General features: G+C 41.6%; 38 protein-coding genes and 1 pseudogene (1 of these 39 only partly in view). 30 read left to right on the forward strand and 9 right to left on the reverse strand.

Features of this window, described 5'->3' with window-relative positions:
- From AC1XUO_RS27130 to AC1XUO_RS27140, 3 genes are all read left to right on the forward strand, one after another.
- Positions 1-401, forward strand: partial view of an alpha/beta hydrolase-fold protein gene (locus tag AC1XUO_RS27130; RefSeq protein WP_483332976.1) — the end only. 715 nt of this gene lie to the left of the window's left edge; only the last 401 of its 1,116 coding nucleotides appear in the window; the start codon falls outside the window, past its left edge; its stop codon occupies positions 399-401.
- A gap of 522 nt (positions 402-923) precedes the next feature.
- Complete coding sequence (locus AC1XUO_RS27135; protein WP_483332977.1) at positions 924-2,174, forward strand: sensor histidine kinase; 1,251 nt, start codon at positions 924-926, stop codon at positions 2,172-2,174.
- A gap of 849 nt (positions 2,175-3,023) precedes the next feature.
- Positions 3,024-5,783, forward strand: coding sequence for a DUF4347 domain-containing protein (locus AC1XUO_RS27140; protein ID WP_483332978.1), 2,760 nt, complete (start codon positions 3,024-3,026; stop codon positions 5,781-5,783).
- A 99-nt stretch (positions 5,784-5,882) separates the two neighbouring features.
- Here the strand turns inward: AC1XUO_RS27140 and AC1XUO_RS27145 are convergent, their stop codons facing one another.
- The 4 genes from AC1XUO_RS27145 to AC1XUO_RS27160 all read right to left on the reverse strand — a co-directional run bounded on the left by AC1XUO_RS27145 (position 5,883) and on the right by AC1XUO_RS27160 (position 9,025).
- Positions 5,883-6,512, reverse strand: a complete 630-nt coding sequence (locus AC1XUO_RS27145) for a response regulator (RefSeq protein WP_483332979.1) — start codon at positions 6,510-6,512, stop codon at positions 5,883-5,885.
- A gap of 311 nt (positions 6,513-6,823) precedes the next feature.
- On the reverse strand, positions 6,824-8,023 hold the full coding sequence (locus AC1XUO_RS27150; RefSeq protein WP_483332980.1) for a sensor histidine kinase: 1,200 nt from the start codon (positions 8,021-8,023) through the stop codon (positions 6,824-6,826).
- Positions 8,024-8,147: 124 nt separating this feature from the next.
- Complete coding sequence (locus AC1XUO_RS27155; protein WP_483332981.1) at positions 8,148-8,762, reverse strand: response regulator; 615 nt, start codon at positions 8,760-8,762, stop codon at positions 8,148-8,150.
- A gap of 17 nt (positions 8,763-8,779) precedes the next feature.
- Positions 8,780-9,025, reverse strand: a complete 246-nt coding sequence (locus tag AC1XUO_RS27160; RefSeq protein WP_483332982.1) for a hypothetical protein — start codon at positions 9,023-9,025, stop codon at positions 8,780-8,782.
- Positions 9,026-9,861: 836 nt separating this feature from the next.
- Between AC1XUO_RS27160 and AC1XUO_RS27165 the strand changes: the two genes are divergently transcribed.
- The 4 genes from AC1XUO_RS27165 to AC1XUO_RS27180 are packed head-to-tail and all read left to right on the forward strand — an operon-like array spanning position 9,862 to position 15,858.
- Positions 9,862-11,301 carry an ABC transporter permease gene (locus tag AC1XUO_RS27165; RefSeq protein ID WP_483332983.1) on the forward strand — a complete coding sequence of 480 codons (1,440 nt, stop codon included), beginning with the start codon at positions 9,862-9,864 and terminating at the stop codon, positions 11,299-11,301.
- Entirely contained in the window at positions 11,298-12,689 is a 1,392-nt protein-coding gene (locus AC1XUO_RS27170) for an ABC transporter permease (RefSeq protein WP_483332984.1), read from the forward strand. Before AC1XUO_RS27165 ends, AC1XUO_RS27170 begins: the two co-directional genes overlap by 4 nt.
- A complete protein-coding gene (locus AC1XUO_RS27175; protein ID WP_483332985.1) occupies positions 12,682-13,377 on the forward strand; it encodes an ABC transporter ATP-binding protein in 696 nt (231 codons plus the stop codon). Before AC1XUO_RS27170 ends, AC1XUO_RS27175 begins: the two co-directional genes overlap by 8 nt.
- 30 nt (positions 13,378-13,407) lie before the next feature.
- On the forward strand, positions 13,408-15,858 hold the full coding sequence (locus AC1XUO_RS27180; protein ID WP_483332986.1) for a TonB-dependent siderophore receptor: 2,451 nt from the start codon (positions 13,408-13,410) through the stop codon (positions 15,856-15,858).
- A gap of 377 nt (positions 15,859-16,235) precedes the next feature.
- Here AC1XUO_RS27180 and AC1XUO_RS27185 read toward each other — a convergent pair whose 3' ends face one another.
- Together AC1XUO_RS27185 and AC1XUO_RS27190 are read right to left on the reverse strand one after the other, a co-directional pair.
- Positions 16,236-16,889, reverse strand: coding sequence for a hypothetical protein (locus tag AC1XUO_RS27185; RefSeq protein WP_483332987.1), 654 nt, complete (start codon positions 16,887-16,889; stop codon positions 16,236-16,238).
- A gap of 135 nt (positions 16,890-17,024) precedes the next feature.
- A complete protein-coding gene (locus tag AC1XUO_RS27190) occupies positions 17,025-18,494 on the reverse strand; it encodes a S41 family peptidase (protein WP_483332988.1) in 1,470 nt (489 codons plus the stop codon).
- Between the two features lie 663 nt (positions 18,495-19,157).
- Between AC1XUO_RS27190 and AC1XUO_RS27195 the strand changes: the two genes are divergently transcribed.
- The 5 genes from AC1XUO_RS27195 to AC1XUO_RS27215 all read left to right on the forward strand — a co-directional run bounded on the left by AC1XUO_RS27195 (position 19,158) and on the right by AC1XUO_RS27215 (position 25,061).
- Positions 19,158-19,694: a hypothetical protein gene (locus AC1XUO_RS27195; RefSeq protein WP_483332989.1), complete on the forward strand. Its 537-nt coding sequence runs from the start codon at positions 19,158-19,160 to the stop codon at positions 19,692-19,694.
- 172 nt (positions 19,695-19,866) lie between these two features.
- Positions 19,867-20,451 (forward strand): hypothetical protein, encoded by a 585-nt coding sequence (locus AC1XUO_RS27200; RefSeq protein ID WP_483332990.1) that lies wholly within the window; start codon positions 19,867-19,869, stop codon positions 20,449-20,451.
- 191 nt (positions 20,452-20,642) lie between these two features.
- On the forward strand, positions 20,643-23,450 hold the full coding sequence (locus tag AC1XUO_RS27205) for a TrlF family AAA-like ATPase (RefSeq protein WP_483332991.1): 2,808 nt from the start codon (positions 20,643-20,645) through the stop codon (positions 23,448-23,450).
- Positions 23,451-23,694: 244 nt separating this feature from the next.
- Entirely contained in the window at positions 23,695-24,783 is a 1,089-nt protein-coding gene (locus tag AC1XUO_RS27210; RefSeq protein WP_483332992.1) for an SIR2 family protein, read from the forward strand.
- Entirely contained in the window at positions 24,780-25,061 is a 282-nt protein-coding gene (locus tag AC1XUO_RS27215) for a hypothetical protein (protein ID WP_483332993.1), read from the forward strand. Before AC1XUO_RS27210 ends, AC1XUO_RS27215 begins: the two co-directional genes overlap by 4 nt.
- A 145-nt stretch (positions 25,062-25,206) precedes the next feature.
- On the opposite strand, the gene AC1XUO_RS27220 is transcribed toward AC1XUO_RS27215, so the two are convergent.
- The 3 genes and pseudogenes from AC1XUO_RS27220 to AC1XUO_RS27230 form a co-directional block, all read right to left on the reverse strand.
- Positions 25,207-25,545 (reverse strand): PLD nuclease N-terminal domain-containing protein, encoded by a 339-nt coding sequence (locus AC1XUO_RS27220; RefSeq protein WP_483332994.1) that lies wholly within the window; start codon positions 25,543-25,545, stop codon positions 25,207-25,209.
- Positions 25,539-25,658, reverse strand: a pseudogene (locus tag AC1XUO_RS27225) (amidohydrolase family protein); the annotation flags it as partial. The gene AC1XUO_RS27220 and the pseudogene AC1XUO_RS27225, both read right to left, overlap by 7 nt.
- Positions 25,659-25,712: 54 nt before the next feature.
- Entirely contained in the window at positions 25,713-26,828 is a 1,116-nt protein-coding gene (locus AC1XUO_RS27230) for a S41 family peptidase (protein WP_483332995.1), read from the reverse strand.
- A 109-nt stretch (positions 26,829-26,937) separates the two neighbouring features.
- On the opposite strand from AC1XUO_RS27230, the gene AC1XUO_RS27235 reads away from it, so the two are divergent.
- The 18 genes from AC1XUO_RS27235 (at position 26,938) to AC1XUO_RS27320 (ending at position 41,657) form a co-directional block, all read left to right on the forward strand.
- Positions 26,938-27,702: a LytR/AlgR family response regulator transcription factor gene (locus AC1XUO_RS27235; protein ID WP_483332996.1), complete on the forward strand. Its 765-nt coding sequence runs from the start codon at positions 26,938-26,940 to the stop codon at positions 27,700-27,702.
- Between the two features lie 226 nt (positions 27,703-27,928).
- Positions 27,929-29,098, forward strand: coding sequence for a sensor histidine kinase (locus AC1XUO_RS27240; RefSeq protein ID WP_483332997.1), 1,170 nt, complete (start codon positions 27,929-27,931; stop codon positions 29,096-29,098).
- Between the two features lie 171 nt (positions 29,099-29,269).
- Positions 29,270-30,427, forward strand: a complete 1,158-nt coding sequence (locus AC1XUO_RS27245; protein ID WP_483332998.1) for an acyltransferase family protein — start codon at positions 29,270-29,272, stop codon at positions 30,425-30,427.
- A 155-nt stretch (positions 30,428-30,582) separates the two neighbouring features.
- Positions 30,583-31,107 (forward strand): DinB family protein, encoded by a 525-nt coding sequence (locus tag AC1XUO_RS27250; RefSeq protein WP_483332999.1) that lies wholly within the window; start codon positions 30,583-30,585, stop codon positions 31,105-31,107.
- 67 nt (positions 31,108-31,174) lie between these two features.
- Complete coding sequence (locus tag AC1XUO_RS27255) at positions 31,175-32,386, forward strand: MFS transporter (RefSeq protein WP_483333000.1); 1,212 nt, start codon at positions 31,175-31,177, stop codon at positions 32,384-32,386.
- Positions 32,387-33,003: 617 nt separating this feature from the next.
- Positions 33,004-34,398: a serine hydrolase gene (locus AC1XUO_RS27260; protein ID WP_483333001.1), complete on the forward strand. Its 1,395-nt coding sequence runs from the start codon at positions 33,004-33,006 to the stop codon at positions 34,396-34,398.
- A 1-nt stretch (position 34,399) separates the two neighbouring features.
- Positions 34,400-34,879 carry an RNA polymerase sigma factor gene (locus AC1XUO_RS27265; RefSeq protein ID WP_483333002.1) on the forward strand — a complete coding sequence of 160 codons (480 nt, stop codon included), beginning with the start codon at positions 34,400-34,402 and terminating at the stop codon, positions 34,877-34,879.
- Complete coding sequence (locus tag AC1XUO_RS27270) at positions 34,876-35,421, forward strand: hypothetical protein (protein ID WP_483333003.1); 546 nt, start codon at positions 34,876-34,878, stop codon at positions 35,419-35,421. The genes AC1XUO_RS27265 and AC1XUO_RS27270 overlap by 4 nt, the downstream gene beginning before the upstream one ends.
- 219 nt (positions 35,422-35,640) lie before the next feature.
- Positions 35,641-36,447: an SDR family NAD(P)-dependent oxidoreductase gene (locus tag AC1XUO_RS27275; RefSeq protein WP_483333004.1), complete on the forward strand. Its 807-nt coding sequence runs from the start codon at positions 35,641-35,643 to the stop codon at positions 36,445-36,447.
- A 14-nt stretch (positions 36,448-36,461) separates the two neighbouring features.
- Positions 36,462-37,373 (forward strand): helix-turn-helix domain-containing protein, encoded by a 912-nt coding sequence (locus AC1XUO_RS27280; RefSeq protein ID WP_483333005.1) that lies wholly within the window; start codon positions 36,462-36,464, stop codon positions 37,371-37,373.
- 347 nt (positions 37,374-37,720) lie between these two features.
- Entirely contained in the window at positions 37,721-38,017 is a 297-nt protein-coding gene (locus tag AC1XUO_RS27285) for a DNA alkylation repair protein (RefSeq protein ID WP_483333006.1), read from the forward strand.
- Between the two features lie 182 nt (positions 38,018-38,199).
- The gene (locus tag AC1XUO_RS27290; RefSeq protein WP_483333007.1) at positions 38,200-38,568 is read left to right on the forward strand and encodes a VOC family protein; all 369 of its coding nucleotides are present in this window, start codon (positions 38,200-38,202) and stop codon (positions 38,566-38,568) included.
- A gap of 71 nt (positions 38,569-38,639) precedes the next feature.
- On the forward strand, positions 38,640-39,185 hold the full coding sequence (locus AC1XUO_RS27295; protein WP_483333008.1) for a Crp/Fnr family transcriptional regulator: 546 nt from the start codon (positions 38,640-38,642) through the stop codon (positions 39,183-39,185).
- A gap of 81 nt (positions 39,186-39,266) precedes the next feature.
- Complete coding sequence (locus AC1XUO_RS27300) at positions 39,267-39,923, forward strand: hypothetical protein (protein WP_483333009.1); 657 nt, start codon at positions 39,267-39,269, stop codon at positions 39,921-39,923.
- Positions 39,924-40,134: 211 nt separating this feature from the next.
- Positions 40,135-40,293 carry a hypothetical protein gene (locus AC1XUO_RS27305; RefSeq protein WP_483333010.1) on the forward strand — a complete coding sequence of 53 codons (159 nt, stop codon included), beginning with the start codon at positions 40,135-40,137 and terminating at the stop codon, positions 40,291-40,293.
- Positions 40,244-40,768, forward strand: a complete 525-nt coding sequence (locus tag AC1XUO_RS27310; protein WP_483333011.1) for a hypothetical protein — start codon at positions 40,244-40,246, stop codon at positions 40,766-40,768. Before AC1XUO_RS27305 ends, AC1XUO_RS27310 begins: the two co-directional genes overlap by 50 nt.
- 459 nt (positions 40,769-41,227) lie before the next feature.
- A complete protein-coding gene (locus tag AC1XUO_RS27315; RefSeq protein ID WP_483333015.1) occupies positions 41,228-41,527 on the forward strand; it encodes a hypothetical protein in 300 nt (99 codons plus the stop codon).
- Positions 41,490-41,657: a hypothetical protein gene (locus AC1XUO_RS27320; RefSeq protein WP_483333012.1), complete on the forward strand. Its 168-nt coding sequence runs from the start codon at positions 41,490-41,492 to the stop codon at positions 41,655-41,657. The genes AC1XUO_RS27315 and AC1XUO_RS27320 overlap by 38 nt, the downstream gene beginning before the upstream one ends.
- The last annotated feature ends 194 nt before the right edge of the window (positions 41,658-41,851 follow it).

Raw genomic sequence — 41,851 nt, forward strand, 5'->3', positions numbered from 1 at the left:
AGATCGAACCTTTTCAGACCGTATTGGTTGACGAGCTTATCCCGTATGTAGACGCTACTTACAAAACATTAGCCAGCCGTGACAAACGCGCAATGGCAGGCCTTTCAATGGGAGGAATGGAAACTCGGACCATTACGCTAAACAAGCCAGACCTTTTCGGATACTATGCACTACTCAGCGGAGGTGTATATTCACCTGAAGATCTAAAAGACAAAACCAAGCCTAAACTTATTTTTCTCAGTGCAGGTAGTAAAGAGAAACCCGACGCAGTGAGAAATGCGGCTAACGCCCTTAAAACCGCCGGATATAATTCGGTTTCATACGTTTCCGAAGGCACAGCACATGAATTTCTTACCTGGCGCCGCAGCCTGTATCAGATGGCTCCCCTTCTGTTTAAGTAGTAATCCTAACAAATCTGTCAATCTCATGCAACACCCTCCACATTTACAACATAGGGTATTAAGTTTGCAAAGCACGACATTAAGCTTGGCAATGTAATAATTGGAATCATAGGGGCTCTGGTTGGCAGATGGTTAGCACAATTTCCAGGCGTCGGGGGGAGGCAGATTAGCCTGGCATATAATTGTCGCCGATATCGGAGGATGGATCATGCTTCTTAATTACAAGAGTCGGACCAAAATTCGATAACGGCGGGCAGATACAGACAAACGCAATTGTACATTCTATTGAGCAGATGTCTACTGGTGAATGCGCTGATCTAACCAGCAAGATTTGTGACCAATACGAAAAGGTCAAATGTGAATTTGGCTTTTAAATGAAGATTTATGGGGATTAATGTACGTACGATTCGGCCAATGGCCCGTATCAACCATTGTAAAAGCCGATCTGCACCCAAAAAGGTCCGGGTTGCTGCAGTTTTAGTCCGAATGATTACCTTCGTTCAAAACGCGGCTCAACCAGTTATGAAAAAATACAACCCGGCACTTGGCTTACTCATTGCCACTTTTTTAACTATTGCTCTTTTGCCAATCAGGATTTCAGAAGGCCAGGGAAAGGATCTTAATAACTTAATCGGGTCCGAAGTTGTGATCTGGGCCTTGTGCTTTACCTCCTGGTGCGGTACTTACTTTATACAATTGCAACTGAAGCTGCGCAAATGGCAAAAGATCGTTCTTTCTCTCGTGTTATGCGCCGTGCTGTCGAACTTATTTTATCATACATCAAACCCGTTCTTTGAAGATTATCCGCTGACTCCCATGCGGCAGTATCCATTAGCTTTTGCTACGCTGCGTCTTTCGATACGCGGCTTATTAATGGGCCTGATAATCGTCCCAATTGCATTTCTCTTTGAAAATGAGCGCCAGTTACATAAAGCAGAACTTGATGCTGAAAGGCAACGCATAAGAGTATCTGAGGAGCAAAACAGGTTACTTGAATCGGTAGTCAGCGAGCGTACCAGGACCATTGAAAATACACTTTCTGCACTAAAAGAATCGGAAAGTAAACTTGATAATCAAGTCTATATGCTATCCCGTTTGGTAGCTTCGGTGACACATGATGTGAGTTCCCCATTAAATTATGTGATCATAGTTGCAAATAAAATAAATCAGCATTTGGAAACAGGGCGGTTAGAAGAGGCAGGCCAGTACGGCCAAGAGCTTCATAAAACATTGATCAGCATGTCCGTTTTCATGAATAATCTTCTAGAATTCACCAAAACGCAGGTGCGAAACGAATCCATTCTGCTAACACAGGTTGACCTGCCGGCGCTTATCAGCGAAAAAATCAGGCTATTTGAAGGAATAATCAGTCAGAAAAACAACAAACTTTTTGTCGATATGGACAGGAAGTTAGTCATCCACACCAATTATAACCTACTCGGGGTAATCCTTCACAACCTTCTTGATAACGCTACCCGATATACCCAGGATGGAATTATTTCGATAAGAATCGAAATAGAGGACAGCAGCAACAAACTGATCATTAAAAATAGTGTCCAAACAGTTACAGAAACATTATCAAGCTATCCGGAAAATAGTGCCGGATCACAAAATTGGAAACAGAGACCAGAGCCAAACGAAAAGCAGGGTATTGGTCTGATCCTGGTCAAAAATATATGTGCGCTGCTCAGTATCGAGTTTTCAGCCGAGCTCTCAGCCGAAGTTGCAACTGCCGAGTTGACTTTTATTGAAAGAAAGAACCCTGTTTCTTAATCTTAAAAATTAAAGATTGTATTATTCTCCTCAAAATCGGTAACAAGTTGTTCGAAAAAAAAAACTTTCCCTGCCCGATCTGACTGATTGTCCGGTTGTAGTTCGCCCACACCCTTCATTCTTTACCAAAAAAATAGATTATCCAAAGCATTTTTTTGACGTATCCAGGTTACCGTCAGCATCTGAACTGGGCTTAAAGATCAAAATAAACGTACAAATATTAGCGTTTTCTATCTAAAACCAAGCCTAAAACATTTCTATCTCAATTGTAGTTATATGACTACAATCCAAGAGTAAATTATTTGATAAATTTACTCAATAAGATCCCGAATAAATATCGTTTTAAGTGTTTCTGTAAATTGTAAGAAGATAAATATCAGACTTTTAACTCGCATCAAAGTTTTAGTCGCACAGTCATTTATTCTTTCTACCATTACAAGCCGACTGTTTACTAAACGGAGACGATGGAATACTGACCGTAAAATGTGCCCTGTTATATTACACTACTCAACGACACTATGCAACAAGCTCTTCCCAACTGCAAAAAAGCAGAAGAATTAAACCTGGAAAACTCAAATAGATCCATCCCGAATCACGGACTAAACAAAGTAATCCGACGGTATCTCGGTTAAATTTTCTCATTTCACTCCCAAAACATAGTCTGAAATTACGTTTAAGCCAGTGAAGTCTACGATTCAAACTGCTGACACCATTAACCTTTGCCCCTTTAAAGGCTAAGAACCTGTCCGTTATGCGCATGGCAGTATGCATACCACAATTACGGCATCATCCAAAGCAAAACAAATTTGACATTTTTTACATATTTTCTCAATCTTTCAATTTACACTTATGACAAAACATTTCCACCGAAAAAATAGCTTAGCGATCAGGCTTATGTTTCTCTTTGCCCTCCTGTCGAGCCCCTCGTTTGCCTTGCATCACATAGATGATCAGGTTAAGGGCAAAAGTCAAATTTTAGAGGCATTAAAAGGTGCACAAGCTGGGACTCTGCACTTTATTTCACACGGTAGACCAGGTGAATTACTGGTTGGCGGGCAATGGCTGGATGCGCCAAAACTTGCCGCGGTGCTGCGAGAGAAATTAAAAAAAGACCCAAGCATCATGCATATCAACATATATGGATGTGAATACGGGAAAGGGGCCGAAGGGCAAGCAGCAGTTACTTATTTACAAAACACATTGAAGGTCGGAATTGCTGCCTCTAACAATGTTACCGGTCGTGGTGGGGATTGGGAGCTGGAATTAGGCACCCCCGGCCAAAGTATTGTGCCAGTCGGTAATTACCCTTATAATTTACAGTTTACAGACGGAGATGATTTTGATGGCGACGGGGTTATCAATTCGCTGGATCTGGACGATGATAATGACGGGATATTAGATAGCGAAGAATCCACGGTACCTGTTCAATTGTGCACACTTAACTATCCCAACAGTGCCACAGCCAACCTTGCTTCTCCAGCCACAGCATTTCCGGCGGGAAGGGAATTAGCCAATACCTACGACAACCAGCTGACAACATTTGGCGGCGCGGCCGCGAATATCCCCACGCTGATTGGGACTGTAACTTATGTGTACAATACCCCACTAAATCAGGTTACCGAATTTCAGTTCTTTTCAAATGGCGGAAGTGTGTTGAGTGACGGGCAAGTAACGAACATCGCATCTGTCAAATTTTACAACAGCGCAAATCAATTGTTGTATCAGGAAGATAATGTCGTTATCCCACAGGCCAGCAGCGTCACGCCTTTTGTACTTACTTTTCCAACCCCATTGGAGGGTGTCGCCTCATTTACCCTTGAAGATCTATCTGACCAGACACATGGAAACGCTAGCGAAGCTGTCTGGAAAGAGGTAAATGTTAAAACTTGCAGTATGTCGAGTGGAGACCTTGATACCGACAACGATGGAATCGCAAACCGGTTTGACTTGGATAGTGACGGCGATGGATGTCCGGATTCACAGGAAGCCGCAGTAGTATCAAGTTTTCCGCGGATCCCTTTTGCCGGTGTAGTAGTGACCAACACCGGTGGTACCCAACCCGCGGTATTGTCACAAATCAACCTGGGTACTTTCCGGGACAATAACGGTAACGGGTTTGATGACAGACTTGAAACTGCAAACGCCGGCTCTTATTCAGGGACTTATACATACGATAAAGCTACAGATAATTTGGCTGCCGGTTGTATCACAGATCTCGACAGTGATGCTGATGGAGTTGCAGACTCGGTCGATCTGGATGACGACAATGATGGTATATTGGACGTAGCTGAATCCGCGGTGTCTTCGTGCAGCCTTCAATACCCCAACAGTGCTTCGGCCGACATCGCTTCTCCCGCTACCGCTTTTCCAACAGGAAGAAGTCTTGCCAATACTTTTGACAATAACCTTGGAACTTTTGGTGGTGCCTCAGCGAATACTGCCAGCCTGATTGGTACAGTAACGTATTTCTACAATACACCGCTTGACCAGGTAACCGAATTTCAGTTCTTTTCTAATGGCGGAGGCGTTTTGACTGACGGGCAGGTAACCAACATAGCGTCTGTCAAGTTTTATAATAGCACAAATCAGTTGCTCTACCAGCTCGATAATGTGGTTATCCCACAGGCCAGCGTTACTACTCCTTACGTTTTTACATTTCCAACGCCCTTACAAGGTGTGTCCTCTTTTTCCCTAACAGATTTGTCGGATCAGACACACGGAGCCGCCAGTGAAGCCATCTGGAAAGATGTAAACCTTAAGAGCTGCCCTCTCCCAGCCGATCTGGATACAGATCAGGACGGTATTGTCAACCGCCTGGATCTGGACAGTGACGGTGACGGATGCCCTGATTCGCAGGAAGCGGCAGTGGTGAGTAGTTTTACCAGTGTTCAGTTTGCAAATATCAATGTATTTAATGCAAGCGGTGAATCTGCTGCCCTAGCTTCACAGGTTGCCGCAGCTACCTTCAGTGATCAGAACGGCAATGGGTTCGACGACCGCTTAGAAACCGGAACAGCGGGGGTTTATGCAGGCAGTTATACTTATCAAAATGCAGTCAACAGTGCCACTGCTGCCTGCACACCTTTACCGGTAACATTGATTTCTTTTACGGCCAAAACAAGTCCTGAAGGAAACCGGCTGGATTGGGAAACTGCTCAGGAAAAAGACTTTGACCGTTTTGTCATTGAGAAAAGTCCGGATCTGGCAAATGGCTTTACAAATATAGGTAGTGTAAAGGGTGGTTCGGCGAGCTACAACTTTACTGATATAACTAACGGTAAAGGACATAGTTATTACCGCTTAAAGATGATTGACCTCGATGGAAGCTCAGCGTATTCTCGCATTGTACAAGTGTATCAGCCGTATGGTGAGAACGAACATTCTGTCTTTCCTAACCCCGCGATTAAACACACGGTGTTTATTTTCAACTATTTTACAATAAAGACCGTGGCTGTTTACGATATAAATGGCAATGCGGTAAATTTCAAAACCTCGAAGCAAATGGACCGGTACAGGTTTGATATCGACCCCAAAGCATCACCAGGTATTTACATTATCGAATATCGTGTTGGCTCTGATCTGATACGGCGTAAGTTTAGTTTGAACTAGACAAAGGATTTATCACAGGATGCATGAAAACGGAGTGGATGATCGCATCTACTCCGTTTTCTTTAAAAAAATTAACCAGGGATCCGGAAGAATGCCCTGTCAAAGCTGATAACGGTCGACAACTCTTACAAGATCGACAATATTTTCGACAGCGAGCTTTTGAAAAATCCTTGTTTTCTGGGTACTTACAGTCGAGAATTTCAGGTTAAGTTCATCAGCAATTTCCTTGGTCCACTTACCGGCAAGCAGAAGTTCAAGAACCTGCTTTTCGCGGGCAGAAAGAGATTCCACCGGATTTTTATGCTGCTGGCCGCTAAGGATGTCCTGGAATATTTTTTGCTGAACCACACGACTCATATATTGTCTATCCTCCATTACAGTTTGAATAGCCTTCTGTATTTCATCGTCGCTACTGCCTTTATAAAGAAATCCATTGGCTCCGGCACTAATATACGGCGGAGCAAAAAGCAGTTCATCTCTACCTGTGCAGACCAGAATCCTTACTTCTGACTGTTGTTTACGAAGGATTTTTATCATTCCTGTGCCCAGTCCGCCAGGAATTCCAAGATCAAGAATGATAAGATCCATATTGTTGTTTTGAAGCTCCTTCATGGCCTCTACAAAAGAATTTGCAAAATACACTTTGGAAGCTTTAATTACTTTTTCTAACAAAATCTGTAGCCCAAGGCTCGTCATTCGATGGTCATCGACGATCAATATTTTATTCATAACGGCCAATTTCCTTCCCTGATTTATATTTAACTATCAGTACAATTAATTCAAACTGCTTATTGAAATGTGTTAATTCAAGTGTCCTGCTGTAATAAAAGTCTGACATAATCGATATTTTTCAAATAGTTAAGTATCTAAAAAAAACACTTGATGCAAGTTCCATACGTTCCGAATTCTCGATGAAATCTAATTCGGGTTCGGTTCAGCGCTAATTGTTAGCAACTCCTGTTACCTTCGATTTTCCGAAACATTGGTGGCAAACAAGGCGATTTTATAATCACAAAAAATGAAGCTCATGCCAAAGATTGTCAGGACTTTTTAAATGTAAGTGTCACTTTCGTGCCGTGTATATCTGAATCCATCCGTATTTGAATACCAAGCAAAAAAGATATTTCTTTTACCAACAGAAGACCTATTCCGTACATTTCACTTTGATCAATTTCATCATTGAGCGGCTGCACTATGTTGTCCATGTTAAACCAATCAATCATATGTAAAGGTACTGGCTCTCCCTTGTTGGTAACAGACAATTCTATGGCTCGATCTGTGCTGGCAGCTTTGACTTCAATTGTTCCGTTATCAGTGTATCTATTTGCATTATCAATTAGATTATGCAGCACAATGCCAAGCAAATTATAATTACTCTGAACATAAAACTTTTGATCCACATTGATCAAAAGTGAGTTATCCTTCAGCTGAAGCCCCCCTTCAAACAAAAGCACTTTTTCTTGCAGTAGGCTTTGAAGATTAACCTTCTCATTTTCCATTTTTTGCCGGATAGGCAACTTGGTAAACTCCAGAAGATTTTTTACAAAGGTTAGGGTTGTTTTGAGTGACCTGTTTAACTCACTTGAATACCTATGTATTGCAACCTGGTTTCCGTTAACAGCAGCTAGTTTGGCAATTTTATCTGCAACCACCATAGAAAACTTGAATGGTCCCCGGATATCGTGATTAAACGACGCGATAATTCTTGACTGAATATATATCTGATGTTCAAGCTCACGCTGTGTTTTCTGCATTGAACTCAAGGTGTAGTGAAGCGCCTTTGTTCTTTCAAATACTTCTTTTTCTAATAACTTATTCTCTATCTGAAATCTTTGTACTACTAATTTTTGATGTTCACGTTGTGCCTTTCGCACTTCAAGATCTTTGTGGACATAATATGCGCCGGGGATCAGTATCACACTCATCAGAATCCCTCTGCTGGATAACATCAGAATCCGCATATAAAGCGGATTCGTAGCCGTTCGAAAGGGAAAATCCTTGAAGAATGGATTAAAAGTAAAAAAGAATACATTCGATAGCAGACAGCAGCAGAGTAATGATAATACGATTTTATGCCAGCCTTTGAGATCTTTACGGTTCTGTAAGTAGATGATTGCGTGCCAACAGGCAAGACTCATCAAAAAAATAACGACTTCGGAACCAATTAAGTTAACAGGATCCTTCCACTGCCCTTCTGAGATTCTCGCAGGCAATACAAATAAAGGAATGGCTCCGGCCACAATTAAACCGGCCCGATTCTGATATCTCTTCATCAATTTAAATACTCAAAAATTTAATGACTATTTTGAGTAGAAAGCAGGCTTTACACATAAAAAAATCTGTGGACATATTGTCTGATAAAATTTAGAGGAGACCCTTGTAAAGGTCTACTTTGTTGATGAGCTCTATAACATTTTCTACATCAAGTTTTTCAAATATCCTTGATTTATAAGTGCTCACCGTTGAAACTTTTAAGTTAAGCTCCTGAGCGATTTCCTTTGTAAATTTACCCAATATTAGAAGGTGCATAACCTCTTGTTCTCTGCTAGATAGCTCTGCGAGAAAATCTTTTAAGGGTGTACTTTCCACTTTCATTTTCGCAAATTGGGTGGCTTTTGACAATATCGTGCCGATAGCGCGGATAAGCTCCTTCTCATCACCAATTTTCGATACAAAACCGTCCGCACCTGAATTCAAATAATGTTCAGCATAAATTTCTTCCTGCAGCCCGGTAAAGATCAAAACTTTCAGCGCGGGCTGAATCAACCGAAACTTCTCGATCATCTTACTATTCTCGCCTCCCGGGATATTTATATCCAATATAATCAGGCTTACGTTTTCTTTGCCAAGATAATCCAGCGCATCGAAAAAGGTTGATGCGAAATCAATTTGATAGCTCGGGAATGATTCTTCCAGTAGGATTCCCAGGCCCATTTGCACGATCACCTGGTCTTCAACAACTAATATTTTCTCTGCCATAACCACAAATATATAAATCAATGTACATAAATGGTTACAACTGTTAATGAGAAAATCAAAATTTGCACTTCGATACCGTTTAATGATTTGCAAATACGATCACTAGTTCTGGTGAATATTTCCGGCATAAGTGTGACGGTATTACCCACAAGAGGCTGACCTGCATTACCAACCACCCTACCAACCACAGACTGCCCCAATAGTTCCTGATACTGCACTAACAGCAGTGTTAGCAAATTAAATAGTAAAAATGTTTTATACATCCAGTCCGTTTTTCAATCTGCCCTAAGCGCAAGATCTGATTGAGATAACTAGCTGGCCCTAAGTTTAGGCAGTGCCATAATTTGCTCACAGTTTTTTACATTTCAAGTGAGTGCTTAGCGGAAATTCACCTGGCATTTCTCCCATATAATGATCTTGCCCAGCACCACTCGAATCCATCAACCGGCACAGAATCCCGGCATCGACAAGATCCAAAAAAAGTTCTGTAAAGACTTATCCGGTTGATTTTATAAGCAGGAATTGCCGTCAAACGGGCCTTTGGCAGAGACTTGCTTTCACACATAAAATATTCGGTACAGCAATCCTGTTTGGCGTTGGAGCAATCCCTTTATTTATCATAATATTTTTGGCGCTTTTCATGTTCTAAGCCGTCAATGAAGAATATTGCTGTTAATCACGCGGCAAATAAATACCATTGTGCAACAATATTACATAATTGATAATTTTTCAGTGGCATAATAATCCGGGAACAGACTCACTCACTCACTCACTCACTCACTCACTCACTCACTCACTCACTCACTCACTCACTTATTCTCTTGAAAAAAGTTTGGTAAAATCTGATTCGTATCCTTATTGGTCAAATTCAGCTAATCTGAACTTCGTCACAATGGCGACAGGTTAGCATAATAATAGAATATCTTAATGTAATCCAGTTTCAAAAATTATTTATGCAACAGTGATGCAAGTTTAATTTTTTGTTTTATAATTTGCAACCTCGTTGCACTAGACTAACTATTAATGCTCGGCTGGTGCATAGGATTACTTTGTGTCACATATCTCGAATCAGTCCTTGGAATCCAAATACTTTACACCAATGCAGTTAAAATTTATCCGATTCATTGCCCGGCAGGAATGGAATTCCATTTTCCGAAGCAAAATTCCGCTTGCCCTCTATGCCGTATTATTGACGGTCAGTCTGCTGGCTACTTTCACCGGCTGGCAGTACGTCAGCAAGTTCAATACGCAGCAGGCTGCTGCAAAAGAAGAAGTCCATGACCACTGGATGACACAACCCAACCGGCACCCGCACCGTGTGGCTCATTACGGGTATCTGGTTTTCAGGGAAAAATCTCCGCTGAGTTTCTTTGACTTCGGTCTGGACAGTTATGTCGGTAACTCTGTTTTTCTGGAAGCCCACCGTCAGAATACAGTCAACATGAGCGAAGCCGGTTTCTCCAACGGAATGCTTCGTTTCGGAGAGCTGAGTATGGCGCTGGTTCTGCAGGTACTTGTGCCACTCTTTATTATTTTTATCGGCTTTCACTCCGTTGCAGGTCTGAAACAAAATGGTGTTTTAAAAATCCTGCTTTGCCAGAAAGCTTCCTATCTGGACATTCTTCTGGGTAAAACAGCCGGGATCGCAGCCGTTACCTGGGCATTGTTTCTACCGCTGCTGCTGGTCAGTCTGCTTACCGGTGTGGTGTCTCTTTCCCGTGATTTTGGCAGCGAAGGTTTGGTACGTGTGGGACTTATCGTTTTGTTATATGGGCTCTATTTTCTGATTATTACCATGCTGGTGGTAGCCGTTTCGGCCATGAGCTCCAATGCCAGAAATGCACTGATGGTGCTGGTTCTTATTTGGATTCTGTTTTTTGTAGTTGTTCCAAAAAGTGCTCAGACACTTGGAAACGGAATTTACAGTGCACCGGACAAAATTGCTTTTGAACAGGCCATCGAAGTGGATGTGAGCCAGGAAGGTGACAGCCATGATCCCAATGATCCGCATTTTTCGGACTTAAAGGCCGCAACGCTCAAAAAATACGGTGTTGATTCCATATCTGCGCTGCCGGTCAACTACGGCGCACTGGTGATGCAGGAAGGTGAAAACATCAGCTCACGGATTTTTAACAAACATTACGATCAGCTGATCCAGACTTATAAAGCGCAGAATTCGATCTCATCCTTTCTGGGTTTTGCCGATCCGTTCCTGGCTATCCGCAATATCTCCATGAACCTGGCCGGAACCGATTTTGACACCTTTACTGAATTTCAGAAACAAACGGAAAAGTACAGATTTGAAAAGACAAAAAACCTGAACGAAATCCATCTCACCCAGATCAAATACAAAGAGGACAGCAAACAAAAAGTGAGTGCCCGAAACTTTCAACAGCAACCTGAATTCAAATTTCAACCCGTTTCCATTCAGGATAACCTGGTTAATGGTGCATTGAACCTTGCTGCGCTGATATTCTGGATCCTGGCCGGATTCGTAGCCTTAAATTTTATTTCCTCCAAACGTCAATACCAGTTATGAAAATCAGTCAGAAAATATTGTTTCTGGAAACCAAAAATTTCCTTTTGGGCAAGACCGTTCTGATCGGTGCGATCAGCCTTTTGCTTTTCGGAATTTATGGATTTTATCACGGAAGCAAAGTCATCGACCGCCAGCAAAAAACGATTGAATCTGTTGCCCAGGTTCAAAAAAACCATCTTGACCTGATTGTTGCGCACGGAACAGGAAAACCTGCTGGCACGACGGCATATTATCCGTTTTTCTATACCTTCAATCCGGCTTCTCCCTGGGCAAAGTTCTCCATCGGGCAAAGGGACGTCAATCCATTCACGCTCAAAATGAAAATGCTGGCCATTGAAGGTCAGCTTTATGATTCCGAACTGACCAATCCGCTGACGCTGCTGGTTGGAAATCTGGACGCTTCCTTTGTTTTCCTGTTTCTTTTCCCGCTGCTGATCATTGCTTTTTCCTATAACGCCATTTCTGAAGAGCAGGAAAACGGCGTCTGGAAAATTGTTCGTACCACTACTGAAAGTATTACCTCTGCGATTATAAACAAGCTTTTAATCCGCCTGGCAGTGATCCTGATCACGACGGCAGTGATTTTCGTTGCCGGGATTTTGTATCTGAAGCTTCCCTTCTCCTACCCGACTTTTCAATTGGGACTGGTGATTTTGCTGTACGTGCTCTTTTGGTTTACAGTATCCGTCATCGTCATTTCCTTGGGTAAAAGCTCGTCTTTTAATGCGACTACGCTGGTCTCTGTCTGGATTTTCCTTTGTATCCTTTTCCCCGGTATTGCCAATGTGACTGTCAACAACAGCATCCCTGTTCCCGAGGCTTCGGAAACGACCATCAAACAGCGTGAAGGTTATCACCAAAAGTGGGATGAGCCCAAGGGACCTACCATGGAAAAGTTTTATGCCGTCTACCCGCAGTACAGGAAATACCCGGTCGCCGAAGATAAATACTCGCCCGGGTGGTATTACGCCATGCAGTTATCAGGAGATCTGGAATCGGCCAATTCCTCAGGAAAATTGTTTGGTAAATTAGATCAAAGACAGAGGTTATCAGAAAACATAGCCGCCTTTAATCCGGTTGTTGCCGCACAACAGCTGGTAAACAAAATCGCCAATACCGATATGACTAGTCACATTCGGTATTTACAGTCTGTTAAAGCCCATCACCGACAGATCCGGGAATATTTTTATCCATTTATTTTTGAGGAAACCCCGACTGAATCCATCAACTGGGCTGGTTATCCTGCTTACAAACCGGTAGGTTATACAATGGATACTTTAACAGGTGGCCTGCTGGCAATCCTGATCTGGACGGCAGCCGGGCTGGGAATTTCCATCTTCCTTTTCAAAAGAAACTTTATTCACATCAAAGACGTGCAAAATGCTTGAAGCTAAAAATCTAACCAAAAGATACGGCAGCCATACTGCCTTGAATAAGCTGAACCTGACGATCAAACCGGGCGAAATATTTGCGCTGCTTGGGCAAAATGGCGCCGGAAAAACGACCACCATCAATCTTTTTCTGGGCTTTATCCAGCCCAGCGAAGGTTCGGCCAGTATCAATGGTGTTTCCGTGGCTGAACATCCGCAGGAAATAAAACAGCACCTGGCCTATATTCCTGAAACGGTCATGCTGTATCCGAATCTGACAGGCCTTGAAAACCTTGAATACTTTTCTTCCCTGGCAGGATTTGATTATTCCAAAAAAGAGCTCGGTGAACTGCTTGCCACGGCAGGATTACAACCGCAGGCATTTGACCAGAGACTGGGCGGTTACTCCAAAGGCATGCGCCAAAAAGTCGGCATTGCGATTGCAGTCGCCAAAAAAGCGAAGGTGCTGCTGCTGGATGAACCAACAAGCGGACTGGACCCCAAAGCGTCGAATGAATTTTCTGAGATTCTAAAAACACTTGCTGCAAAAGGGACCGCAATCCTGATGGCGACCCATGATATTTTCAGGGCGAAAGAAGTAGCCACACGCATTGGTATTATGAAAGAAGGCGATCTGCAGTCGGTGGTCAATGCCATTGACATTTCTGCCAATGAGCTTGAAGCACTGTATCTTAAAACTGTTTAAATAATCCACTCTCCCATTTAACCCCACTTTATGAGGCCAATTTTAATTATTTTTTTCTGCCTGAGTGCGCTCTTTTCAAATGCGCAAAGCATATCAGGTAACGTTTCGGACGCCCACACCGGAGCAGGAATCCAGGGAGCTTCGGTAAAACTTTTGAATTCCCAAACAGGAACCGTCACTGATTCTACGGGCAATTTCTCCATCGAAGGCAAAGGACCTTTGGAAGTTTCATTTTTAGGCTATAAAAAAACGAGGGTTAACAACACCAATCAGTTTTTGAACATTGCACTGATCTCTGAAACCAATCAATTGCAGACTGTTGAAGTTTTGGGCCGTGTGGCAAAAGATTACAATAGTGACTACTCTTTTTCAGCCACCCGGATTTCTGCGCTTAATAAGGATATTCCGCAGTCGATTTCCACCATCACCAAGGAACTGATGGCCGACAGACAGGCGTTTCATCTGGGCGATGCAGTGAAATTAGCCAGCGGCGTAATACCATCAAGTTATTACAATCAGTATACCATCCGCGGCATCAGCCAGAACGAAGAAGGACAGATCATCAACGGAATGCGTACCAGGCAGTATTATTTTCTTCAACCACTAACCTCAAACATTGAGCGCGTCGAAGTAATCAAAGGACCTGCCAGTGCTACATTCTCATCAGTGGATCCGGGCGGAAGTATTAATCTGGTAACCAAAAAGCCGCTTGCCATCAACCGAAAAGAAGTTACATTAAGCGCAGGCAGTTTCAGTACTTTCCGTGGAACGCTGGATTTTACCGGGCCACTGAACGAATCGAAAACTCTGCTTTACAGGCTCAACGGCGCTTATCAGGAAGGCCGCTCTTTCCGTGACCTGGTGGGAAGCAAATCGCTTCTGATCTCCCCTTCAATCAGCTATCTTCCGACAGATAAAACTGCCATTAGTGCGGAGCTGATTTATAGCAACGACAATGGTAATCTGGACCGCGGGCAACCGATTTTTGGAGCGGTTTCGGGAAAAACCGATCTGAGCAGTACACCGAAGAGCCTGAACCTTGGCGCGCCAAACGATTTTTTCAAATCCAAGCAACTGATCATGATGGGCAGTCTAACGCACAAGTTCACATCACAGATCAGTTTCAATGCTTCGTATATGAAGCAATCGTGGACCGAAGATTTGCAGGAACACCGCACCACCAATGCCTTTGCACCCGATATCACCAATCAGCCTGTGACCAGTCTGGCAGCCATGCAGTTTGTGCAGCGCCAGCAGTATTGGAACATAGATAATGTGAATGCTTACTTCAATTTCAATTTCAATACCGGGCCATTTGCCCATAAGTTATTGGCAGGTTATGATCTGAGCAGCTGGCAGAAAGTGAAAGGTGGCGGGCAAAATGCAGCGCGTGGTTTTCTGTTAAAAGACGGCACGGTTGCTGGCTCCTTTGTAGCCGCTAACGCAGCCAATTACCAAACGATAACGGTTGGCGGAAAAACACTGCCACGTCCTAATGTTAATTATTTTGACCTGCAAAACCCGCAGTACACGATCAGAAATGTGGAAGACTATACCCTGAACGTGCGCTCAGCATTGCCTTCCGCGCTCACAACCACCAATGCCATTTATATTCAGGAGCAGCTGCAATGGAATAAATTCATCCTGTTGCTCAGCCTGAAAAACGAGTGGTTTGAGGACATTACTAATTACCAGGCACCTGGTACGCTGACTGTAAAGAAAACGGCACTTTTACCAAGGATTGGCCTTACCTATGCCATCAATAAAGCCATCAATGTGTATGGAACCTATCTGGAAGGATTTCAGCCGCAGTCTAACACGGTAACGCTGATGCCGCAAACTGGGACATTGCCTGCCGGAAGCCAGTTCGATCCTTTGACGAGTAATCTGAAAGAAGCCGGGATGAAAGCCGATTTATTCCAAAGCCGGATCCGGATGAATGTAGCGGTATATGAGATCAAGCAGAAAAACATTCTGATGAATGCCAACGATCCGCAAAATCCTGACCTGCTCGTAACGCGCGGCGGCGAACGCAGCCGGGGCGTTGAATGGGATATTGCCGGATATATTACGCCTAACTGGCAGATCAATGCATCTTACAGTTATATCAACGCGATCATTACCAACGATGCAAATGAAAGTCTGATCGGTGCCCGAAAACAAAATACGCCTAAACAAAGCGCAAACCTTTGGACCCGCTACAACTTTAGTGCTTCTTCCCCGCTGAAAGACCTGGGCATTGGCTTTGGCGTGCAGCATCAGGGAAACAAGCTACCCTGGTTCGACCGCACGTTCACCATTCCTGCCTTTACCATTTTTGATGCGGCCCTGTATTATAATCCCGGACGCAGTAACATGCAGATTGCTGTGAATGCAGGCAATTTGTTTAACAAAAACTACTGGCTGGGTGCTCAGAATTATCTGCGTTTATTCCCAGGGGCTCCAAGAAATGGTATGGTTACGCTGACGTATAGATTTTAGTCTCAGCAGTATTTTCTGTCAATAAAGAAGAGCCGCGGCGGGAGCCTGTTATCAGGAAACGGTCGGGGCTTTCTTTGTTATACGTTGAGGTAAATTTTATCTTCGGCTTTGATTTTGTTGTGCCCGCTGGAATCTGATTCCTTTTTAGCTTTATGTTTTTCCATCAGTTCGGCGTGCTCTGCATCCATTTGGCGATGTGCTTCTTCAAGATCGCGGTGGTCAGTTTCGAGGTTCTAGTGATCTTCACTTAACTCTTTTTCACGATCGGAATTCTTATTGTTATACGAGCTGAGCAGCATAACCGCACGCATCAGGTCTGCGGCAATTTTATCAAAGCCTATGTGCTCGTGCCATGGTTTCTTATAAATCCTACGAATTTACAGCGGCTGTTGCGTTAATATTGTTTGTGCATTGTCGTAACGCAAAAGGCCTTTCCAGCTACCTGTGATCGGATAACGCTGCCCGGTCATTTTGTTTTGTATAACGGCGCTGAAAGAACAGGTCATATGAAAGGCCTGAATACTGTAATTAACAAGAATTTTGGAGCGTGGGGGAACATTGACCATTACGACTTTGGTACTTTGGGATACTAAATGATAAGGCTTTTGGTTAGCCTGCTGGTTTAAGAGGAATTTTTCGGGAAACAGGTCAAAATAACTATCCGAATTCCAGTTTTGAGGAACACTTACAAACAAGTCATCCAGTTTTACATCTTTGGGTAAGGCATCCAAATTGGTTAAATGAAAACGTGATGTTTTGTTTAATTTATTAAGATCTCCCGTAAACTTCTGGACATTTAAATCATTGCCGGGATTATAAAAAGTGGTGTCGTTTAACACGACTTTTGCTGTGTCGATTTTATCGTTCGTATTCATAAAATAGCGAACATCCTGAATAACATATTCTGCTGAGGACACTTCTTCCGGTTCCACCTTCACAGACTTGGAGCAGGAAGAAAAAAGCATCGATACCAAACCTATCATTAGTATACTGATAAAGAAACTGTTAACGTATTTTTTTACCTTGCTCATGTATATAAAAAGATTAGTAATAATTTGGTTACTTGTAAAAGTAGACAACTTACTTAATATAACTATGCTGTACAGCTTTTTTAGGATTGTACAGGTAATGCAGAAAGCTTTACGAAAAGTCAAACTAATAAGTGATTAGTTATTTTTTACAGTTTGCTGCTTTTTTATTAAATCCAGTGTAAACTTTAAAGCGTCCCGGTATTCTACCTGATGATCGGGAATAACTCCCCTGAAATCAGTCTCTTTGGCGCCCATGTTGTAATATAAATTGTGCGATATGGTCAGTTCCATGTTGGTCACCGGCAGATGCGTGGTAATGATATCTCCAAAGCTTACAATCTGTCCGCCTGTCTCCTGCCCTACTACTGTTCCGAGTTTGTAGTGATGTATCGCCTGGGTAAAATCAACAGCAGACGAAAAAGTGAAAGGGCTTGTCAGTACAAACAGCTGGCCATCAAACCGGTTGGCAAGTTCCTTTCTTTTTATGAGTGCATAGTCCTCCACTTCGATACTGCCATTTTCTTTATTCATCATCACCTCATAAGCACTGCTGTTGCGATCCGTATTTGCATTGTTTTTATACCTTTCTTTTTGCAGACTGCTATACTTTGTAACCACTTTCGCGTATTGATTGAAGTCAGATTGTACAAAATATTGTAAAAATTCATCGCCAACTTCGGAGTCTCCTCCCAGATTGGACCTTAAATCAATGATAAGCTTGTCCACTTTTTGTTCTCTAAGCAACGAAAACGTCGAATCTGCAAAACGCTGAAAAGAGGGTTTGTCTTCAAAACTTCGGAAGTCGATGATGGCCGTATTCAGACTGTCCACCAGTTTTAAACTATAAGGTGCCTGACACGGTGCGGCTTGACTTTCCTTTGGCTTGCGCGCGTTAAACTCTTTGTCACTGATACCCGCAAGTGCAATTTTCTTTACTCCCGGCCCGGATGCATACGTAATAGTGTAGCTACTATCGATGTTATACAATTGTTTTAAATGGAACTGAAGAAATGAGCTCCCAAAGGCAAGGCGAAACTCCTGACTTTCGCCCGAGGTCATCCTGATGATATCATCTGCTATTTTTTTGGATGCGATGTTATTTATTGACAGTATCTCTGCATTTACCGGTATGGGAATATCCAGATCAGGCAGTATAGGCCCCTGATAAGAAATATAAGGCTGTTTTACTGAAAATTTCAGCCTGACCGGTATCCTGAACGGGTTGGGATACAGCGTATAAAATTCGGATAAGGGCATGGCCAGATCCGTATGCCCGTCTTCCAGCCTGACCAGTACAGGTTCAATAAGCTGGTAAAAAGATAAAGTGGATATTGGTTTGGTGATCTGCCGTTTCACATCAGCGATATCGCTGTAAAACGAATCTTTGGGATACCGGTAATAAGGATCGGGATGGGTATCTTCTATAAATTTAACGAGGGAGTCAATATCGCTTTTCAGCTTTTGAGGATCGTATTTTTTTGGTAGATCCTGCGCCTGAACTATACAAAAGGTAGAACCCATGACCAGGAAAAACGTAATCTGTAAAAGCAATCTTAAACTTGTAAACATAACGCTACTCTTCATTCTGCGGTAATTAAATTTCATGGCTAATAGAATAATCCCAATCTGAGCAGTGGGCTTCGATATTAATACGATGTATCTTTTTACAGAAATGTTGCATGAGCAGCGATATTTCCTGATATATTTTCCTGAATGAACCGTCTGAATGTGGTGCCAATTTATTTCTACCCGTTACCGCATTGATACAGCAAATGGATGGTCAGCACCGTACACATGACCTCAAACAGCAATCTCAAAAAACATCTTCCCGCAAAACCGGTTTAGTTTTTTAAACCATCCGCCATCACCTCCAAGGCTCTCATTTACCGTTTAATAAATATTTCCAGGTTTTACATTACTTTTATGCGAACTAATTTGCTACTTAGGGTTACAATCTAACCTTCCCTATATATGACAACGTTATTGAAAACTGCATGTTTGCTTCTTTGTAGAAATTCTTCCTTAAAATTTCTGGGTAGACGTTAGCTTTTTCTTTGGGATTGGCGAGTGGTGGCTTGATGGGGTTTTGACTCTGTTGGGTGGTGGTCAAATACTAATCGCTTTTGCCGGGAATCACCCATCTGTTTATTTACATCTCTCCCTTGAATTGTTCAAATAAATACGATAAGTACGACAGAACTTTCGCATATTAGATAGTTATGCGGCAGCTTAAAAGACGACACAACAGACAACCAACAAGATAAGAAAATGGGATTTGGTTTTATTTTATTTTTCGTTTTTATCCTAGTTCCATTGACAGGAATATTCTTGGTGACTTGGTTGCTGACAAAAAAGAAAATTTTCGGAAAGACACTTGGACTAATTTGGCTTGGAATATTTGGACTTGTTTTGCTCTCAGGAATAACTCAATGGTTGACAGCAAAAACAGAATTAGAAAAGAAAGACTATTATGGAGATTATATTGTTAATCGAGACTATTTCTCTGGTAGACAAGCGGACTGGCAATACGACAATTTTAGATTTGAAATAAAGGAGAATGACTCTATTTTCTTTCACGTAACAGACAAGGAGAAAATATTAAAAACATACCGTGGGACAATTACAACGACAAAACCTTATAGTTCGGAACGACTGATAATAAAAATGGAGCAACCAACTCACCACATTATGACAAGTAACCCGACAACTTATCGAAGTGCTTGGAGCTTTTATTTAGTATTTTATTCACCGAAATTTAACAACGTTTATTTCAAAAAAGGACAATGGAAACCACTCGACAAATAGACGACAGAAAAGAAAGCCGACCGCGTAACAGCGGTTTGGCAAAAGTGGCGGTTCAGTGCTCCGCAGACACATTTGTGGTTAATCAAAGTTTAGTTCTCCGCATCAACTTTTGTGCTGAAAATCGCCACCGCAAGCCGCAAAACGTTATGCCAAATTTCAGAAAGACACGACAATGATAACATTCGGAACACCAAAACACCATTGGAATTACTTCCTTGCGATTGAAAAGGACTTGGAAAACCTTTCACGTTATATAGAGTTTGCAAATGCAAATCTCGGAACATACTCCATTGAGTTAACTCATATTTTACTTTCAGCTTCATCAGAAGTGGACGTAATAATGAAACAACTCTGTTTATTAATTGACCCAACACAGACAACTAATAATATTAATGACTACAAAAATGTTATTAAAGCACAATTAGGAACATTTGTAAATGAAGAAATTTGCATCGCTAGGTTTGGATTATCATATAGACCTTGGGACAATTGGAATGGGACACAAAATCCAGACTGGTGGAGAAGTTATAATAACGTAAAACACCAGAGAAACAATCATTTTAATGAAGCTAACTTACAGAATACGATAAATGCTGTCGGAGCATTACTTTTGACAGTTGTATATTATTATAAATATGCATTTACTGCTGAAGCTGTACACGAAATTGACTTTAGAGAAACGACAAGACAATTACAACCTGAATCATCATTTATGAGAATTAATGCTGCCTATTACTATCACCATTTAATTGTATAATGAAGAGAAAAACTGGCATAACAGGCGTTTGGCAAAAAAGCGGGTTCAGTGCTTGAATGAAGCTTTGTGCTTCGTATCAAGTTCAGTGCTGGCAGACAGTTTAGAGCTTCGAAATCCGCTTCTTCGCCAAGCGCCAAAACGTTAGCACTCACCCTAAAAGACCGACACTACCGAACTATATAAACTGACTGATGAATAAAGAAATAACATATAAAGGGACAAGGTGGTATAAATGTGACTTGCATTTACATACTACGGCAAGTTTATGTTTTCAGGACAGAAACGTAACCGCTGAACAATGGGTAAATAGAGCAATTGAAGAAGGACTAAATTGTGTTGCTGTAACCGACCATAACACCGGAATTTCTGTGGATGAGATAAAGGAAGCAGCGGAAGGAACAGGTCTGACTGTTTTTCCTGGAGTTGAAATTACTTGTGACCCTTCAAAAGTTCATCTATTAATTATATTTAATGTAAATAAAACATCGGCTGACATTCGAGATTTTTTGGTTAGAGCTGACATTCGTGCAGATGATTTCGGAAAACAAGAAGCTGCCACTAGTAAAAGTATTTTTGACATTGCTGAATTAGCCAAAACAGACGGTGCAATTGTAATACCTGCACATATAGACGAATACAATGGACTTGGCTCAATTAGTGTAGGAAACTTAAAAAAATTCTATACAGAATGTGATATAAACGCAGTTCAGGTTGTTCACAAAGAATTCCTTGATAGCACTATTCAAACAGCAGGGAATACAGAACTAAAGGCTACATTGAATGATTATTACAATAATCCCAATCTTGCAATTGATGATGTAACGGTAAAGAACTGGTTTACACCAGTTAAATATGCTTTAGAAAATCATTTAGCCGTTCTGACATTTTCAGACAATCCACACGAACCCAAAAAATCTAAACATGGTCTTTGGGGTATTGGTAGTCACTTCACTTGGATAAAAATGGATGAAACTCCATCTCTAGAAGGATTAAGGCAAGCTTTTCTTTTACCTGAATATCGTATCAGAAATGAATTTGATCGCCCTTCTACCCCATATACAAAACCCGACCTTTGGATAAAATCAATTTCAATATCTAACACGACAATTACAGATGTTGCTTCACAATTAAAGATTGATTTTAGTCCACAATTAAACACTTTAATCGGTGGTAGAGGCAGTGGCAAATCAAGTGTATTAAGATTTATTCGTGGGGTTTTTAATCGCACAGCAGACTTAGGCGATTTAAATGAAATTCTAAATGACCACAATGAATTCTATAAAAGGGAAACAGGAAGACCTAAAAAAGGTGTATTAACAGATGCAACAGTAATAGAAATAGAGTTCATAAGAAATGAAGTTCTGCATAAAATTATTGCTTCTAACATTAATAACTCTAGCTCTCAATCCATTCAAATAGAAAAATTGAATGAAACTGGCAACTGGGAAAATGTATCAGATGAAAGCTACATTGATTTTTTTGAATTTGAACACTACTCCCAAAAACAGATTTATGAAATTGCACAAGAACCAAATGCATTAAGAGAAAGAATTGATAAAGCTATTATTGGACTTGATAGAACTAAGGCGGATAGAGACCATTTAAGAAGTCTGTTTTTAGAAAAATCGGCTGCAATCAGAACCGTAGATGTTTTATTGGCTGGAAAAGGAAAGATTGAAACGAGGATAAAAGACCTTGATTTAAACATTAAGAAATTACAGCAAAGCGGTATTGCGGACTTGCTGACAGCAAAAGAAAAGTTCTCAAACGAGAACAATTTAATAAATGCCTTTCAATCTGAAATTGAAGCTAAAGAAAATCAAATTGATGAATTAGCTCAAAACATTAACATTGTAGACATTGACTTTTCATCTTTCGATCAAACACACAGTGAACTATTACAGCAACACACAAAAAATGTTATTGATGGTTTTGAAAAGATTAAATCTGAATTACTAAAACTTAAAGAGCAATCAAGCGAACTTAAAGCGAATTTTGAAACAGCTTTAAATGGATCTACTTGGAAAGAAGCTTTAAATCAGAATACAATAGATTTCAATCTTAAGAAAGAAGAACTTGAGAAAGAGGGAATTGATGCGATTTCAAGTTATGAGAGATTTACAAAAGAAAAGATTGCCTTCGAAGAAGAGTTGGAAGAAATAAATGCCAAAGCAGTCATAAGGGAAACTGACAAAACTGAACGAGAAAGGCTTCAAAACGAATATTTACGACTGAGTAAAGAAATAACAAATAAAAGGCGAGAATTCGTCCAAAGCATTGTTACAGGAGATAAGGTCAAGGTTAATATTAAGCAATTCAGAAATCAATCAGACTTTGAAACTCGTTTGAGAAAACTAATTCAAAGAGAAAACAGTACTTTTCAAACTGACATAGATGCCTTAATTGAAATTTGTTTTAGTGGCAATGTTGAACAGAAAATCAAAGAAGTTAGAGGAGTATTTACTAAAATTAGGGCAAATGAAGATGTAAGCACAACTGTTTCAGGGCATTTTGTGAACTTAGTTAAATCACTGAATGATGCACAAATAGATGAGATAGAATTAATGCTTCCCGAAGACGAAATAGAAGTTCAATATAAACCAACGCCTACTGGTGCATTTAAGTCACTTTCAACAGCATCAGCTGGGCAAAAAACAACAGCTATTTTAACCTTTATTCTATCGTACGGTAAACTTCCTTTAATTCTTGACCAACCTGAAGATGATTTAGACAATAGGTTGGTTTATGAATTAATTGTTGACAGACTGAAGCAAGCTCAAGAAAAGAGACAATTAATTGTAGTAACTCACAATGCAAATGTTCCTGTTAATGGTGACGCTGAATACATCATTTCAATGGATACAGAAAGCAAAGCGTTAAAAGTTTTGCATACTGGGACAGTAGAGCAAATTTCAATAAAGAAGGAAATATGTGATGTTATGGAGGGGGGAGAAATTGCATTTGAAATGAGGTCTAAACGCTATAAATTAATCAAGTAAGACAACGCCCTAAAGCACCCAGAACGACACGAAATGACAACGAATAAACAAGACAGAAAAGAAGGGCGAAGTGCTAACATAGTTTTGCAAAATGGCGGGTTTCGTACTTCTATGACAGTTTAGTGCAAGGTTCAAGTTCAGTGTTTCAATTGAACATTTGTGCTGAAAATCTGCCACTTCGCAAAGCCGAGAATCGTTAGCGGTAATTTTACAGACACAACCTGACACAATAGTAACAAAAAAAATGGGGAAACCATACTTAGAATTAACGACAAAGGATTGCAATAAACTACTTCAGAAGCATCCACAAGAATGGACTCTTTGTTTAGGAGCAGGTATAAATAACAAGGTTTTACCTGACTGGTCAGAATTAACTTTAAATGTAATAAACAAAGTTTTTAAATTTGGGTGGGACAAAACGACATTTGAGCAAACCAACAAAAGTATTGGTTTTAGCTATGACGGTTGGATACAAGCCTGCCTAAATAGACACGTTGAAGAAGGCAATCAAGTTGATTCTTTCCATAAGATTCTTGAAAATGAAATTTATGGCGATTTAATATTAAAGGCAGAAAGTGAAGGTATTAAAGACCTAATGCTCAAATTCCTTAATAAACCACAAATGCAGAGGAAACCTCAAAAGAAGGTGACGGATTTTTTTGAAAAGCATTATTCAAATACAACTTTAATGCAATTAGTAGACGTGCTAACAAGTGACAATAACACTTTCAGACTGCCCGACAAAATCATAACATTCAACGCGGACACATTGTTGTATTCATTGATAGTCGCATATAGTGAGATAAAGTATTCCACCCTTAAAAACCCAAAGGCAATAGAGCCATACAAACTCATACTTAAATCATATCATTCTTGGGGTAACAAAATTCCAATTTTACATCTTCACGGCAGTATATACCCTGAATTAATTTTACACAAAACTAAAAGACCCAAAAAACAGGACGGTAGAGATAACTTAATTTTCTTAGAAAGTTCCTATACAAAAGTTGCTGGTTCAATGTACACTTGGGCTCAGACAAATTTTCTGTATTGTGCATTAAACACAAAAATTGTTTTTTTAGGTTTGTCAATGAGTGACCCAAATATCCGAAAATGGCTCAATTGGACAAATGAGAACATCAATGCAGACTTGACTTCATTCCAAAAAACAGACATTAATTCAAACAAACATATTTGGTTAAAACCAAAACCATCATCAAAGGAAACGCAAGACTTCTTGCAAAGCTCATTGACACATTTAGGAGTGAAAATGGGTTGGATTGACAATTATGGACAGGTAAAAAATTCACTACTTAACATTATGGAGAGATGAAAATTACCGCTAACAGCAGATTTGCAATAGGCGGGGTTTCGTACTCCGCAGACAGTTTTGTGGTAGCAGAAAATTTTTTGCTCAGCTTAAAGTTTAGTGGTAAAAATCCCGCCCATCGCAAATCTGCCAACCGTTCAAATGACTGCTGCCTTCTTACATCTGAACATGACGCAGTGTACGGCCGCCATTTTCACCGGTATGGAGGATTGCAAATTGATACAGGTTCCACACTTATGATTCGGGTTCGCAACGGATCCGGTACAAAATGGGAAAAGTAAACCTGTGTCTCATTAACGTAGACTAGCTATCAAAATAATATTCTGATTTGTGAGATATCAAATTGATACACTTTTTAAGCCATTTTAGGCGGTTGGGTGTCGGCTGGCGCTGGTCTCAGGAAACGGACTTTTATTGAGACAATTTTCAACTATTTTTAGACAAGTGCATTTCTGATCTTCCGTAATAGAGGTAAAATAGCGTCCCAAATACTGGAAGAAAGAGAATTGCCGCCATCCAAATTAATTTTGCTAAAGCCGAATAGTCACTATTAGACATCAGATCAATAATCGCCCAAATTACAAAAGCAGAAAACAAAATAAAGCAAGATATAAGGAACAACTCCTGATTACCTAGCCCAAAGATCGCAGCGAATGGATTGCTCATATACGTTTCTTTAGTAACTATTTCAAATATATAAAAAATATTCCCATCACGCAATACCTTTATTTGAAGCTTTTTGGAGCAGTTATAAGCAAAATACATGAGTCTTTGCCAAAGAGAATCCTGTCCTGATATTGCTCAAAAAAACTACGGGCCATCGCGGGCTGTCTGCCTATTTCAGCCATGACGGCTCCAAATTCGATGTACATATTTGGAAGCTCGTCTTGGTGCAAATCCGGCAGATGGCCGATTTCGGAAGCTTTTAGTCTTTATTTTTTTACAGTATTTCCTTTTTCGTAATACTTCTGAACAAAGTCAATCCAGTCTTTTTCTCCTTCCGGTATGCTTACATCGGGCTTAAAGCCGATGTTATCGATCCGAAAATCCTTCACCCAACCATTGCGTCCCCATGGTGTAGCTAAGTTGTATATACCGTCACAGATTCTAAAATCCTGATCGCTTCCGTAATCCATGACACCGTAAGAGTTTGTACCAAAAAGCGTTACCTTTTTGCTTTGTTTACCTTCGAATATGTAGAATTCGGTAGCGCTTCCACTTCCCTTATCAATCAGAAAGGCAATTTGCCGGGGATAGCTTTGGGGATGTACGTCCAGGGTGCGAACCAGGTCACCGGAGTCTTTCACCATTTTGCCAGGGTTTGCCTTTGCGGCATGAAGCAAATTCACCACACGTTTGTAGTAGGGGTCGGCTGTATCCTTATAAGCTTTTAACTCCCGTTCTTTGGATTTGATGAATTCTTCGCTGCTGCGATAATCCCATGCCGGATATACGATTGGATTGGTATAAATGAGTCTGGCCATTTCGTCGGAAGTGCTGGTGTTGCCGCCACCGTTTCCTCTTAAATCCATAATCAGATACGGGGTTTTGGTCAGCAGTTCCCGGTTTGCGGCCAACATACTATCCAGTTTCCCCACTTCCCTCTGGTCGAAAACGGCAAGTTTCACATATAGAAAATCATCATTTAGTTTCCTGAAAGTCAGGAGATCTGTCCTGTTTTTATTCGCTTCCATGTTTGTTACCGCCTGTTTTGTGCCTCTCATCCATACCGAGGATACATGGCTGTCCTTAAAAAAGCCGGTATAGGTTTGTAAGACGGTCTGGCATGCCAAAGGACTATTAACGGAGGACGCTTTGCTTCGCAGATTTTTGATTAATTTGTCGTAGGCCGGTCGTGTTTTAGTGGTAACCTTGTCGTCAAATCCGGCATAAATCCGGGTTACTTTGTCAATAACTTCTTCCAAAGCCCGGGAGCAGGAACAGTCATCAGAACTTACAGCTTTCTGTCTGGAACTTTCCTGCGCCTGGACAAATGTATAAGTGAGGGCAAAAATTAGGGTAAGAAATGCTATTATTTTCGTTTTCATGGACTGAGCTTGGTTTAGGTATGGCTTTGATTTAGAGAAAAAGCTTTGTTACTTTCATGATTATGTGTCTTGATATACCGCTGGTCAGCTCCCGGCATTTTTATTTCTGATGATGACAAATACGCTTCGTTGTGCAATTATAGAAGTTGAGCCGCTGGCTCAGGAACTCCTTGAAAAATATGTCCATCGTGTCTCTTCGCTGGAACATGCCGCAACATTCGATGACGCCATTGTAGCTTATGATCAACTGCCTGCTATGCGTCCGGATATAATTTTTCTGGATATTAACATGCCCGAAATGACGGGGATCGAATTCCTTAGGGCTTATCCTACCCCACATCCTGCGGTAATTGTAACAACGGCAAATCCAAATCACGCCCTGGATGGTTTCGATATGGGTGTTACTGATTATCTCCTGAAACCCATTACGTTTGATCGTTTCCTTAAAGCGGTTGGCCGCGCCAGGGAAAAAATGAACGGGACTTCCCAGCCAGTTTCTGCTGCTGTCACTGCTGAGAACTTACCGGTTTTGCCAGAAAAAGGTACACCATCAGATTTTATATTTTTCAAGACCGATAAAAAGCTGGAACAGGTTCATTTCGATGAAATCGTTTTCGTGGAATCCCTTGGCGACTACATTAAAGTTTTTCTTTCAGATCGTTTTCTGGTTACACTTGTCACAATGAAAAAACTCTGCGAAACACTTCCTGCTGATCGTTTCCTTCGCATTCACCGATCCTGTCTGGTGCAACTTCGCTATATCAGAACGCTGGAAGGAAACACGGTGATCACAACTTCCGGTCAGGAACTGATTATAGGCCCTAACTATCGGGAGGAGGTAAAACTTGCTCTGAAAAAATGGCTGATTTCATAGTACCACTGTTTTGATTTAGCCTTCATCGACTATGAAAGCAAAGGTATCGGGTCAATGATGTTCAGCTTAATTAATTCGATGGAGTCCATATTATTCCCGATGAAGATGTAAAATGAGTTTTATCGGATAAAACCCGGTTCTCGTCGAAAAAAGTAACTGAAATACTTCCAGAACAGATTCCTTTGAAGAACTTTTTAAAAGGCTCAGGATTTCCCCCAATACTATAATGATCAGACTGGATATCGTTGCGGACAACACAAAATACCACGGCTGGACACGTGCAGGTTTTCATGCTCTGCTGATATCAGGTATTTTACTGCTGATATTTTCTGCATACGTCCCGTGGTTTTTATATCCATCGGCGCCGCTTGATTATCCATTCAAAACGTATGCAGGCCCCATTATACGTGACGCATTTTGTGTGGTCGTCCAGTATTATTTTCTTGTCTTTCTATTCACTCAATATGCCCGAAAACCCTGGTTTCTGGTGATTGGGATGGCGGTTTACTATTTTATTCTTTTTACATGCTATTACTACACGTCCTATCTCGTTAAGCATTATTGCGGCTTACCGGATGATTACACAGGCTCCATCAGCCATTTCGACAGGACACCCTATTGGAAAGCACTGTTTCATCCGGCAACATTCTATCATTTAATGTTCATTATAGAACGGGCCTTTTATCCGCTGGCGTTGAAGTTGCTGATTGAGATATACAGGCGACAGGTACGGAATGCCAATTTGCAACAGGACTACAACCGTCTGGAACTTGATTTCCTGAAAAGCCAGATCAGTCCGCATTTTTTGTTCAATGTCCTCAACAGCATCTATGCGCTTACGGAGGAAGAAAGCCCTCGTGCGGCAAAAATTGTACAACAGTTATCCGGAATGATGCGCTATTCTCTTTATGAAACCGCCGATGTTACGGTACCTCTGTATAAAGAATTATCGTTTATCAGAAACTATGTGGAGCTGGAACAACTGAGAACTTCAAAAAGACTAACCCTTGAAACCAGTTACCCCAATCCTGTGGACGAGAGGCTGGTCATTGCTCCGTTTGTTCTGATCACATTTATTGAAAATGCTTTTAAGCATGGCGTAGGCAGTACCACCAAAAAGTCCTTTGTGAAAATCGATCTCACATTGCGGGACGAAGTGCTTCATCTTACGATTGTAAATAGTAAACCCGTCAATGGCAAAAAAACGTTTGGCGGGTTGGGGTTGGTCAATGTACGCAAAAGACTGGCGGCGCTTTATCCCGATCACCAGTTACAGGTGCTGGATGATGGGCAGCAATATGCCATGACGTTGACGCTGACTTTGTCCAAAAGCAAAATCCCCGCCCCTACTTTAAAAGCCGGGGTGTTGGAAGGTAGGGCGGACAATATCCGGTAAAATTGAGCGTGCGTCGGGAAATTGAAAATATCGGGGATTGTATCAACTTTGTTCTGACCAAACTTCAAAGAAGTGAACAAATAGTTTTTAGATCATTATGAAAATACACGCGGCATAGCCAAATTGGCTGGCGTTTTGTAATTTGCACTTCTAGCCATAACCATGAAATAAATGCCTCCTTCCTTTACTCAGTCGACTTCAGTCCCGCAGGACCCTAAAAGTAAAATCGTTTTTATTGATTATCTGAAAGTAGTGCTGACTGCTCTTGTAATCATACATCATGCCCTGGTAACTTACGGAGCCCCCGGCGGCTGGTATTATTTTGAGAAAACAGAATTGGTAGGCGCCGTCATTCCGATGACGATGGCCGTTAGTGTTAACCAGTCCTTTTTTATGGGCTTTTTCTTTTTTCTTTCTGCACTCTTTATTCCGGGATCGCTAAAACGTAAAGGAAGTGCGGTTTTCATCAAAGACAGATTTTTCAGACTGGGAATCCCTTTAATTTACTATTCTTTGGTTCAGGCAACGGTCATGAATTTTCTCGTTTACCGCTATGCAGAAAACCATGACATTACCTTTATACAATTTCTCTCAGGTTACGACGGCTGGATCAATGTAGGCGTGCTTTGGTTTGTGCTCGCTCTGCTCCTATTCACGCTGTGTTACATCGTTTGGACCAAAATCGCTAACCCTGATGTTAAAGACTGGCCATTGCCAAACCTCAAACAAATTCTGCTTTTTGCTGCTGTGCTTGGGCTCATTACTTTTTTAACCAGGACTGTTTTTGAGGTAGGTTGGGTTTTAGAACCGCTGGGTTTTCAATTAGGGCATTTTCCGCAATACATCTCCATGTTTATCTTTGGATTAATTGCCGCAGAAAACAAATGGATCCAGCAGATTGATCAGCAACATTATCGTAAGCTAAACATTTTCATTATTTGTATGATTTTCATTGGCTTTCCGGTAATTTTTTCTCTCAAAATGGTATTTGGACAGCCGCTGGAATGGTTTGTCGGGGGATGGCATACAGCCGCACTGCTCTATGCTTTCTGGGAACAAATGATTGGCATTTCTATTATGGCTGCATTGCTCATGCTTGGAAAAAACAAGTTAAATACGCATTCCAATTTCATGAATAAAATGTCACGCTGTGCCTTTGCCGTGTACATTCTGCATCCGTTGGTGCTGGTGATGCTATCGCTTATGCTCAAAGACTGGGCAATAGATCCGGCTGTTAAATTCTTAATCGTGGCACCGCTTGGCGTTATATTCAGCTTCTTACTAGGATTTGTTGTCGTGAAAATCCCGGGCGTTAATCGGGTCGTTTAGGAGGATTTAATGATTTGCAAGGAATTGTGTTACCGCTCACTTAATCGCATAGGGTAACCTGGAGTGAGCTATTTGCCAGATTTTCCACCCAACTTCTTAATTTAGCATCCATAAGTCTAAATCCAGTAAATTCTTATTTGAAATTATCATTACCGATGACAGAAAAAGAAATTTTGATCAGCCAGACTTCAAATGCTTATGATTGGACAAATAAGCTTATCGAAACGATTCCGCTCGAAAAATGGGAAATCATTCCCGGTACCATTGAATCCAGTATCAACTGGCAGGTTGGGCATTTGATCATCAGTCATTACTTTCATTCCATTATGGTAATCAGGGGACATCAGATGGATATTCTGCAAAAACTTACTATCAAGGATTATAGTGACTTATTTACGGTGTCGGCACCGATCCTATCCGTAGGAAAAACAGACGCAATGAAATTATTGCAGGATCTGAAAATTATGCAACAAAAGTCGATGGACATTCTGGCAGCCCTATCCGATTCTGAACTCAACAGTCCACTGGAACCCACGCCAACTCCACATCCCATCGCAGCAACAAAATTTGAAGCAATTGACTGGAATATTAAGCACACCATGTATCACTGCGGACAAATTGGTATGCTTAGACGAATTGTTGACCAGCGTTATGATTTTGGTCTAAGGCTAGCAAAATAAACAAGTGAACATCCAGCTCACCTGATCGTATATACCGGCCGTATTAATTCCCTGCATCAAATAATAAATGAATTCTCATAGACCTTCCAAACAATCGGATACACGTATTTCCACCTGGATCGCATTTGCTCTTCTGCCCCTATCCGGCTTTGCAACAGATATTTATGTCCCATCCATGCCCGGCATGGCAAATCAATTGGGAGTACAAGAGGTTCAGATACAATCTACTTTGACTTTTTTCCTGGTGAGCTATGGATTGTCTCAGCTTTTTATGGGAAGTATACTCGACAGTTTTGGCCGGTATCGAATAGGTCTTTTTTCAATGGTTATCTTTGGCGTCGCCAGTTTCGTCATTGCCCTCAGCGTCAGTATCAACGTCATTTTATTGATGCGTGTTATCCAGGGGATATCCGCTGCGACCATTATTGTAGCAAAACGGGCATATTTTGTAGATGTTTACTCTGGCGATAAGTTAAAGCATCTGATGAGCCTGTTTACCATCATTTGGTCTGTCGGTCCCATTGTTGCTCCTTTCCTGGGGGGATATCTTGATCAGTTTTTTGGATGGCAGTCAAATTTTTTACTCCTGGGCGGACTTGTACTGACCTGTGCATTTCTGGACTGGATTTTTGGATCAGAAACAATTAAAGTACCCGTGCAATTCAATCTTCGGAACCTGGCCGGTATCTATACCTCCATGCTTAAAACGCGCAGTTTCATTTCGGGAATTCTGATATTAAGCTTCACATATAGTATCGTCATGCTTTACAATATGAGCGGCCCCTTTATTATCGAAAATAAATTTCACATGAATTCCGTCGTATCGGGTTACTGCTCACTGGCGCTTGGATTCGCCTGGCTATTTGGTGGGTTGATCAGCAAAAGAACAATCTTACGACCGTTTTACGCGAAAATAAATATTAACATTTCCATTCAGTTACTGCTTGTACTGCTGATGCTGACCTTTGCCAGCTCAGCATCAAGTCTGGCTACAATGGTATTTTTTGCGTTCTTAATACAAATGAATACTGCTTTTACCTACAACAATTATTTCACTTACTGCCTGAGCCGTTTTCCAGACTACGCAGCGATGTCAGGAGGCTTGACTGGTGGGATCGTATACATCATGGTTTCTTTTTTCACTTACTCCATGGTTCATTTTATTCCACCCGTCGACATGACAAATCTCAGTATTAGTTACCTGATACTTACTGTTTTTTCGGCACTCGTAATTTTCTTTGTATACCGTACGCAAGGATCAGAATCTCGTACCGCATAAATTGGGCTTGTATCTGTTATCTCAAAGACAAAAAGCCCGAGATAAAAAGTATATTTCGATATTTTCTTAATAGAAACAAAATACGCTTCGCAATGCTGTTATCTAAGCAGAAGACGCTGTAGCACATAGAAATCCGGATTTGTGATAAGGTCGTTGCTCCTCTCCATATTCGTGGCTGGAAGATGAAGGCCTCAATTGCACTTCTTGCTGGTACTCTTTAAGTTAGGGTGATTTAAGTCAAATTTTAACCTGGGAAGCTGATTCGTGGGCATGATCCGACTCGCCTTGCTCTGGGATACGGCCCCGATTGCAAAACCTGTCGTATTATAGGCTGAAATTCCGCCGGCTGATTCAAGTGTCCAGTTGTCTATGTTTTTCACCGCTGCTTTGAACATCTCCAGCGTAAGTCCAGTCCTGGGGCCCGAATATTTCGAATATGACCTCGGAAACACTCGGCTGGGTCAGAAGCTGTTTTTAATACCCTGAATTTCCTGATTTGCAATGGTAAATGGTTAGCCCAATCCACGAATATTTGGATTCAGTAATTAAATATTTTTTATCACCTGTCATCTTTTTCAACAAATCGCTACTAACGGTTCATACTAATGGTAAAAAAGATGAACAGATTACAAATTTTTATACTTGCTTTTATTTGTGTGTCAGGCTTTCCAATGACATCCAAAGCCCAGATTCAAAAAGAACAAACTGACTTGATTGACCGTTATTTGAGCATACAGCAGCAATTAATTGGCTTCAACGGTACAGTCGTGATTGCCAAAGGTGATAGTATAATCTATCGACGGTCCGTAGGAAAAGCTTCATTTGAGCTCGACGTTCAGTTTTCCTCAGATCCTGTTTTTCGAATAGCGTCAATCACCAAACAGTTTACTGCTATGTTGGTTGTGTTGGCTGCCGGAGAGAACAAGTTAACGCTGGGCGATCCACTCAGGAACTATTACCCTGAACTTGGCCAATCGGATTGGGGTAACATAACGATCAGGCAACTACTTACCCACACATCCGGCCTACCACACAACGAAGGTATAGCAGATTACTGGGAGAAAATTTCGTTCCTTCCACTCTCGGACAGGCAGGCCAGGGAGGAGATATTCAAACTAAAACTATTGTCTGTCCCCGGGACTAAGACGCAATATTCCAGTCCAGGATACTTTATTCTGGCTAGTATTCTGGAATTAGTTTACCATAAAAATTATGAAACCATACTAAGGGAGAAAATTACAGCTCCATTGCGGATGGATCACACAGGAGTAGGCAACGCAAAAGAAATTATCCACGGCATGGTTTCTCCTTATCATCAGTTAGCAGATCGACTGATCGCTGCCCCACATCGGGACTATGCTTTGATGAAGGGGTCGGGCAACGTGTATTCAACAGCGGGCGATCTATCAAAATGGAACAATGCCTTAAATGGAAGCGGTCATTTCAACAAAACGGTCACTGACCAGTTGTTCACCATTCAAAATTCACAACCGGTTAACGGACGTAGCGAATCTTATGGTTATGGCTGGTTTCTTAGGAGATCTTCAAACCCGGAAAAGAATTTTAATTTTACCGGTGGGGGTTCTTTTGGATGTTCCGCTATTTCGGGATACTATCCAAATGCAAAGATTTCTATGGTTATTCTCAGTAATGTTTCGACTTTGCCTGTCGGGGAAATGCAGTCCAATATCGAAAGCATTATTTTCGGGGACAGGTTTGATATGCCGGTGGTTCGTACTCCTATAATAATGGAAGCATCGCAACTTGACAAATTCCAGGGAACATACACTGCGGACAATAGTCACCAACTAGCGATTTTCCTTAAAGGAGAGCAGCTCTACGCGAAAATGGGCCAAAATCCATTCTTTGAGTTGTATCCCTCGGATAGCTCTGTTTTTTTTGGCAAAAAGGTACCAGTGCAGATTGAATTTGAAAAAGATTTAGATGACACCATTAAAGGTCTCAAAGCCAACCTTAAGGGACAATCAATTCATTTTGTCAAAAACAAATAGCATGGAAAAACAGTTTTTGGAGATGATCGCCATGCATAAAGGCACCATTCACAAGGTGTCACGACTTTACCGGGACAGCCCTGAGGACCGGGAAGATCTTTTTCAAGAGATTGTTTTACAGTTGTGGCAGTCTTTCCCAAAATTCAGGGGAATGTCCAAACAAAGTACCTGGATATATAGAATCGCCCTTAACACCGCAATGGCATGCTATCGAAAGAAGCGTATAATTTTATCGTTTACCGAGCGGCTACCAGATAAGGAAGACAGCAGCATTGATTGTGAAAACCGGGAAAGAGAGGAGCAGCTGTTTATGATACTAAAAAAGCTAAATGAAGCAGACAGAGCTTTATTAGCATTGTATTTCGAAGACTTCGACTACCGCGAAATTGCAGAAATTACGGGACTGAGCGAAAACCTCATTGCCGTCAAGATGGGAAGAATCAGATCCAGGTTAAAAAAAATCATAAATCCGGCAAAATGAATATCGATGAACTTAAAAACGATTGGAAAAACCTTCAGCCAGACAATACTGGCAAGAAAGAGCAGTCATTCCAAACAAAAGGAAGAGGCAATAGTCAGTTAAAAGCTATCAGACTGCGGCTTGCGATAGAAATGGTGTCGTATGTCTTATTTCTGGCTGTTTACTATACGATGTTTGATGGAGATAGAAAACCGTTATACGCCAATTTGTTACTTGTCGGATCTTTTCTCCTGGTGATCATCCATAGCTTGACTGGCTACCTGGCGGCAAAAAACATCATATCCGGAGAAAATATTTTGCAGTCGATGACTAAATATCACAAAAAGCTTAAAGGATACGCCGTCGTTTCTTTGCTGACACGGACAGCCTCATTGATTTGCCTTTTAATTTTCTTCGTTTCTTCCATAGAGCTTAATGCTGAGAAAAACCGGATGCTTTTTGGCTTAGTCTTGATCGTCGCCATTCAGGCTTATATAAATTATAAGATATGGTCTGCAAGAATAAAAAAAATAGGTGATTGCATTGAAAATTGGCAATCATAAATGGAGAAGCAGGAAGGCAATACCATCTGAAACATCTGGCGTGGCGGTTTAAAGTCCTTGTCTTGGCAGGTACGGCGCAGTTACCTTCTGAACGGTACTATTGATACGGCGAAATTCCTCTCTCTGCATGGAACATTGAACACAACAAACCGACTTTTGATTACAAGTTATCCAACTGAAGCGAACGTCCTTTGTATAATCATTTAATACAGAGAAAAAATGAACTTTACATTGATAACAGGAGCTTCGGGTGGGATTGGTGAGGCTTTGGCAGTGAAGCTGGCAGCAAAAAAGCATAACTTTATTCTCGTCGCCCGCAACGCAGAGAAACTCGCCAGGCTAAGCACACATTTACAGGAAACCTATGGAGTGCAGGCCAATTATATTGCTGCCGACCTCACTAAACAGGGGACTCCATTTCAAATATTTGATAAGACCCAAAAAGAAAATTGGGAGATACACACGCTGGTCAACAATGCCGGAATCGGCTCAGGTGGTGCGTTTGCAGCATTGAATCTGCAATCCGAATTGGATCTGATGCAGCTTAATAATGCATCCCTGGTCGCGATGACCCATCTTTTCATGCAACCGATGCGTGAGCGAAAAAGCGGTAAAATCATCAATGTAGCCTCAATGGCAGCTTTCATTCCGGTACCCTACATGGCAACTTATGCAGCGAGCAAAGTGTTTGTCCGATCCTTTACCGAGGCGATAACGGAGGAATGTAAACCATACAATATTCAGGTTATGTTGTTTGCGCCGGGACTGACAAAAACCAATTTTAACGAAGCTGCGGGCATCAATAATGAAAAAGGGGTTGGGTTGAGTTCAGACTATCAAACAGCTGCAACCCAAACGCCGGAAGAAGTGGCAGACGAATTATTGAAAGCTTTGGACGCAAAAAAACATTTCCAGATATCCGGAAGCAGGAACCGAATGGGCGCACGTTTGGTATCCTTGTTACCCAATGCAATGATCGCCGGATTCATGGCCAATTCGTATCGTAAAAAATCAGGTTTGATTTAGCTAACTTCGCAGGCATGGAAACAACGACAACGGTTCACATTCAGTCGATCAGCCAGCTGCACCAGCTTTTGCAGCTCCCGAAGCCCAGGCATCCCATGGTGAGCCTGACCCGATTTGAGGATTTCCCCGAAATAAAAATTGAGCAGCGGACAAGGCTCTTAACCGATTTTTATCAGGTGACGCTGAAGACAGAATGCCCGTGCAAAATTCAATATGGCCAAAGCACTTTTGATTTTGACGAGGGCGTAATGTCCTGCTTCGCGCCACGGCAGGTCAGTTTTATCGATAAGGATTTCGTACCTGCCAAAGCCGGCTGGCAGCTGTCCATCCATCCTGATTTCCTGCGCAATTCAACTCTGGGCGGCAAGATGAAAACGTACGGATATTTTGATTACGCTGTCAATGAAGCGCTTATCCTCTCCGATGATGAGCAGCAGGCAATAGAAACGATTTTCATCCAATTGCAGAAAGAGTTATCACTGCCCATTGACAATTTCAGTCAGCAGGTATGGATTGCTAATATTGAGCTGATGCTGACTTACTGCGATCGCTACTACAACAGGCAGTTTATCACGCGTAAAACAGTCAGCAATGAGCTTCTAAGCAGCGTTGAAAAGATTTTGAACAATTACTTTGAGTCCGATCAGGCTGACAATGGTTTACCCTCAGCGCAGTTCCTTGCAGAAGAATTACATTTGTCTTCGAAATATCTGAGCGATTGCCTCAAACAGCTTACAGGCAGCACGACGCAACAACTGATACACGAAAAATTAATTGATCGCGCCAAGGAAAGACTTTCGACGACACAGTTGTCAGTCAGCGAAATTGCCTATCAATTGGGTTTCGATTATCCGCAATCCTTTAGCAAGCTTTTCAAAACGAAGACCCGGCTAACGCCGTTGGAATTCAGGGCAGGCTATAATTGAGTAGTGCGCTTTTACCTCAATTGGCTGTCACCGGAAGCAGCTTCTCATGTACTCCGATACCCTGCCCTGCTACGCGACACCAGTCGCAGGTCGTTTTGGAAGAACCTCTCACCATCAAATTCAGCTCGCGCCCATCTACTCAACTCAGCTTGGGGTTGGAGAATTGATGCGCATTACATTGAACTTTCCTAATTTGGCATCAATAATACTAAATCTGCAATTCTGCGCAAAAAGTCAAACAATCTGCAAATGGAAATACAAGCGCTGCTGGATGAGATCAAGAAAATAGAACACGGCTGGCCAAGGCATTTGATCACTATTGTGAAACGATCGGCTACGAAAAGGCAGTGCCCGTCATTGAAGTATGGCTTGCTGACAATAATCCAAATCTAAAAAGAGCAGTTATAGAAGGGCTCCGTATATGGACAAACAGACCATTTTTCAAAACCAATCCTGCCTTGGCTATCAGACTCATCAGCCAGCACAAAGCAGACCCCAGCGAGTATTTGAGAAGATCCGTAGGCAATGCTTTGCGAGACATAAGTAAAAAGCACTCCGCTTTGATTAGCAGCGAAATTAAAAGCTGGGATCTGACGGATCCCAAAATCAATTTTACATATAAACTTGTGATTAAGGATCGATGATATAGCGATACAAACAAACAGCTGAAAACAGCGCCCGGGCGTACAACGCAAAATTAAAATGGCGCTATCAGAAATTCTTCCCGGATACAGCAACGGTTCAGGAATTATTGATTTCGATCAAGGTAATAAATCAGCGCTATCTTTTACTTTTGGCGACTGATCAAATTTACTAAATAAGAATTATGGAACATACAGCCAAATCAATCCGGCCATTCCTGGGTGCCGAAGATTTTGAATTATCCAGGCGTTTTTATCAGGATTGGGGATTTCAGGAAATTGTGCTATCACCTGAGCTTTCCGTATTCAAGCTTGACCAGTTGGCTTTTTATCTCCAGCGGGCTTATGTAAAAGACTGGATCGACAATACCATGATCTTTTTAGAAGTAGAAAATGTGGACCGTTACCACCTGGAATTATCAGCAAAGGAACTGGTCAAAAGATATGAAGGAGTAAGATTATCTGCGGTCCGGATTGAAGATTGGGGAAAAGAGTGTTTTCTGCATGATCCTTCCGGAATCCTTTGGCACATCGGTGAATTTCAGACAAACTGAGTCTAAACATCTTTCAGGTTTCAGACAAATGGCATATACTTACGAAGATTTTAGTAAGCCAATGAGCCCACATGTTAAAAACTGACCTTGATAAAATCGGCAGGTTTTCACAGTCTGATTTTGAACGACTAACGAAATACCTGGTTCCAAGACAATTAGAAAAAAACGACCTACTGCTCGACCAGGGTCAGATCTGCCGCGCTGTGTATTTTATTTCATCGGGATCTGCATATCAGTTCCGCTATGAAGATATCGATGAAAAAGTAACGGATCTTCATCTTCAAAACGAGTGGTGTCTGAACTATGCGAGTTTTATTTCACAGGCTCCTTCTCAAAATATTATTAAAACAAACTCGGAAACAACTGCGTTCGAGCTCAGTGTGACGGCTATACATGAACTGATTGCTCAATCACCTGTATTTCTCCAGCTGGGAAAGATTCTGGAAGGAGTAACAACCAGAACACAGTATCTGGACAACTCCATGTCGCCCTCAGAAAGATATAACGATCTGATTAAAAACCGCCCGTTGGTTCTGCAGATGTTTCCGTTAAAACTCATTGCATCGTATCTGAATATGACTCCGGAAACACTCAGCAGGGTCAGAAGCTCTTTTTAATAACCGGAATTTCTTGATTTGCATCAAGCTGCAGCGCGCAACAGACCAGCCATATTTGTTTTCAAATTAACTGGTATCAAAATGCATAAGTCATTTACAAAAGTTTCCGGGGTCAGCCTGTGTTTTGGATCGCTTATTTCGGTCGTCACCATGGCGCTTCATCCTGCTGGCGGAAGTGTTGAGCACATCCTCAGAATCCGGCATGTTCTTATCTTTTCCCATTCCCTGGGCATTGCTTGCCTTCCTTTTATGGGCTTTGGCGCCTGGGGCTTGTCTTGTCTTCTTCGAACAAACAACAAAGCTTCCCTCCTTTCCCTGTTTGTATTTTGTCTCGGTTTGGTTGCAGCCATGATAGCCGCAGCAGTCAATGGGCTGATCCTGCCACAATTTCTGTCTGATCTGACAGCCAGGCCCGTGGACGAGTCGATAGTGAATTCCATTGTCCGTTACGGTCATCAAATTAATGTTTCCATGGCGAATATTTTCATTTTTGCTACCGGTATCTCCATATCAATCTGGTGTGTGCTGATCATCCAGACACAGAAGCTTCCAAAAGCGGCAGGATATCTTGGTCTATCACTTTTAGGTTTTGGGTCATTTTGTCTTCTATTGAAGGCAAACTTTACCGATCTGTATGGTTTCAGAATTTTTGTAGCCGGACTGGCCACATGGCTAACAATAACAGGTATCGGGATGATCATGAAAGAAAAATCAGAAAATAAATACGCTGGCAATTAAGCATATACCTTGTAATGCATTGAATTTTTTGCAGCTTAAAACAGTAAATCTGTCTCCTCCATAAGATAAATGGTGAGAATTATATTATTCACTTTTACCGAAAACATTTGCTGTGAATCCATACAAATGTGTCACTGGAAGACAACTAAACCTTTTTTATTATGAGAGCTACCTTATTTTTATCTGTCTTTTTGCTACTGGGCTTAATCTTATGAGCTGCAAGGTGGATCAGGATGATCCGACGATCGTAGGGCCTGAGCCGGAGCCGCGCGTTAATTATTTAGGAAGGGACAGCATTACAACGGGCGATTACAGAGGTATTGCCATCAATACATCTACAGACGAGGCTTTCGAAATACCGGAAAAATAAGACTGTTGTTTATCTGGGTGCAGTTAATTATTATTTTGCAGATGTTACCGACCTGAAGGGGCGCCTGCGGCTTTTTGACTGGCTGGTGCTCGACGAGACATTTGATACACCAACCGGCGTGCAGCTTCAGCTTGCTTCTGGTAAGGTCAAAAGCATTCGTCTTAATAACGGAACAGAGCTAAGCAAGTGGCCACAAGGAGCCATTTCACAAGAGGCAATCGCGACCGACGATGCCTTGGAAGTCCTGTATGATAAACTGATTGTGCTAAGCAGGTCGAACGACTATAAACACAAATTCCAGCGCGTTGTATTAGGTGCCAAATACGATTACGCCCTATATGATCCCAAGAAGGCGGAATTGCCCTGGGCATTTATTTATGACACGCGCACGCAGGGTATTACAGAACAGGCACGGGTTTATTTTAAAGATAAAAAAGTTGCCTACATCCTGATAGATCGCTTTCAGCAATATTAGATCTGGCTGCGATCCGTATTTCCACACTTCACATCGGGCTTTCGTTCAGCGGCAGCCTGATGCCTGATACAAAATACCGCTCATCGTCTGCTTGCCTGAGATTTGCATACGATCCGAATGCACCTGCTCAACAGATTAAACCAATTCCTGACCTTTAAAATAAAGCCGCCCACTTCGTTATAATCGTATAATTTTTCCCGATAGACGGTAAATATCCTTTTTACTTAGTCCCTGAAACCTGGCAGTTTCGTAGATGCATAGAAGTTCCGGCTGCTGTGCTTTGGTAGGATCAGGACTCAAATCGGTATTTTCCATCAGACGAATCAGCATCTGCTCAATCCTTGTCAGACGCTGAGCAAAAATATGGAACGGATTTATTTTTCAAGCTCATCAATCCTTTTTCAGTAGTTTAGATTACTTCATCTCCAACCTCGTTTCCTCTCATTCTCCACAAGTGAAATGAATCTCACCTGGCTTGTTCCGGTTAAAGGAACGCTCATACCGGATATAACCATATTCGCTCAGCTCACCGAAATACTTAAAATACGTATCCCGGCAGGACAACTTAGCCAGCCCGATTATCTGATGACTAAAAACCCGGATCGGGCTGATCCTCCCCTGCTCATTCCAGTAGTTGCGCAGCGATTCATACACACCAACATTTTTACTACTAATCCTGGGATTTTTTTCGATGGCTTTGACTGCTGCAACCAACAGGGAAATGGAAGTGGAGGTATCGATAGGTCGTTTTCGGAATGATTTGTACTACCGGCTTAACGTCTTTCCAATAGTAATTCCATCACTTCGGCAGCGAAAAGAAGACATCGCTGAGCTTGTAAAACATTTTTCCGATGAGTTTGCCAGTCAATACGGAAATACACAAATCTGAGCATTTCTCTCAACACTAATGACTGGAATATTTTAAACCTTCCAGATGTAGAAAAGATAAATTTTTCAGAATTCATATTGGGAATCTTTCATAGACTAATTGAGTCTATGAAAGATCCTCACCACCGGTACAGTAGAATTCGATTGGTCTGATACTTCCGGCATTTCAGCGTCAAATACATATACTTTGCTATT

Source organism: Dyadobacter sp. HNCC25DJ186 (assembly GCF_056895235.1).

Bases quoted from the DNA above. Each gene is read 5' to 3' on its own strand.
- AC1XUO_RS27135 (WP_483332977.1), top strand. From the start codon at position 924: ATGAAAAAATACAACCCGGCACTTGGCTTACTCATTGCCACTTTTTTA.
- AC1XUO_RS27140 (WP_483332978.1), top strand. From the start codon at position 3,024: ATGACAAAACATTTCCACCGAAAAAATAGCTTAGCGATCAGGCTTATG.
- AC1XUO_RS27145 (WP_483332979.1), bottom strand. From the start codon at position 6,512: ATGAATAAAATATTGATCGTCGATGACCATCGAATGACGAGCCTTGGG.
- AC1XUO_RS27155 (WP_483332981.1), bottom strand. From the start codon at position 8,762: ATGGCAGAGAAAATATTAGTTGTTGAAGACCAGGTGATCGTGCAAATG.
- AC1XUO_RS27160 (WP_483332982.1), bottom strand. From the start codon at position 9,025: ATGTATAAAACATTTTTACTATTTAATTTGCTAACACTGCTGTTAGTG.
- AC1XUO_RS27165 (WP_483332983.1), top strand. From the start codon at position 9,862: ATGCAGTTAAAATTTATCCGATTCATTGCCCGGCAGGAATGGAATTCC.
- AC1XUO_RS27170 (WP_483332984.1), top strand. From the start codon at position 11,298: ATGAAAATCAGTCAGAAAATATTGTTTCTGGAAACCAAAAATTTCCTT.
- AC1XUO_RS27175 (WP_483332985.1), top strand. From the start codon at position 12,682: ATGCTTGAAGCTAAAAATCTAACCAAAAGATACGGCAGCCATACTGCC.
- AC1XUO_RS27180 (WP_483332986.1), top strand. From the start codon at position 13,408: ATGAGGCCAATTTTAATTATTTTTTTCTGCCTGAGTGCGCTCTTTTCA.
- AC1XUO_RS27185 (WP_483332987.1), bottom strand. From the start codon at position 16,889: ATGAGCAAGGTAAAAAAATACGTTAACAGTTTCTTTATCAGTATACTA.
- AC1XUO_RS27190 (WP_483332988.1), bottom strand. From the start codon at position 18,494: ATGAAATTTAATTACCGCAGAATGAAGAGTAGCGTTATGTTTACAAGT.
- AC1XUO_RS27195 (WP_483332989.1), top strand. From the start codon at position 19,158: ATGGGATTTGGTTTTATTTTATTTTTCGTTTTTATCCTAGTTCCATTG.
- AC1XUO_RS27200 (WP_483332990.1), top strand. From the start codon at position 19,867: ATGATAACATTCGGAACACCAAAACACCATTGGAATTACTTCCTTGCG.
- AC1XUO_RS27205 (WP_483332991.1), top strand. From the start codon at position 20,643: ATGAATAAAGAAATAACATATAAAGGGACAAGGTGGTATAAATGTGAC.
- AC1XUO_RS27210 (WP_483332992.1), top strand. From the start codon at position 23,695: ATGGGGAAACCATACTTAGAATTAACGACAAAGGATTGCAATAAACTA.
- AC1XUO_RS27215 (WP_483332993.1), top strand. From the start codon at position 24,780: ATGAAAATTACCGCTAACAGCAGATTTGCAATAGGCGGGGTTTCGTAC.
- AC1XUO_RS27220 (WP_483332994.1), bottom strand. From the start codon at position 25,545: ATGTATTTTGCTTATAACTGCTCCAAAAAGCTTCAAATAAAGGTATTG.
- AC1XUO_RS27230 (WP_483332995.1), bottom strand. From the start codon at position 26,828: ATGAAAACGAAAATAATAGCATTTCTTACCCTAATTTTTGCCCTCACT.
- AC1XUO_RS27235 (WP_483332996.1), top strand. From the start codon at position 26,938: ATGATGACAAATACGCTTCGTTGTGCAATTATAGAAGTTGAGCCGCTG.
- AC1XUO_RS27240 (WP_483332997.1), top strand. From the start codon at position 27,929: ATGATCAGACTGGATATCGTTGCGGACAACACAAAATACCACGGCTGG.
- AC1XUO_RS27245 (WP_483332998.1), top strand. From the start codon at position 29,270: ATGCCTCCTTCCTTTACTCAGTCGACTTCAGTCCCGCAGGACCCTAAA.
- AC1XUO_RS27250 (WP_483332999.1), top strand. From the start codon at position 30,583: ATGACAGAAAAAGAAATTTTGATCAGCCAGACTTCAAATGCTTATGAT.
- AC1XUO_RS27255 (WP_483333000.1), top strand. From the start codon at position 31,175: ATGAATTCTCATAGACCTTCCAAACAATCGGATACACGTATTTCCACC.
- AC1XUO_RS27260 (WP_483333001.1), top strand. From the start codon at position 33,004: ATGAACAGATTACAAATTTTTATACTTGCTTTTATTTGTGTGTCAGGC.
- AC1XUO_RS27265 (WP_483333002.1), top strand. From the start codon at position 34,400: ATGGAAAAACAGTTTTTGGAGATGATCGCCATGCATAAAGGCACCATT.
- AC1XUO_RS27270 (WP_483333003.1), top strand. From the start codon at position 34,876: ATGAATATCGATGAACTTAAAAACGATTGGAAAAACCTTCAGCCAGAC.
- AC1XUO_RS27275 (WP_483333004.1), top strand. From the start codon at position 35,641: ATGAACTTTACATTGATAACAGGAGCTTCGGGTGGGATTGGTGAGGCT.
- AC1XUO_RS27280 (WP_483333005.1), top strand. From the start codon at position 36,462: ATGGAAACAACGACAACGGTTCACATTCAGTCGATCAGCCAGCTGCAC.
- AC1XUO_RS27290 (WP_483333007.1), top strand. From the start codon at position 38,200: ATGGAACATACAGCCAAATCAATCCGGCCATTCCTGGGTGCCGAAGAT.
- AC1XUO_RS27295 (WP_483333008.1), top strand. From the start codon at position 38,640: ATGTTAAAAACTGACCTTGATAAAATCGGCAGGTTTTCACAGTCTGAT.
- AC1XUO_RS27300 (WP_483333009.1), top strand. From the start codon at position 39,267: ATGCATAAGTCATTTACAAAAGTTTCCGGGGTCAGCCTGTGTTTTGGA.
- AC1XUO_RS27305 (WP_483333010.1), top strand. From the start codon at position 40,135: ATGAGCTGCAAGGTGGATCAGGATGATCCGACGATCGTAGGGCCTGAG.
- AC1XUO_RS27315 (WP_483333015.1), top strand. From the start codon at position 41,228: ATGAATCTCACCTGGCTTGTTCCGGTTAAAGGAACGCTCATACCGGAT.
- AC1XUO_RS27320 (WP_483333012.1), top strand. From the start codon at position 41,490: ATGGAAGTGGAGGTATCGATAGGTCGTTTTCGGAATGATTTGTACTAC.